General features: G+C 45.5%; 56 protein-coding genes and 5 tRNA genes (1 of these 61 cut by a window edge). 20 read left to right on the forward strand and 41 right to left on the reverse strand.

The window, feature by feature from the left end:
• From G6R29_RS02485 to G6R29_RS02515, 7 genes are all read right to left on the reverse strand, one after another.
• Positions 1-974: hypothetical protein (locus G6R29_RS02485; protein WP_213808790.1), on the reverse strand; the 974-nt coding region annotated here is incomplete at its 3' end.
• 215 nt (positions 975-1,189) lie between these two features.
• Positions 1,190-2,635: an ABC transporter substrate-binding protein/permease gene (locus tag G6R29_RS02490; protein ID WP_213808791.1), complete on the reverse strand. Its 1,446-nt coding sequence runs from the start codon at positions 2,633-2,635 to the stop codon at positions 1,190-1,192.
• Positions 2,636-2,673: 38 nt separating this feature from the next.
• Positions 2,674-3,423 (reverse strand): amino acid ABC transporter ATP-binding protein, encoded by a 750-nt coding sequence (locus G6R29_RS02495; protein ID WP_213808792.1) that lies wholly within the window; start codon positions 3,421-3,423, stop codon positions 2,674-2,676.
• Positions 3,420-4,868 (reverse strand): ABC transporter substrate-binding protein/permease, encoded by a 1,449-nt coding sequence (locus G6R29_RS02500; protein ID WP_213808793.1) that lies wholly within the window; start codon positions 4,866-4,868, stop codon positions 3,420-3,422. The genes G6R29_RS02495 and G6R29_RS02500 overlap by 4 nt, the downstream gene beginning before the upstream one ends.
• An 811-nt stretch (positions 4,869-5,679) precedes the next feature.
• Positions 5,680-6,276 (reverse strand): helix-turn-helix domain-containing protein, encoded by a 597-nt coding sequence (locus tag G6R29_RS02505; RefSeq protein WP_213808794.1) that lies wholly within the window; start codon positions 6,274-6,276, stop codon positions 5,680-5,682.
• Positions 6,277-6,435: 159 nt separating this feature from the next.
• Complete coding sequence (locus G6R29_RS02510) at positions 6,436-6,873, reverse strand: chemotaxis protein (protein ID WP_213808795.1); 438 nt, start codon at positions 6,871-6,873, stop codon at positions 6,436-6,438.
• 4 nt (positions 6,874-6,877) lie between these two features.
• A complete protein-coding gene (locus tag G6R29_RS02515) occupies positions 6,878-9,586 on the reverse strand; it encodes a cation-translocating P-type ATPase (protein WP_213808796.1) in 2,709 nt (902 codons plus the stop codon).
• A 354-nt stretch (positions 9,587-9,940) separates the two neighbouring features.
• Here G6R29_RS02515 and G6R29_RS02520 point away from each other — a divergent pair, with 354 nt between their 5' ends.
• From G6R29_RS02520 to G6R29_RS02550, 7 genes are all read left to right on the forward strand, one after another.
• Positions 9,941-10,384 (forward strand): hypothetical protein, encoded by a 444-nt coding sequence (locus G6R29_RS02520; RefSeq protein ID WP_213808797.1) that lies wholly within the window; start codon positions 9,941-9,943, stop codon positions 10,382-10,384.
• A 622-nt stretch (positions 10,385-11,006) separates the two neighbouring features.
• Positions 11,007-11,849: a MetQ/NlpA family ABC transporter substrate-binding protein gene (locus tag G6R29_RS02525; RefSeq protein ID WP_213808798.1), complete on the forward strand. Its 843-nt coding sequence runs from the start codon at positions 11,007-11,009 to the stop codon at positions 11,847-11,849.
• 68 nt (positions 11,850-11,917) lie between these two features.
• Positions 11,918-13,249 (forward strand): M20/M25/M40 family metallo-hydrolase, encoded by a 1,332-nt coding sequence (locus G6R29_RS02530; protein WP_213808799.1) that lies wholly within the window; start codon positions 11,918-11,920, stop codon positions 13,247-13,249.
• A 9-nt stretch (positions 13,250-13,258) separates the two neighbouring features.
• Positions 13,259-14,098: a MetQ/NlpA family ABC transporter substrate-binding protein gene (locus tag G6R29_RS02535; RefSeq protein ID WP_213808800.1), complete on the forward strand. Its 840-nt coding sequence runs from the start codon at positions 13,259-13,261 to the stop codon at positions 14,096-14,098.
• A gap of 39 nt (positions 14,099-14,137) precedes the next feature.
• Positions 14,138-15,217, forward strand: a complete 1,080-nt coding sequence (locus tag G6R29_RS02540; protein ID WP_213808801.1) for a methionine ABC transporter ATP-binding protein — start codon at positions 14,138-14,140, stop codon at positions 15,215-15,217.
• Positions 15,214-15,909, forward strand: coding sequence for a methionine ABC transporter permease (locus G6R29_RS02545; RefSeq protein WP_213808802.1), 696 nt, complete (start codon positions 15,214-15,216; stop codon positions 15,907-15,909). The genes G6R29_RS02540 and G6R29_RS02545 overlap by 4 nt, the downstream gene beginning before the upstream one ends.
• A 159-nt stretch (positions 15,910-16,068) precedes the next feature.
• Positions 16,069-16,734 carry a YoaK family protein gene (locus tag G6R29_RS02550; RefSeq protein WP_213808803.1) on the forward strand — a complete coding sequence of 222 codons (666 nt, stop codon included), beginning with the start codon at positions 16,069-16,071 and terminating at the stop codon, positions 16,732-16,734.
• A gap of 109 nt (positions 16,735-16,843) precedes the next feature.
• Here G6R29_RS02550 and G6R29_RS02555 read toward each other — a convergent pair whose 3' ends face one another.
• The 4 genes from G6R29_RS02555 to G6R29_RS02570 all read right to left on the reverse strand — a co-directional run bounded on the left by G6R29_RS02555 (position 16,844) and on the right by G6R29_RS02570 (position 20,214).
• On the reverse strand, positions 16,844-17,488 hold the full coding sequence (locus G6R29_RS02555; protein WP_213808804.1) for a CPBP family glutamic-type intramembrane protease: 645 nt from the start codon (positions 17,486-17,488) through the stop codon (positions 16,844-16,846).
• Positions 17,489-17,498: 10 nt separating this feature from the next.
• Entirely contained in the window at positions 17,499-18,143 is a 645-nt protein-coding gene (locus tag G6R29_RS02560) for a CPBP family intramembrane glutamic endopeptidase (RefSeq protein ID WP_213808805.1), read from the reverse strand.
• Between the two features lie 113 nt (positions 18,144-18,256).
• Positions 18,257-19,444 (reverse strand): ATP-binding protein, encoded by a 1,188-nt coding sequence (locus G6R29_RS02565; protein WP_213808806.1) that lies wholly within the window; start codon positions 19,442-19,444, stop codon positions 18,257-18,259.
• A 71-nt stretch (positions 19,445-19,515) separates the two neighbouring features.
• Positions 19,516-20,214, reverse strand: a complete 699-nt coding sequence (locus tag G6R29_RS02570; protein WP_213808807.1) for a GntR family transcriptional regulator — start codon at positions 20,212-20,214, stop codon at positions 19,516-19,518.
• Positions 20,215-20,454: 240 nt separating this feature from the next.
• Here G6R29_RS02570 and G6R29_RS02575 point away from each other — a divergent pair.
• From G6R29_RS02575 to G6R29_RS02600, 6 genes are all read left to right on the forward strand, one after another.
• A tRNA-Gln gene (locus G6R29_RS02575) sits at positions 20,455-20,526 on the forward strand.
• A 96-nt stretch (positions 20,527-20,622) separates the two neighbouring features.
• Positions 20,623-21,147, forward strand: coding sequence for a GNAT family N-acetyltransferase (locus G6R29_RS02580; protein ID WP_213808808.1), 525 nt, complete (start codon positions 20,623-20,625; stop codon positions 21,145-21,147).
• Between the two features lie 45 nt (positions 21,148-21,192).
• Entirely contained in the window at positions 21,193-21,792 is a 600-nt protein-coding gene (locus G6R29_RS02585; RefSeq protein WP_213808809.1) for a TetR/AcrR family transcriptional regulator, read from the forward strand.
• A gap of 130 nt (positions 21,793-21,922) precedes the next feature.
• Positions 21,923-22,978: an ABC transporter permease gene (locus G6R29_RS02590; RefSeq protein ID WP_213808810.1), complete on the forward strand. Its 1,056-nt coding sequence runs from the start codon at positions 21,923-21,925 to the stop codon at positions 22,976-22,978.
• Between the two features lie 108 nt (positions 22,979-23,086).
• A complete protein-coding gene (locus G6R29_RS02595; protein ID WP_213808811.1) occupies positions 23,087-23,329 on the forward strand; it encodes an NINE protein in 243 nt (80 codons plus the stop codon).
• 201 nt (positions 23,330-23,530) lie between these two features.
• Positions 23,531-23,875: a transporter gene (locus tag G6R29_RS02600; protein WP_213808812.1), complete on the forward strand. Its 345-nt coding sequence runs from the start codon at positions 23,531-23,533 to the stop codon at positions 23,873-23,875.
• Between the two features lie 52 nt (positions 23,876-23,927).
• On the opposite strand, the gene G6R29_RS02605 is transcribed toward G6R29_RS02600, so the two are convergent.
• From G6R29_RS02605 to mutY, 8 genes are all read right to left on the reverse strand, one after another.
• Positions 23,928-24,404 carry a pyrimidine dimer DNA glycosylase/endonuclease V gene (locus G6R29_RS02605; RefSeq protein WP_274381045.1) on the reverse strand — a complete coding sequence of 159 codons (477 nt, stop codon included), beginning with the start codon at positions 24,402-24,404 and terminating at the stop codon, positions 23,928-23,930.
• 102 nt (positions 24,405-24,506) lie between these two features.
• Entirely contained in the window at positions 24,507-25,151 is a 645-nt protein-coding gene (locus G6R29_RS02610) for a hypothetical protein (protein WP_213808814.1), read from the reverse strand.
• A 672-nt stretch (positions 25,152-25,823) separates the two neighbouring features.
• On the reverse strand, positions 25,824-25,982 hold the full coding sequence (locus tag G6R29_RS02615) for a hypothetical protein (protein WP_213808815.1): 159 nt from the start codon (positions 25,980-25,982) through the stop codon (positions 25,824-25,826).
• A gap of 61 nt (positions 25,983-26,043) precedes the next feature.
• Complete coding sequence (locus tag G6R29_RS02620) at positions 26,044-26,715, reverse strand: type II toxin-antitoxin system death-on-curing family toxin (RefSeq protein ID WP_213808816.1); 672 nt, start codon at positions 26,713-26,715, stop codon at positions 26,044-26,046.
• A 242-nt stretch (positions 26,716-26,957) separates the two neighbouring features.
• Positions 26,958-27,030: transfer RNA gene (locus tag G6R29_RS02625), tRNA-Thr, on the reverse strand.
• 70 nt (positions 27,031-27,100) lie between these two features.
• Positions 27,101-27,183 (reverse strand) — tRNA-Leu (locus tag G6R29_RS02630).
• A gap of 138 nt (positions 27,184-27,321) precedes the next feature.
• A complete protein-coding gene (locus G6R29_RS02635; protein WP_213808817.1) occupies positions 27,322-28,476 on the reverse strand; it encodes an AI-2E family transporter in 1,155 nt (384 codons plus the stop codon).
• Positions 28,476-29,504 (reverse strand): A/G-specific adenine glycosylase, encoded by a 1,029-nt coding sequence (mutY, locus tag G6R29_RS02640; RefSeq protein ID WP_213808818.1) that lies wholly within the window; start codon positions 29,502-29,504, stop codon positions 28,476-28,478. Before mutY ends, G6R29_RS02635 begins: the two co-directional genes overlap by 1 nt.
• A gap of 95 nt (positions 29,505-29,599) precedes the next feature.
• On the opposite strand from mutY, the gene G6R29_RS02645 reads away from it, so the two are divergent.
• Positions 29,600-29,743 carry a hypothetical protein gene (locus G6R29_RS02645; RefSeq protein WP_213808819.1) on the forward strand — a complete coding sequence of 48 codons (144 nt, stop codon included), beginning with the start codon at positions 29,600-29,602 and terminating at the stop codon, positions 29,741-29,743.
• 125 nt (positions 29,744-29,868) lie between these two features.
• The gene (locus G6R29_RS02650) at positions 29,869-30,537 is read left to right on the forward strand and encodes a phosphatase PAP2 family protein (protein ID WP_213808820.1); all 669 of its coding nucleotides are present in this window, start codon (positions 29,869-29,871) and stop codon (positions 30,535-30,537) included.
• Between the two features lie 140 nt (positions 30,538-30,677).
• Here G6R29_RS02650 and nrdF read toward each other — a convergent pair whose 3' ends face one another.
• From nrdF to nrdH, 4 genes are all read right to left on the reverse strand, one after another.
• On the reverse strand, positions 30,678-31,646 hold the full coding sequence (gene nrdF / locus G6R29_RS02655) for a class 1b ribonucleoside-diphosphate reductase subunit beta (protein WP_213808821.1): 969 nt from the start codon (positions 31,644-31,646) through the stop codon (positions 30,678-30,680).
• The gene (locus G6R29_RS02660) at positions 31,646-32,089 is read right to left on the reverse strand and encodes a class Ib ribonucleoside-diphosphate reductase assembly flavoprotein NrdI (RefSeq protein WP_213808822.1); all 444 of its coding nucleotides are present in this window, start codon (positions 32,087-32,089) and stop codon (positions 31,646-31,648) included. The genes nrdF and G6R29_RS02660 overlap by 1 nt, the downstream gene beginning before the upstream one ends.
• A 251-nt stretch (positions 32,090-32,340) precedes the next feature.
• Positions 32,341-34,512 carry a class 1b ribonucleoside-diphosphate reductase subunit alpha gene (gene nrdE / locus G6R29_RS02665; protein WP_213808823.1) on the reverse strand — a complete coding sequence of 724 codons (2,172 nt, stop codon included), beginning with the start codon at positions 34,510-34,512 and terminating at the stop codon, positions 32,341-32,343.
• Positions 34,513-34,589: 77 nt separating this feature from the next.
• On the reverse strand, positions 34,590-34,820 hold the full coding sequence (gene nrdH, locus G6R29_RS02670) for a glutaredoxin-like protein NrdH (protein ID WP_213808824.1): 231 nt from the start codon (positions 34,818-34,820) through the stop codon (positions 34,590-34,592).
• A gap of 425 nt (positions 34,821-35,245) precedes the next feature.
• Between nrdH and G6R29_RS02675 the strand changes: the two genes are divergently transcribed.
• Entirely contained in the window at positions 35,246-36,697 is a 1,452-nt protein-coding gene (locus G6R29_RS02675) for a hemolysin family protein (RefSeq protein ID WP_213808825.1), read from the forward strand.
• 39 nt (positions 36,698-36,736) lie between these two features.
• Here the strand turns inward: G6R29_RS02675 and G6R29_RS02680 are convergent, their stop codons facing one another.
• Positions 36,737-39,265, reverse strand: coding sequence for an ATP-binding cassette domain-containing protein (locus G6R29_RS02680; RefSeq protein WP_213808826.1), 2,529 nt, complete (start codon positions 39,263-39,265; stop codon positions 36,737-36,739).
• A gap of 267 nt (positions 39,266-39,532) precedes the next feature.
• Between G6R29_RS02680 and G6R29_RS02685 the strand changes: the two genes are divergently transcribed.
• A complete protein-coding gene (locus tag G6R29_RS02685) occupies positions 39,533-40,204 on the forward strand; it encodes a histidine phosphatase family protein (protein ID WP_213808827.1) in 672 nt (223 codons plus the stop codon).
• Between the two features lie 55 nt (positions 40,205-40,259).
• Positions 40,260-41,561: a GTPase HflX gene (gene hflX, locus G6R29_RS02690; RefSeq protein ID WP_213808828.1), complete on the forward strand. Its 1,302-nt coding sequence runs from the start codon at positions 40,260-40,262 to the stop codon at positions 41,559-41,561.
• A gap of 112 nt (positions 41,562-41,673) precedes the next feature.
• On the opposite strand, the gene G6R29_RS02695 is transcribed toward hflX, so the two are convergent.
• The 3 genes from G6R29_RS02695 to G6R29_RS02705 form a co-directional block, all read right to left on the reverse strand.
• Positions 41,674-41,745 (reverse strand) — tRNA-Gln (locus tag G6R29_RS02695).
• 30 nt (positions 41,746-41,775) lie between these two features.
• A tRNA-Tyr gene (locus G6R29_RS02700) sits at positions 41,776-41,858 on the reverse strand.
• 134 nt (positions 41,859-41,992) lie between these two features.
• Positions 41,993-44,260 carry an MMPL family transporter gene (locus tag G6R29_RS02705; protein WP_213808829.1) on the reverse strand — a complete coding sequence of 756 codons (2,268 nt, stop codon included), beginning with the start codon at positions 44,258-44,260 and terminating at the stop codon, positions 41,993-41,995.
• A 126-nt stretch (positions 44,261-44,386) separates the two neighbouring features.
• Between G6R29_RS02705 and G6R29_RS02710 the strand changes: the two genes are divergently transcribed.
• Positions 44,387-44,896 (forward strand): TetR/AcrR family transcriptional regulator, encoded by a 510-nt coding sequence (locus G6R29_RS02710; RefSeq protein WP_238476864.1) that lies wholly within the window; start codon positions 44,387-44,389, stop codon positions 44,894-44,896.
• Positions 44,897-44,940: 44 nt separating this feature from the next.
• On the opposite strand, the gene G6R29_RS02715 is transcribed toward G6R29_RS02710, so the two are convergent.
• The 14 genes from G6R29_RS02715 to G6R29_RS02780 all read right to left on the reverse strand — a co-directional run bounded on the left by G6R29_RS02715 (position 44,941) and on the right by G6R29_RS02780 (position 56,020).
• Positions 44,941-45,606: a CPBP family intramembrane glutamic endopeptidase gene (locus G6R29_RS02715; RefSeq protein ID WP_213808830.1), complete on the reverse strand. Its 666-nt coding sequence runs from the start codon at positions 45,604-45,606 to the stop codon at positions 44,941-44,943.
• A 179-nt stretch (positions 45,607-45,785) separates the two neighbouring features.
• A complete protein-coding gene (locus G6R29_RS02720; RefSeq protein WP_213808831.1) occupies positions 45,786-46,271 on the reverse strand; it encodes a DUF805 domain-containing protein in 486 nt (161 codons plus the stop codon).
• A 111-nt stretch (positions 46,272-46,382) separates the two neighbouring features.
• The gene (locus G6R29_RS02725; RefSeq protein WP_213808832.1) at positions 46,383-47,207 is read right to left on the reverse strand and encodes a Cof-type HAD-IIB family hydrolase; all 825 of its coding nucleotides are present in this window, start codon (positions 47,205-47,207) and stop codon (positions 46,383-46,385) included.
• Positions 47,208-47,255: 48 nt separating this feature from the next.
• Positions 47,256-48,302: a lipid II:glycine glycyltransferase FemX gene (locus tag G6R29_RS02730; protein WP_213808833.1), complete on the reverse strand. Its 1,047-nt coding sequence runs from the start codon at positions 48,300-48,302 to the stop codon at positions 47,256-47,258.
• Between the two features lie 5 nt (positions 48,303-48,307).
• Positions 48,308-48,955 (reverse strand): redox-sensing transcriptional repressor Rex, encoded by a 648-nt coding sequence (locus G6R29_RS02735; RefSeq protein ID WP_213808834.1) that lies wholly within the window; start codon positions 48,953-48,955, stop codon positions 48,308-48,310.
• Between the two features lie 184 nt (positions 48,956-49,139).
• Positions 49,140-50,159 (reverse strand): tRNA (adenosine(37)-N6)-threonylcarbamoyltransferase complex transferase subunit TsaD, encoded by a 1,020-nt coding sequence (gene tsaD, locus G6R29_RS02740; RefSeq protein ID WP_213808835.1) that lies wholly within the window; start codon positions 50,157-50,159, stop codon positions 49,140-49,142.
• Positions 50,156-50,572 (reverse strand): GNAT family N-acetyltransferase, encoded by a 417-nt coding sequence (locus tag G6R29_RS02745; RefSeq protein ID WP_213808836.1) that lies wholly within the window; start codon positions 50,570-50,572, stop codon positions 50,156-50,158. Before G6R29_RS02745 ends, tsaD begins: the two co-directional genes overlap by 4 nt.
• The gene (locus tag G6R29_RS02750; RefSeq protein ID WP_213808837.1) at positions 50,562-51,122 is read right to left on the reverse strand and encodes a GNAT family N-acetyltransferase; all 561 of its coding nucleotides are present in this window, start codon (positions 51,120-51,122) and stop codon (positions 50,562-50,564) included. Before G6R29_RS02750 ends, G6R29_RS02745 begins: the two co-directional genes overlap by 11 nt.
• Positions 51,106-51,888 carry a tRNA (adenosine(37)-N6)-threonylcarbamoyltransferase complex dimerization subunit type 1 TsaB gene (gene tsaB / locus G6R29_RS02755; protein WP_213808838.1) on the reverse strand — a complete coding sequence of 261 codons (783 nt, stop codon included), beginning with the start codon at positions 51,886-51,888 and terminating at the stop codon, positions 51,106-51,108. Before tsaB ends, G6R29_RS02750 begins: the two co-directional genes overlap by 17 nt.
• Positions 51,889-51,998: 110 nt before the next feature.
• Complete coding sequence (locus G6R29_RS02760; RefSeq protein ID WP_213808839.1) at positions 51,999-52,268, reverse strand: phosphocarrier protein HPr; 270 nt, start codon at positions 52,266-52,268, stop codon at positions 51,999-52,001.
• A 71-nt stretch (positions 52,269-52,339) separates the two neighbouring features.
• Complete coding sequence (locus G6R29_RS02765) at positions 52,340-53,365, reverse strand: L-threonylcarbamoyladenylate synthase (RefSeq protein WP_213808840.1); 1,026 nt, start codon at positions 53,363-53,365, stop codon at positions 52,340-52,342.
• Complete coding sequence (gene prmC, locus G6R29_RS02770; protein ID WP_213808841.1) at positions 53,346-54,338, reverse strand: peptide chain release factor N(5)-glutamine methyltransferase; 993 nt, start codon at positions 54,336-54,338, stop codon at positions 53,346-53,348. Before prmC ends, G6R29_RS02765 begins: the two co-directional genes overlap by 20 nt.
• Entirely contained in the window at positions 54,338-55,417 is a 1,080-nt protein-coding gene (gene prfA, locus G6R29_RS02775) for a peptide chain release factor 1 (RefSeq protein ID WP_213808842.1), read from the reverse strand. Before prfA ends, prmC begins: the two co-directional genes overlap by 1 nt.
• 3 nt (positions 55,418-55,420) lie before the next feature.
• A complete protein-coding gene (locus G6R29_RS02780; RefSeq protein WP_213808843.1) occupies positions 55,421-56,020 on the reverse strand; it encodes a thymidine kinase in 600 nt (199 codons plus the stop codon).
• Positions 56,021-56,156: 136 nt separating this feature from the next.
• Here G6R29_RS02780 and G6R29_RS02785 point away from each other — a divergent pair, with 136 nt between their 5' ends.
• Positions 56,157-57,340: the 5' portion of a Mur ligase family protein gene (locus G6R29_RS02785; protein ID WP_213808844.1), read on the forward strand. 175 nt of this gene lie beyond the right edge of the window; only the first 1,184 of its 1,359 coding nucleotides appear in the window; the start codon lies at positions 56,157-56,159; its stop codon lies off the right edge, out of view.

Below are 57,340 nucleotides of genomic sequence, written 5' to 3' on the forward strand. Positions count from 1 at the left end.
TCATACCTATGAATCGAACCTAGTGATGTAAAAAAAGTGTCTAACTTATTGACATACGAGCAAGCCGTGTATTCATCACCATCAAGAAGGTCCAGCTTATCCTTCAGTTGCTTATCATTTCCATTCACCCACTGAGCATCCATGGCTGCCTGTGCACCCTTGTAAGCTTGTGAGTAGGCATCGTTTTTATCATCTGAGATATTTACAATCGCCTTATTAGCTGTGTTATAACCGTTAAAGCGACCCGACTCAGCGTCCGCAATACCCTGCTTCACGATGTAGGCGTCGAAGACGTTCTGGTTTGAATCATTCTTCTTCGATGAGTTGTTAAAGTCAGAAGCATTTAAGGCAGACTTGTCATCTCCGTGCACACTCTTGTTGTTTACATTGCTAAACTTTGCTTTAAGCGCGTTTTCGTAGTCATCCGCCTCTTCCTTTGACTTTTGGACGTTGTTCTTGTCCGTTACCTTAAAGGTTGTGTAGTCTTGCGTTGACGTTCCATATCCGTGAATCTTGTTGTATTCAACCGTGAAATCCTTCAAGATATTCCAATACTTCTTGTATGTATCAGATTGATTTGGGTAGGCATCGTTGTTTGGACCATATCCCTTTCCAGCCAAGAAATCATCGATAACTTGATCAATCACTTCCTGGTCAGTTGGTTTCGTCTGATTATTATCTTCTGCACCACGCAATTCCAAACCATTTGCTTCAGTTTGTTCTTGTTCACTTTGAGTATTGTACGTTTCTTGCGTGTTTTGTGTATTTTCATTGTCTGAATTGTTTTCAGACTTCTTATCAGCAGTAGACACAACTTGTCCGTCTGTTGATTTCGTATCATCTGCTGATACAGTCGTCGTAGTTAAAGCGGCGGCCCCCATGAAGGCGAATAAAGCAGTAGAAGCAACAACCCATTGCTTCTTTACCTTTTTAAGCTTTTTGCGTTCGCCAACTTTTTTAAGATCTCGATACATCTTACTCTTCCTTCTTTCCTTAAATACAGGCCGAAACCATACCATCCTAAAATATCATTTTTCAATGTAGGTTATATTACTGAATTGTAACACAAGTACAAAAAACTGTTACATTTTTTACATTTTGAAAGAATAGAAAGAAGATAATTAGAATAGCTCATAAAAAAGCACCACTCACGCATCTATGCGAAAGTGGTGCTTTTATTTAACGTATATTAAGCAATCTTTTTCTTCAACCAGTTGGAGAACCAAGAAAGCAACGTGATGACAATTAAGTAGATAACGGCGATGATTGCCCAAACTCGGAAACCTTGTGAGTTTCGAGCAACAATCAGCGTTCCCGTCTGTGTCAATTCCAGGATACCAATTGCTGAAAGGATTGACGTATCCTTCAACGTGATGATGAACTGGTTAACAAATGACGGAACGGTAATCTTCAAACCTTGCGGCACGATAACCTTCCAAGTGGCTTGACGGTGAGTCAATCCAAGAGAGCGAGCCGCTTCCATCTGACCGGCATCAACGGCCTCGAATCCACCGCGGACAAAGGCCCCGGTATAAGCCCCTTCGTTTAGTATCAGCGTCAGGATACCAGCGGTGAAGGCCGGAATCTTCATTCCAAGTACACCAGGCAGTCCGATGTAGATGAAGAAGGCCAAAACCATCAAAGGCAATCCACGGAAGATGTAGATGATGGTTGTGGAGATTCCACGAATCAACTTTGATTGGGCAATTCCCATCACACCAAGAATCAAACCAAAGAGTGAGGCCAAAACAATTCCGGCAACACTCAACTCAGCCGTTTGCCAAAGTCCTGACATAAAGGCATGAGAGTTGGACTTCAAAATTCCAAGAGTCGTCTTGTTATCAGAAGCATTTCCAACAAAGTTCTTTTGGCTTGAATTCAAGTACTTATCGATGATCTTGTTGTAAGTACCGTCCTTCTTCATTTCTTCCAAGGACTTGTTGAATTGATCAAGCAATTGCGCGTTTTGTCCCTTCTTAACGAAGAAACCAACACCACCGGCCTTACCCAAGTTATCAGCGTTTCGAACTTGCAACTTTACACCGTTTTTAATGGCGTATTGGATGACTGGGTAGTCTTCGAAAGTGGCATCCGTGTTACCGTTTACGACATCGTTGTACATCGTGTCGGTATCGTTGAAGTACTTGATGTCAAATCCGTATTGATCCTTCAACGAAGCACCGTAAGCAGCGGCAGCCGTTCCGGTCTTCAAGGCAACCTTCTTGCCTTTCAAATCATTCAATGACTTGATTGAAGAGTTTGGTTTTGTAATCCAGGCAACGCCGGATTGATAGTAAGGATCAGAAACATCATAAACTTCTTTACGAGAGTCATTAATCATCATTCCGGCGATGATACCGTCGGCTTGACCATTGGCTACCATTTGAGCAGCGGCGTTAAAGGACATTGGCTTAAGCGTATAAGTGAAATTATTTCGCTTGGCCACTTCCTTTAAGATGTCCATATCGATTCCAACGTACTGATTATTCTTATCTTGAAAGTCGAACGGTGCGTATGTGGCATCCGTTGAAATCACGTAGTTGGGTTTTGCTGCGTCAGCCTTTGTTCCGACTGCAAGTAATGCAATCAAAACGGCCAAGGCAGCCCAAATCGGTTTGAGCCGTTTGATGACCATTGGTTATTTCCTCTCTGTTTAGTTATTTTTTATTTGCTTTAGGCTTGCATAACCTTTGACAAGAAGCTCTGCAAACGTGCGTTCTTAGGGGCAGTAAAGATTTGTTCTGGTGTACCAGATTCTTGAATCTTTCCTGATTCGAAGAAGACAACACGGTCGGCAACCTGCTTAGCAAATCCCATTTCGTGGGTAACGATAATCATCGTCATACCGAGCTTTGCCAAGTGCTTCATGACGTCCAAGACATCCCCAACCACTTCGGGATCCAAAGCTGACGTTGGTTCATCGAACAACATGATGTCAGGATCCATGGCCAAAGCACGGGCAATGGCGATACGCTGCTTTTGTCCACCAGACAATGAGTTAACGGAAACGTTTGCCTTATCTGGCAGACCAACCGTATCCAGTAATTCCATCGCCTTCTTTTCAGCTTCTTCCTTTGTCATCTTGCCCAATTGAACGGGTGCCAAGGTGATGTTTTCCAGAACCGTGTAATTATTGAAGAGGTTGAAATTCTGGAAGACCATTCCGATGTTTTCACGAACCTTATTGATGTTTGTCTTTGGGTCAGAAATATCGTAACCGTCTACTTCGATCAAACCTGAATTGGGCTTTTCCAATTGGTTAAGCATTCGCAAGAACGTCGACTTACCAGATCCAGAAGGGCCAATCATTACGACCACTTCATTATCCATGACGTCCAGGGAAATATCGCGTAAGACATGGTTGTCACCATATGACTTGTTGACCTTGTCAACGTGTACTTTCACTTGTTTCTCTTCACTCATGCGTTTGTCCTTTTTTCAACCCAGTTACTGAGCAGAGTCAGTAACGTAATTACTACTAAGTATATCATAGCCACGATAGCCCAGACACGGAAACCTTGGGAATTTCGGGTGACAATTAGCGTTCCCGTTTGCGTTAATTCAAGGATTCCAATGGCGGACAACAGTGACGTGTCCTTTAAGGTAATGATGAACTGGTTGATGAAGCTTGGCACCATCAACTTCAGTCCTTGCGGAATGATGACCCGGCGCATTGCTTGGGCGTGTGAGAGCCCAAGGGAGCGAGCCGCTTCCATCTGTCCTGCATCAACAGAATTAAATCCGCCACGAACAAATGCGCCAGTATAAGCTCCTTCATTTAATACCAAAGTCAAAATTCCGGCAGTCCAAGCGGAAATCTTCACGCCGGTCAGTGCTGGGAAACCAATGTACAAAAAGAAGGCCAGCACTAGCATTGGCATTCCACGGAAGGTGTAGACAACAGTCGTTGAAATCGCGCGTACAAGGCGATTCTTCGATACTCCCATCACACCAAGTAACAATCCCCAAAGGGAAGCCAGGATAATTCCAACCACGGTCAGGTAGGCCGTTTGGCCAAGCCCAGAAAGGAAAGCTTTCTTGTTTGATGACAAAATGCCCCAAACTGTTTTGTTATCCTTTGCAGAACCTGTAAAAGTCTCCGCCTTGGCGGAGAGGTACTTGTTAACAATTTTGTCGTAAGTACCGTTCTCCTTAATCGTAGCAAGGCCCTTGTTAAAATCGGCCAGCAGCTGTTGGTTCTCACCCTTCTTAACGGCAAAACCTAAGTAACCGGCATCAAATGGGGCATCCCCGTTTTGGACTTTTAAAGCCGTACCGTTCTTCACTGTATATTGCAAAACAGGCAAGTCCGCAAAGGTCGCCACGGAGTTACCGTTAATCACGTCGCGGTATACCGTATCAGAATCAGAGAAGTAGGTGATCTTGAACCCGTATTGATCCTTGATCTTCTCAGCGTATTCGGCCCCGGCCGTTCCCGTCTTCAACGCAACGACCTTCCCTTTCAAATCATCCAGGGACCTAATCTTACTATTCTTGGCTGTCGCCCATGCGACCCCCGTCTTGTAGTAAGAGTCGGAGAAGTCGTAAACTTTCTTTCGCTCATCCGTAATCGTCGTTCCGGCAATCACACCGTCGGCCTGAGATGACGCAACAGATTGCATCGCTGCGTTAAAAGTCATGGGCTTCACGTTGTATGTGAAGCCTGATGCCTTAGCGATTTCCTTCAACAAATCCTGATCAATTCCAACGTACTTATTGTCCTTGTCCTGGAAGTCAAAGGGCGCGTATGTTGCGTCTGCCGTTATGGTGTAGCTCGGTTCGCTCGCACTTGCCTTTGGACCCAAAGCCCCCAGTCCAAGAAAAGCAAAGGTGGCCGCCACGACGGCTGTCAATATTCCTTTTTTCATCGCTATCTCCTCTTATTGGTCTGAAATCAGTCTAGCAATTGATTTCAGAACCCAGAGAAAATACGTTAGTTATTCTAACATCTATCTAATGAGTGGTCTAGTCCGTTGAAAGGGATAAGACGAGTTAAATTAAAAGAATATTAGTTAATCATGTTTCTATCCAATAACAGTTTTAGCGGCCTGCATGCGTTTCTTTTCCTAGAATTGGTCTAGTAACTAATGAACTTTATTAGTTCAAATTAAGGCCAAGTCCTTGTAACCCCGCCTTTCCTCGTTATAATTGGATCAGGAACCTCTATTTATGAATGCCTAATGTAGCGACGTCGATAAAATTAAAAATTGAAGAATAAATAGTAAAAGCCAGTCATCATGACTGGCTTTTTTCGTATCACTCCTTGAGGTGTTCGCAACACGACACCGGAAAGGAGGAAGAAATGTTGATTCCACAACTATTAGTTTTTGGTTTTCAATTTATCTTCGAAGTAATCAAACAAGTCTTCATCCGTTTGATTACCTCGGTGATTGAAAACTGGCTTCACCGTAACAAGTAAAGCCGTGAACCCCGATTGGCAGGTCGGGGTTCTTTTTGCATAAAAAAAGTCCTTCGCTGGCAGGCGATGGACCGGAATAAAGGTGTTGACCCATACTCTATTAGTTGTTCTTATTATAACACCATTCTCGAAGTAAGAAACATCTTCAACCAAATAAAAAAAGTCCCTCGCTGGCAGGCGACGGACCGGATTAAGATTTTGTCCATAACAATACTTGATAAAGTAATTATAACACTCCAACTCTCCCAGTACTTATTCCATTAATGCATCGCTGACCAGAGGCCAAAGGCAAAGCCACCAATTGGAAAGATAATCCACCAGTATCGACCGAGGAAGTCCCAACCGTTTTGAACTGGTTCGTGGTGGTGTTCTTTCTTATAACCAACTGAGAGTGGATACTTCTTATCCAAGTGGTTGGCAAAGACAATGCGACTCAAGTAAACAGAGAGCGCAATGACCAAGAAAAGCAAGCCATCCCATACGATCCCAGCCAATTCTTGCTGACTTTCAGGTAAGTGGTGACCTCCCATCCCTAATAAGGATAAGAGAACAACGTCGAAAGCGACAATAATAAGAAGAATGACGTTCTTTTCTGAGCGGCGACGATTAATTTGACGTGTTTGATCCTGTGACATTTCCATGATTTGAATCTCCTTTGATTCTTCTTCGATTTGTTCGAACAAGTCACTAAGGGAAACGGATAAGGCTTGGGCCACGGATGATAATGTTGATAAGGAAACATCGGAACCAGCTTCCATTCGCTGAATCGTTCTTACGGTGAGGTAAGACTTTTCAGCCAACTCTTCTTGGGTCCAGCCCTTTTCTTTTCTTAACTTAGCTACGTTTGTTTTGTCCATGCCTTTACACTACTCCAAACCTTCAATTTTCAACACGACAGTCACACGACAATGACCCGACAGCAACATGAAAGCTGCCTGCCAGGTCCTCTAAAGCCCATTATAACGCAAAAAGCGTGGACCCGACGGGCCCACGCTTTTGACTTTGACATTTATAAATTAAGCACCGAAGATCTTAGCAACTTGTGCTTGAATCTTGTTCAAGAACGTTGCTTGGTCTTCTTCTGATTGCTTGAAGTTGGCTTCGTTGATCGTCTGGTCCTTTTCGTTCAAAGAATCAGCCATCATTTCCGTGGCGTTCGCGTAATCTTGGTAAGCCTTTGCCAACGTCTTGTGGACACCCAAGAAACGAACGGGTACTTGCAAACCTGCCAACGTCTTGGCGTTTTCTTGGTAGTTTGAAACAGCGTCGTCGAATTCAGCCTTGATTTCAACGAAGGCCGCCTTGTCCATGTCAGCCAACTTACCGGCTTCCTTGGCATCGTTCAACTTCACAAAGAAAGGTGACACGTGGTCAGCCGTTTCTTGCGTCTTCGTCAAAACGTCTTGCAACGTCGTTACGTAGTATTCCATTTGCTTAGGGTTAAATTTTGCCATTACTTTATCCTCGATTAAAAAGTTTTCGTTGTACCCATTTTACCAGCTCCACGATGACAATGATAGACAACGAGGCACCGATCACGATGAACCACTGGTAAGGATCCAAGTTCGTCACGTGGAAGATGGGGTTCAACGGCTTAATCACAACAACCGCCATCATGGCAATCAACGAGAAGAACAAGGCGCCGTTGAAGAAGTGGTTACTAAAGGTGCTGGTACGCAACTGACTTTGATAAACCGACTTTACGTTAATAGCATTGACCATCTGCATGAGTCCAAGGGTCATGAAGGCCATCGTCAACGCATCCCCGTGGACCAGTTCAGCGCCTGTGTGGTCTGGGAAAGTCAGAGCCAAGCCATACACGGAAAGGACGATCACGGCCTGAAGGATACCCTGCCATACAATGGCAGGACCAACACCACCGGAGAGGAAGTTCGCGGTCTTACCACGCGGCTTTCTCGCCATAATACCAGGCTGAGCTGGCTCCAACCCCAGCGCGATGGCTGGGAACGTGTCGGTCACCAGGTTGATCCAGAGAATCATAACCGGTGCGAGCACTTCCCAACCGAGCAAAGTCATCGTAAAGATGGCAATCACTTCGGCGAGGTTTGAAGCGAGCAAGTACTGCAAAGCCTTTTGAATGTTGGCAAAGACCTTACGTCCTTCCTTCACGGCAGAAACAATCGTCGAGAAATTGTCGTCGGCCAGCACCATGTCGGCCGCTTCCTTGGACACTTCCGTTCCGGTAATTCCCATGGCAACACCGATGTCTGCCGCCTTCAAGGCCGGCGCATCGTTCACACCGTCTCCGGTCATGGCGACGACCTTGCCCTTCTTCTGCCAGGCCTTCACGATACGAACCTTGTGGGCTGGGGCAACGCGGGCGTAGACCTTGATGTCTTCGACGCGGTTTGCGAAGTCTTCGTCGGAAATGTCATCCAGGTCCGCTCCTGTCAAAACAGAAGCAGCACGGTCATCCCCTTCTTCCAAGATACCCAAACGACCAGCAATGGCGGCCGCGGTTTTGGGGTGGTCACCGGTAATCATCATCGGACGAATACCAGCGGCCTTGGCCTGGGCAATGGAGTCCTTTACTTCCGGACGCTCGGGGTCAATCATGGCAACAAAGCCAACGAGAGTAAGGTCCGTTTCTAACTGTGTTGCGTCGGCTTCTTCTTGAAGGGCTGGCACCGTCTTCTCGGCGAAGGCCAAGACACGGAGGGCCTGGTCGGCCAGCTGTCCGTTAATGTCTTGGTAGAGCGCCTTGTCGGCTTCCGTGAAGTCACGAACCTGACCGTTTTCTTCAATAGAAGAAACACGTTCCAGGATGGCGTCGGGCGCACCCTTAACTGTGACAAGGTAGCCATCGTTCTGGTCGAATGCCTTGTAAACCGTCGTCATCATCTTTCGTTCGGAATCAAACGGCACTTCTTGCAAGCGTTCTTGCTGGCGAAGTTCTTGAAGTGCAGCTTCACGATACTTGCTATTGAAGTCAATCAAGGCCGTTTCGGTTGGATCACCAACCAATCCGTCATCTGTGAACTGGCTGTCGTTGTTCAGGGCCATGATGTCAGCTAAGGTCGCAGCGCCCTTTGATAAGTCGGCGTCTTCGAACGGGTTTTGCCCAGCGAGGTCAATCACTTTCCCGTTCAAGACGATTTTTTCCACCGTCATCTTGTTCTGCGTCAACGTTCCGGTCTTGTCGGAACCGATGATGTCAGTTGATCCAAGTGTCTCAACGGCTGGCAACTTACGCATCAAGGCGGATTTCTTGGCCATGCGGGCCGTACCCAAGGCCAAGGTAATCGTCACGATGGCTGGCAACCCTTCCGGAATGGCCGCAACCGCCAAGGAAATGGCCGTCAAAATCAAATCAATAATTGGCATATTCTGGGTGAAGTAGCCGATGACGAAAGTCAAAGCGGCGATACCCAGAATCAAGTAGGTCAAGAACTTAGACAAGGACTTCAAGTTTTCCTGCAACGGCGTCTTCGTCTCGTCTTGGTCCTGCAAGGCACCGGCGATTTGTCCGACCTGCGTCTGCATTCCCGTCAACACGACGATACCCTGCGCGCGTCCGTAAACAACGTGGCTGTTCATGAAGGCCAGGTTCTTTTGGTCTCCCAAGGCTAACTTTCCATCTGGCAAAGTCGAGTCCGTTTTATTCACGGGTACCGACTCTCCAGTCAGTGCGGCTTCCTCAACTCGCAAGTTTTGAACGCTCGTCAAGCGGAGGTCCGCCGGTACGATGTCACCGGCTTCGAGTTCAACGAGGTCACCTTCCACGAGGTCGGTAGCGGGCACCTGGTTTGGTTGACCACCACGGATAACCGTCGCCTTCGGCGTGGCCATCTTCTTCAAAGCATCGATGGCGTTTTCGGACTTTGATTCCTGGAACACACCAAAGATGGCGTTGATGATCACGATGGCGAGGATGAAAATGGCGTCGGTCTGCTCACCAGTCATGGCGGCGACAGCCGCTGCGGCCAACAGGATCCCAATCATCAAATCTTTGAACTGGTCAACGAACTTGGCGAAAAGGGACTTTTTCGCCTTCGCCGTGAGGGCGTTTCGCCCGTTTTTTACGAGACGATCTTCTGCTTCATGTACCGATAAACCGTCCTTCAAATCCGTCGTCAATGCTTTCGCGATAGCGCTGCTATCCTCTTGGTAAAAAGTATGTTTCACTTTTATCTCCTTTAGATGCATTCTTTCTGGGTAAAGAAAAAGAGACCCATGAAAGCAAAGGAAAAATCCCTTGCTCTCATAAGTCTCACTGTTTAAGGTCTAGCCGGCACATCTCAATGTGCGATAAGGAGCGTTGGCTCCGGGTTGACGGTACTAAACCACGACATTGTCGTCAGTTACTCCCCTAGGAAAGAAATTGTTGTCTTTAGTATATCAAGTTCTTTAAAAAAGACAAGGCTTTTGCAAAAGTCAAAACCGAACCGGGCACAAATCACTTTCTTCTATATATGAAGAACGCGTGCGGCCACCCAAAACCAGCAAGCTTCACGCACCGTATGATACACTGGTTTCGACAAATCTCATTTAGGAGCCCTTATGACCCCACAGCAAATCACAAATCAAAACCGTTACGCCTCTTTCTTCTTATTATTTGGAACGCTTTTTTACTTCACTGGCATCGACAAACTCACTGGGCACTACATCGTGCCCCTCGTGCTACTCGCCGTCTTCTTCGGTGTGCGCCGTCCCGTTATCTTCTACTACTTCTTCAAGCGGCTTTACATGAGTTTTCAATACGAAGTGCGTCACGTTGAAAAGTACGCGGACTGGAAGAAACGTGGCGCTTTTCGTTTTACTTGGTTTGCGCCCTATGCCCTGTCTGTCTCCCTTATCTTTCAAGTTTGCACCTTAAACGCATACTTTCTACCTCTTGTTGCGGCAACGGCTGGCCTTTTCTTCTATCAAAAGAAGAAGGGACGTTTGCCTGAATCTTCTGATAACGAAGATGAAGACGACACCGTTGGCGCAGCACAAGGCTGAACTTTCGATGTAGTGGATGGAGACGGCCGGGAGGCCGGTTTTTGCAAGATACTAATAAGAATAAATCCAAACTTAATATATGGTACAATAAATGTAAAGAAAAGGCCGTGCAGGACCAACTGCACGACCTCTAGCAAACCCGTAAAACGGTGGCTAGCCTTCATGATTATGAAATAACCATCAGCTCGCTAAAGCATTGAGATGGTTATTTTTTTGCCCAATTTTCATCTTTTTCTCATTTTCTTGTTGACAAAGACTCACCCTACCCTTATAGTTATAGACAAGATATCATACTAAACAAGTTGATCAGGAAAGTACCTAGCAAGCAAAGCTTAGAGAGCAACCGGATGGTGAAAGGTTGCGTGCGGGCGCTAGCGAAAATGACCTGTGATTGGCAACTGTGACTCGGTTTACCGTTAGCAGTTGACGGATTGGCCTCTGTTACCAAGGCACACCATTCGGCTAGGATCATTCTCCGCGGCCCGATGGTTAGTGAGCAGTATTGGGGTAACTCAATACGACAACCTCAGAATGGTAACGCGAAGTCGCTTCTGTTTTTTCCACGTGGAAACAGAGGCGGCTTTTTTTGTTTGCCATTCAAAACTTTTAGGAGAACAAAATTATGTCTAAGAAAAAATGGATTATTTCAGGAATCGCCATCGCAGCCGTCGTAGCTGCCGGATACTTTAGCTTTGGGTCACACGACACTGCCAAGGCGGATCAGACCATCACAGTTGGTCGCATGACTTCAACCAAGGAAGACGACGCCATCTGGGACGCCGTTGCAAAAAAAGCCAAGGACGAATACGGCATCAACGTGAAGTACAAGCTCTTCACGGATTACTCCCAGCCAAATAAAGCGTTGACGAACGGCGACATCGATGTGAACGCCTTCCAACACTACGCCTTCTTGGACGCTTATAACAAAAAGAACAACACGGACATCAAGGCCATCGGTAAGACGGTTATCTCACCAATTCACCTTTACTCAAACCAGTACAAGTCCGTTTCAGAATTTTCTGACGGTGACACCATCGTCGTACCAAATGACCCATCAAACGAAAGTCGTGCTTTGAAAGTTTTGAAGTACGCTGGCCTCATCGATTTGAAGGACGGCCAAGACCTCGTCACGGTAAAAGACATCACGAAGAACCCTAAGAACTTGAAAATCAAAGAATTGTCAGCCGACCAAACGGCCCGCACGATTAACGACGTACAAGGTGCCGTTGTGAACGGAACTTACGCTGCAACCGCTCACTTGACTGAAAAGCAATCGATCTTCACGGAACCTTTCAACAAGGATTCTGAAAAGTGGGTGAACATCATCGCCACTAACAAGAAGAACGCGAACAAGAAGCTTTACAAAGAATTCGTTAAGGCTTACCAGTCAGACGAAGTAAAGAAGGCCATCAAGGCTTCAAACGGTGACAAGTCCATCCCAGCATGGGACCGTTCATTCAAGTAAACGTAGCAACACGTTTTTAATAACGCGGGTTCCCTCGCGTACATACTTCTATAGAAAGGAACCATCACATGAGTACAAATAAAGAACGCTACCTCGACTTATTAAAAGAACTCGTTGCCATCCCCTCCGTTTCCGCCAAGCGTGAGCACCTACCAGAAACGGCCGACCTCATCGCCAAGGCGTTAACCGATCTTGGTGGTGAGACAGCGGTGGAAGACTCCTACTTCGCCCCACTCGTCATTAGTCACTTCAAGAGTCAAAAGCCAAATGCGAAAACGGTTATCATTTATAACCACTACGACGTACAACCAGCCGAGCCATTCGACCTTTGGGAATCAGACCCCTGGACGTTGACGGAAAAAGACGGCAAGTTATTCGGTCGTGGCGTGGACGATGACAAGGGAAACCTGACGGCGCGGCTCACCGCTTTAGCCGACTATCTCGAGGAGCACAACAACGCCTTGCCCGTGAATTTGACTTTTATCGTCGAAGGATCAGAGGAAACCGCTTCGCAGCACTTGGACGACTACTTCAAAAAGCACCCTGAGCTCAAGGCTGACCTCATCATTTGGGAGTCCGGTTCAAAGGATAAGGACGACCGCCCCATCATTTCCGGTGGAAACAAAGGAATCGTCACCTTCAACTTGAAGGCCAAAACTGGCGGCATCGACCTCCACTCATCGCTTGCGGCGGTGGTCAACGGAGCGCCTTGGCGCTTGAGCCAAGCGCTCGCCACCTTCTTCGACCAAGACGGACGCATCGCGGTGCCTCACTTCTACGACCAAGTTCGTGAGCCAAACGAGCGTGAGAAGGAACTGATTGAACAGTTGCCCGACACTCGCGAAAGCTTCATCGAAAAGAACCAAATTAAAGCGCCCCTTCTCACCGACAAGCGCGGTGATGACTGGAAGCAGGCGCTCTACTTCGAGCCAACCCTGAATATCGAAGGCATCACTTCCGGTTACCAGGGCGAGGGTGTAAAGACGGTTCTTCCGGCTGAGGCCTTGGCCAAAGTCGAAGCCCGACTCGTCCCAGGAATGGATCCCGACGATACTTTAGCCCGTATCAAAGAGCACCTTAGCCAGCAGGGCTTCTTAGATATCGAAGTTGAAAAGACCCTCGGCCAGGGTGGCTACCGCTCAGACATGACGGATCCTGAAATCAAACGTGTGATTGACTTACACGAAAAGACATACGGTAAAGATGCCGTTGTCATTCCAACTTCAGCTGGTACCGGCCCAATGAACTACGCCTACGAAGCTATCCAAACGCCAATTGTTGGCTTTGGAATCGGTTATCCTGGTACACTGGACCACGCGCCGAATGAAAATATCCGTTTAAAGGACTATGATGAAAACATCGAAGTCCTAAAAGCAATCATTGATAGTTATAAAGAGTAAAGAAAGATTATGTCGAACAAAAGCAAAATCATCAACAGCATCATTCTCCTCGTGATCATCGTTCTCGGTTATTTTTCCTTTGTCTTTCCTAACCAGGCAAAGGTCCAAACCGTTCGAATCGGAATCATGGCTGGGAATAAAGAAGACGACCCAATCTGGGCAGAAGTCCAAAAGACGGCGAAGGAAAAGTACCACGTAAACGTCACCTTCAAGCGTTTCACCGACTACTCCCAGCCGAACAAGGCACTGGAAAACGGTGACATCGACATTAACTCCTTCCAGCACTACGCCTTCTTGGATGCTTACAATGATAAGAACAATTCCGACCTAAAAGCTGTTGGTCGCACCTACATCGCCCCAATCCATATCTACTCAAAGACTTACAAGAACGTCAGCGACTTCCAAAGCGGTGACACCATCGTGGTTCCAAACGATGCCTCTAACGAGAGTCGTGCCCTCTACGTCTTGAAGAACGCTGGTTTGATTGAACTATCTTCCGGTTCTGGATTGAAAACAACAAAGGACATCACGTCAAATCCTAAGAACTTGAAGATTAAGGAAATTGCAGCCGACCAGACGGCCCGTACCCTGGGCGATGCCAAGGGAGTGGTTGTGAACGGTAACTACGCCACCGCCGCTAACCTCTCATTAAAGGATGCCATCTACGAAGAACCTTTGAACAAGGACGCTAAGCTTTGGGCAAACATCTTTGCTACTCGCTCAAAGGATACGAATAAGAAAGAAATCAAAGATGTCGTGAAGTCCTACCAAACAGACGCCGTGAAGGAGATTATTGCAAAGCAATACGGATCTGCTGAAGAATCTGCTTGGGACAAGAACTTTAATTAACAGAAATACAAAACGCTCCATAAAAGAAAGGAAAACAATATGACAACGCCAATTGTTTCATTGCAAAACATCGACGTGACCTTCCGACCAAAGGGTCGGGTGATCCACGCCGTCCAAAACGTATCCATCGATGTCGAAAAGGGTGACATCTACGGAATCGTCGGTTACTCAGGTGCTGGTAAGTCCACCCTGGTTCGAACGGTGAACTTGCTCCAAGAACCAACAGCCGGCTCCGTTATCATCAACGGCGAAACGTTCTTCTCCAACCAGATTGGACAAGAACGCACCATCATCAAAGGGAAGGAACTAAAGGAAAAGCGCCGAAAAATCGGAATGATTTTCCAACACTTCAACCTTTTGAATGAACGAACGGTTGAAGAAAACGTGCTCTTCGCCCTTGAAAACAGCAAGGAAAAGGAAGCCGTGAAGAAGGAAAAGGTTGCCAAGTTGCTTGACTTGGTCGACCTCTCTGACCGTGCTAAGCAATACCCAAGCCAGTTGTCCGGTGGACAAAAGCAACGTGTCGCCATCGCACGTGCCTTGGCCAATGACCCTGAAATCTTGATTTCCGACGAAGCAACATCGGCTTTGGATCCAAAGACAACCCGCCAAATCTTGGCCTTGCTCAAGAAGTTGAACAAGGAATACGGTTTGACCGTTCTCTTGATTACCCACGAGATGGAAGCCGTGAAGGAAATCGCCAACAAGGTGGCCGTGATGCAAAACGGTCAGCTCTTGGAAAAGGGAACGACTTTGGAGATCTTCACGAATCCACAAACTGAATTGACGAAGGCCTTCATCGAAACGGCCACGAACCAAGAACAGGCCATCGAATCGATCAGCCAAAGCGAAGCCGTTCAAAACTTGGCAGAAGGTGAAATCTTCGCACAACTTACCTACTCTGGTAACGCCACAAACGAACCGTTGATTACGAGTCTCTACCAACACTACGGCGTGGTCGCTAACATCCTCTTTGGAAACGTTGAAATTCTCCAGGGTGAAGAAGTTGGTTCCCTCCTCGTTATCCTGTCTGGTGAAGGCAATCGCGTTGACGAAGCGCTCGACTTCCTAGAAGCACAATCCGTATCTGTTAACATCTTGAAAGGAGCACGCGCATGAGTACATGGTTTGCAGAAACATTCCCAAACGTTGTCTACCAAGGGTGGACAGGTGACACTGGTTGGTGGACAGCCATCTTCCAAACACTCTTCATGACCTTCTGGTCAGCCGTCTTCGGTGGCCTGCTTGGTTTGATCTTCGGTATCGGTTTAGTTGTGACCGCCCCTCGCGGAATCACACCAAACAAGGCGCTCTTCTGGTTCTTCGACAAGGTCGTTTCCATCTTCCGTGCCGTGCCGTTCATCATCTTGTTGGCCTTCATCGCACCGTTCACGAAGCTCCTGGTCGGAACGCAAATCGGTATGAACGCCGCCTTGGTTCCGTTGTCTCTCGGGGTCTTCCCATTCTACGCGCGTCAGATTCAAGTGGCGCTCTCTGAAGTGGATGCTGGTATCATCGAAGCCGCACAATCAATTGGTGCTTCTTTCTCACAGATTATCTTTGGTGTTTACATCAAGGAAGGCCGTTCAGAAATCATCCGTGTCTCAACCGTGACCTTGATTTCACTGATTGGTTTGACTGCCATGGCCGGTGCCATCGGTGCCGGTGGTCTTGGAAACATGGCTGTTGCATACGGTTACAACCGTTTTGCAAACGACACGACTTTGGTTGCCACGATTCTCGTGTTGATCATGGTCTTGCTGGTCCAAGTGACCGGGGACTGGTTGGCTAAGAAGTACAACCATAAGTAATTAGTATCTATAAAAGTCAAAAAGCGCCCGGGCAAAGCGGGCGCTTTTTTATATGTACTGCCTTCTTTTCTTCCCTTCTCTACCATACTTTTAATACAAACAATTGGGAATTGCCTAGAAATTAGTGTACAATTATAACCTTGTTGGAGGTAGCAGAAATTGACAGAACATCATTATCCCGCGCATGAGCGCGTCTTATTCATGAGCTTGCTTACAATGACTGCCGGCTCACTCGATGCCTATTCCTACCACGTTCACGGCCAGGTTTTCGCTGGCCTGCAGACAGGAAACATCGTCTTACTCGGAATTAATGTTAGCCAGTTTGACTGGGCTGACGTGGGCCAATACGCCTTCTCACTCTTGGCCTTTGCCGTTGGTACAATCATCGTTAAAATGTTCCAACACCTTCGTGAGATCAAGGGCTTTTCAATGGACAAAGAACGCCAATACGTCTTGTTATATATGACCATGTTGCTCACTTTATCCGCCTTCTTTGGACACTCTGTTCCAAACATTGTGGGGACCGCCATTCTTTCCTGTGCTGCAGCAACCGCACTTCAAGAATTTCGTGTCCTGGAAGGTTCGCCCTTCATGCCCCTCTTGATGACCGGAAACCTTCGCGCTCTGTGCGAAACCGCCTACGAAGGCCTCTTCAAAAAAGACACCGAAATGGCCCACCGCTCAAAGGACGTGGCCACGGCCGTTATGGCCTTCTTCTTCGGCGCCTTCTTCGTTTCCCTGCTCATCCCCATGGTTGGCGTGTACGCTATCCTCTTCTCAGCGGTACTCACCCTCACAATGAGCTATATGGTGCACTGGGATTGATAATTAATATAAAAGTCAAAGCCGGACGCGATGCGTCCGGCTTTTTTGTTCTCTTAAAATCAATGTCTCATGACTTAGCGTCGAATGATTATTGCTAACCATTCATGTTTCAACTAAAAATAAAAAAGAGACCTGTTCCATCAATCAAAAAATGCGTGATCATTGGCCCTCTTATCGATTGACACCATTTAAAGTTTTCATTTAAGAACATTCGATTCACCACTAACAAAGTAATCACGGCTGGATGCATGGAATAGACAGTAAAATGCAGTAGGGCAAAAATGACACCAGACATAAAACTAGCAACGTACCACCCCCATTTCTTTCTCTTCAACAAGATGAAGAGAACTAAAAGAATCGGTATCATCAACAATTCTTCGTTCACCGCCGAAAACAGGAAAATAAACGCGTCTAAAGCTCGCAACCATACATTGGGTATAGCTTTTACATCGTGTCCAATTCCATGATGAAATAACTCTGGATCTCCCAATGCCACTGTCAAAATCTTAATTAAGCAACCTTCAACCAAAAACAGCATCACACCTACATAAAATGGTAGCCACCAAGGCGCTTTCATCTTTTGGAACAGTTGTCGATAGCCGTTACGACCGAAAAGTATCAACATAATTACTGATCCGAGGATGAACGTTTCTAAAAAGGTACCAACAAAATTAAACTTTAAACTGACTGGTAGTATGAGCAGTAACAACACAGCCATCGGTATCGATTTGGGACGTTTCAATACATAGTTCATTTAATCCTCCTTACCCCAAACAGAACAAAATCAGCGTTAAATCGAGTAAAAAGTGAACGGTCATCGGCCCACGAATTGAATCACACTTTTTGTAGGTTTCGTTTAATGCCATCCTAGTAACCAGCAATGAAATAATAATCGCTGGTTGAAGCACGTACGCTCCCCAATGCAAGAAAGCAAAGGCAATTCCAGAAAAGAAGCTTGCAACGTACCAGGAAAACTTATTCCCTTTCATCAAGACAAAAAGTGTTAAGAGAATTGGGATGAACATCATCTCTTCGTTAACAGCAGAAAACATTGCTTTGCACAGCCAAAAAATCTTGTCTGATAAATGGGGAAGTGTTGACCCTATATTACTGTTTGAATGTTCAAATTGATCTAAGTTGCCGCGAATACCTACGTAAATTCCACTTAAAATCAAATCTCCCAATTTAATCCAAAACCAGATGGATACCAGGAACCAAAACGACGTCTTTCCCTTTTTAAACAAATCATAGTATGCTCTTTTCCCGAACAGAAGTAGCATTGTAGCTGTCCCCAGAAGAAAAGTTAATAAGAAGTTAAACCAATAATGGTGAGTTAAAAACCAAACAACCGAGAGGTTCAAAAGTAGGGCAAGAGGTATTAGCTTTGGCCTTTTTAATTCATAGTTCATTTAATCCTCCTATATATTTACGATTTATATATAGCAGACTTATGAAAATAGAGGAAATTTTGATGTCATTTAGGACAACTTAAAAGGCCAAGCATCCGATGCTTGGCCTTTTTTTACATTGTTCTAGGTTTTTGTATTGATAATATTTGCGACTTTTTGCTTGTTGTTAGCAAAAGTGCTTCCCCAACTGCTAAATTCGGCAGTTTTTTCATCTTTTTCGGAGATAAGCCTAAACCGATTAACTCCTCATAGGACTGGTAGCGGTGAATCAAATTTGCACCGAATTGCCCACGTAATTCTGCAGGAAGATCCTTCAGTGATTGAGTTGAGACCACGACGTTCAAGTTGTGTTTTCTTCCTTCTCTTAAGAGATGGAAGAGCCCGTTTTCGTTGATAGCCTCAGTCACCGGCAAGTAACGGTGCGCTTCATCTAAGAAGATGGCCACCGGCAAGTTGACCTTTGAATCAACGCGATTCATCAACACACGGTCCATCAGATAGGAAAGAACACGTTGCTGAATCCCTGGGTATGCCTGCAAGGGTGACAGATTCACAACTAAGGAACGCTTCATATTCCGACGGTTCTCAAAAGTTTGTAGGATGAAGGATAACTCGTACTGTGTACCTTGCTTTTCCACAGGAGTAAAGTGAAAGATGCTGTTCAGGACTTCATCCTGCAACAGCTGATTGAGTTGTTGAATGTCGGACCAGTATTTCTGCACAGTGTCATGATCAATTTCTTGTCCACAAAGTGAATAATCAGCACTTTCATCTGCAAATGGGCGAGCGAACTCTTCAATCATCTGCTTTGGCAACAGTGTCATTTCATAGTCCTGGTTTAAAGCAGTCAGGTCCGCCTTTGACTTTTCCAGTTCCTTTACCGCTAAATTAACCTTGGAGAGAATCTGTCCCTTGATACGGCGCTTTGCTTGAATTCGAAGTGAGGTCATCGCTTCCTGTAACTTCGAGGTCACTGTACTGTCCCAGTGCAAATCAAACAGCATCAGGAGTTCTTCAGCTGACCGATTGCTTAAATCAATGAAAGCGTTTTGACTAAGACGGTACGAAACGAGATTATTCAGATCCAATCCATACTCACCCGTCGGGTCAAAGATGATGTTAGTAACGTCTTTTTCCTGCAGTTCACTTACGATTTGCTTGGCTGACGTCGATTTCCCTGAACCCGTCTGGCCTGTAATTAAAAGGTGCTTGGCTAGAAGATCTTCATAGCTAATGTTGAAAGATCGCCCAAAACGACCTTTACCTAAAAAGAGTGAATGATTCATTTGCTTATTTTGCATATTCTCTCCTCAACCGTTGTTATCACTATGATAGCAAAAAAGCCCCAACCGTATTGGTCGGGGCTCCTAAATTATCGTGTTAACTTAAATTCGAAGCGGTCACCCACGTAGTAGGAGCGGACGTATTCGAACGGATTGTCCTCTTGGTCATATGAAACCTGACGGACAGACAAGATGGGATCACCACGCTTAATTTCAAGCAAAGCAGCCTGACGTTCAGTGGCCAATGAAGCCGTAACCGTTTGATCAGCGCGACCTGGTTGGATACCAGCGTCAATCAAAGTCTTGTAAAGGGAGTCGGTTAGTGATGAACGGGTGAAGTTGTTGACCAAGGTAACTGGCAAGGTTGTTTGCTCAAGCAAGATTGGTTCGTCATCCCCCATTCGCAAACGCTCCATGACCAAGACTTCGTCTTCAGCCTTCAAGTTCAAGTGATCCATCTCAGATACAGAAGGCGTCGTAATCTTATACGAAACGGTCACGGATTGTGCTTCACGACCGGACTTTTTCATCAATTCTGTAAAGGAAGTAACGCCCAAGGCGCGTTCAGAAACCTTCTTTTCGGCAACGAATGTTCCGGAACCAACCCGACGTTCCAAGATTCCTTCATCAACCAATGTCTGAATGGCCTGACGAAGCGTCATTCGAGAGACGTCGAAGGAAGCAGCCAGCTCACGTTCAGCAGGAAGACGCTTGTTGGTCTTCCATTCTCCAGCAGCAATACGCTGTCTTATTTCGTTGTGAATTTCAATATAGCGGGGAATTGCCATCTTAAAACCTCCCTTTGGATAAGTTCTTTATCCCTTGAATTTGTAAGGTTATTATCTTGTTTTATTATAATTGGTCTAGGCAGTATTTTCAAATCTGTATTAAAATCTTTCTAAGTAATATGGCTGGAAAAGTCGGATCCGAGGGCGCATGTCATTCCATCCTTTCCATGAAGAAAACACCATTTTTTCCTGAATAGACTTGCAATTTATAGGAAAAACCGATAATATATATCAAGTAATTGCCCTTTAGCCAAGCGGTAAGGCGGTGGCTTCTGGTGCCATTATGCGCTGGTTCGAATCCAGCAAGGGCAATACATAAAAAAGCGGAACCTTCGGGTTCCGCTTTTTGTTTTGTCGCTTTTTTCAGAAAATATGTTATGATACTAAAAAATCAGAAAGAGGCAAATAATGAACATCCGTCCATTAGAAAAGCGCGACCTGCCCCACATTTACCGTCAGAAGAACTCCCGTTCCGTCATGGCTTTGTGGTTCGAAGAACCATACAACTCCTTTGACGAACTGACTTTACTTTACGACCGCCACGTCTTGGATCAGACGGAACGTCGTTTTGTAATCGAAAAGGATAACGCCTTTGCTGGGGTGGTTGAATTGATGGAAATCAACACCATTCACCGCCATGCTGAAATCCAAATCATCATCGATTCCAAGTACCAGGGAAACGGCTTGGCTCAGGCTGGTATGAAAGCTGGAATCGAATACGGCTTCAACGTCTTAAACCTCCACAAAATCTACCTCTTTGTGGATGCTGAAAACGCCGCTGCCATTCACATCTATAAAAAGCTCGGCTTCCACGAGGAAGGTTGCTTGAAGCAACACTTCTTCGCCGAAGGCGAATACCACGACTCTTACATGATGGGCCTTTTTGCAGATGACTTCCGAGCAAAGCAAAAAGTAACAGTGAAAGCCGACTGATTCACTAGCTGCCCTTCTAGGGCAGCTTTTTTTAGGAGATAAACAATGAAAGCAAAAGACGACGTACGCTACGGAAAAGCAGACTACGCCATTCGCCAAGCCTTCTTAGGATTACTCGAGAAAAAGAACTATAATAAGATTTCTGTTAAAGAGATTATCGAAGCAGCAAAGATTAACCGCTCGACTTTTTATGCCCATTACCTAGACAAAGAGGACCTCATGGATAAAATTCAAGAGGAACTCATGGACGATTTGATTGGTTCCCTTCCCGATGTTGATTGGTCCGCTGGCGATATCCAAAAGCAACTAAGCTTGCGTTCCAGTGCCTTTGTTACCGTGACATACAAACAAAAGGCTCTCGTCTCCCTCCTTCTCTCAGAAAACGCGGAGCACTCCTTTGAAGGTCAGATGCGTGAACGTGCAGAACAAACTTTCTATTCCTTAATTGATGGTTTAGAGCTCACCATTCCTTCAAAGTACGCGATTGCCTTACTATCCTCTTCTGTTATCAACTTCCTCACGACATGGGTCCGTTCCGATTATGAAGAATCGCCTGCTGAGCTCGCTGATATCCTCGCTTCCTTAATGCCTGATATTTTATTAAAAGTTTTGAACACGGATGAAGAGGTCTTAAAACTGCATTAAAACAACACTTGTCGGAGTATATAAACCCTTTCATATCAATGATATCCAACTTTTAACCAACTATTGTTGGTTTTTTTATTTACATGGAGTTCATATAATAAAAACAGCTCAAAAAGTGAGGAAAGAAAATATGAAAGTATCAACACCAAAGTTTATTTTGACCTTGGCAGTTGGTTTGACTGCCATCCTCGGAATCATGATGGCAGCCTTTGCAACACCAGCTGTTAAGTCAGGCATCCACAATGTGCCAATCGGAATCGTAACAACAAACGATCAAGCATATCAAAAGCTTGCTCAACCATTACAGGACAAGGATTTCGACGTTACGCAGTATCAATCAACTAGCGAAATGAAGAAGGCCGTCAACCACCGTGAGGTCTACGGTGCCTTTGCATTATCTGACCAGGGCGACATGACGCTCTACAAGGCAACCGCCGCTTCTTCGGCCGTTTCACAAGTATTAGAGCAAGTTGGTCAAACGGTTGTCGCCAACCAAAAGCAAGCAGCTAAAGCTCAGATTCAACCAATGCTCGAAAAAGCTTCAGACGTTCAAACAATGAAGGTTTTGAATCAAAAGTTGGCCATGATTGACAAGAAATCTTTGAAAACGATTGAATTAAAGAGCTTCCCATCCGCTGATCCTAAGGGTACTGGTCTGGCCGCTGGTGCATTGCCAATCGCTCTTGGAGGATGGATTGGTTCCGTCGCCATCGCTAACATTGTTAAGGGTAAGCGCCAAAAGTTCTGGGCTGCCATCACATTTGCTATTATTGGTGGACTCGGTTTGATCGCTGTCGTACAGTTCGGTGTCGGTACCTTTGACGGCAACTACTTCTTGTCATCATCTGGTGCCATGCTCGGAATTGCAGCCACTGCTTTCTTTGTTCTTGGACTCTTGGAAATCATGGGTAACAGGGGCTTAATCATCGCAGCCATTACGCTTATCTTGCTTGGTAACCCACTTTCTGGTTTGGCTTCTGCCCCTGAAATGTTGCCATCTGGTTGGGGAGCTTTCGGTCAACTCCTACCACCTGGTGCAACCGGAACGCTCTTGCGTAACTTGACATTCTTCGACGGTAACGCAACATTGGTTCCATTCCTAACCCTTGTAGCCTACATCGTATTTGGACTTACACTCTTTGCCATTGGTAAGAAGTCAGTCTTGATTGAAGACGTAAAGGATTAAGAAGCGATTAAAAGCACGACGTCCCTTGCACGTTGTGCTTTTTTATTGGCGATGATTTTGTACAATGGAATAGTAATAAAATTTGAATGTATCATTTAGGAGTAAAGCATGGTTGAAAAGACAATTAACAAGCACCTCTTCGTTTGGGTATTCAGCTTCTTATTCGGAGCCATCGCGATTGACCGCTTCGTTCGTGGTCAAATCGGATTGGGTATCTTGAAGTTGATTATTAATGCCGGAACCTTTGGTATCTGGGCATTGATTGACTTTATCATTGCCGTCTTGAAGGCGTACAGTACTTACTCAGATACAGAAGACTTGACGTTCATCAATGGTCGTTACAGCCGCTAAATAAAGAAAGTAGTTCGAAGTTATACTTCGAGCTACTTTTTTATTTCTTATAAAATACAAAACCACAACAAAGCCATTACATTAGAATAATTCTATTGTTTTTGACTTAACAGTTCGGTACATTTTATATGTGGTGTTAAAGAATACACTCACAAATAAAATGTGCAAAACTGAATCACAATAAAAGCTGAAGGAGAGAAAATGAAACTCAAGATCAATATTTTCGCTGGTATCTACTCAATCTTTGCTGCAGTTATGTACTGCATCTCATGGTTCGTTGTTATTGCTGAAGCCATCGGATCAGATGGTTCTTCTTCATCATCCGCTACATTCTTTTATGCGGTTGCATGGATTGGTGTTTTGTTGAACGCATATGTTATTTATGCATCAAAAAAAGCATCAATTTCACTCGTTGGTGGTGTTCTCGGATTGATTGGAAACATCCTTTTTGGTTTCACCGCTGCAATGGCATTCCCAGCTTTAGTTGTTTTGATTGTCGCTTCAGTCTTCCAATTCTTACAAAAGCCTGCTAAAAAGCAAGCCTGACCTTAAAGCATAATAAAAAAGCCCACGCATTTCATTGCGTAGGCTTTTTCTTTTACCTTAATTCAGTTAATTCCGGGTACTTTCTTGATACATCTTCAATCATACTGTTCCAAACTTTTTGATCAATCTGATTCGTGTCCGCCTTTTCCTGCATCATATAGAGGCATTGCAGTAAGTAACGGTAGTCGTGGAAACCTGCGTAGAGCTCGGTTCCATCTGAAAGCGTCACATCCCCCACTTCGTTTTCATGGTACTCAATCGGCCGATTCCAATCGTAGCCGATATCATCAATCAACTTTTGATGGGATTTCTCAGACGTTTTATAGCCACGCTTTTGCATCTCCTGTTTAATAAGTTCCGTGTAAAGCTTCAAATGATCATGCGAGTAATCGTTCAAACGATTCACCGTCGCATGGTTCACTTCACCGTGCTTCTTAATCGCACCGGTGATGGCCAAACATTCACGCCACTGCCCCAAAAGGTGTTGGCGAGACATGGTTTTGATAATTCTATAATGCCAAAGTCGCATCCGATTGCCTCCGATTTCCCATTTCTCTATATAGTATACGGACTTCTCCGCCTTAATCAATTAAAAAAGCACCTCGAAGAGGTGCTTTTCATTTATCATATATTAGTCGAACCAGTAAGTAGAGATCAAGCTACCAGTATCGTTATCACAGGTTTGAATTCCAATGGCGTGTTGTTGTGTCAAGTTAACAACATCTTGGTATGCGCTCTGGCGTGTCATACCGTGACGGATTTCCGTCACGTGGTAAGTTTGGCCGTCCAAGACAATTGATGAACCTTGTTGCAAACCGCGGAGCGTTTGACCACCCTTTGAAGCAGCTTCAGCAAGGTAGTAGTTGTCCAATGCAGACCACTTGAAGATGTATGGCGTCCAGGCTGGCGTGCGACCACCTTGCGTGTCTGAGAAGTTTGCAACATCGAAGTGTTGTCCCAAGAAGTTGAATCCGTCAGTACGGGTTGCTGCTTCTTGCTTAGGTGCCTCAGCTGCTGGCGCTGCAGGTGCTTCAGCTGCTGTTGCTGTTGTTTCTGACTTTTGGTTATTTTCCTTATAGTCAGTGTTTTCAACTTGAGCATTATTTGCTTCATTAGAGGTTGCTGGTTGTTGAACAGCCTTTTGAGTTGTCTTCTTTTCAACCTTAGTTGTTTGAGCTGCTTCACTCGTACCTTGTACTTGGTAGTATGAAAATCCTCCGATTACCGCAAACGTAAAAGCAGTTGCTGTCGTGATGAGTAGTGAGCGCTTTTTCATATCAATCTCTCCTGTTTCTTTCTCTCTGTGATTTAACAGTTATAAGAATAGCAAGCAGGAGATTTCTGAAGAATAACGAAAAGTCACGGAACGATGATAGAAAGATAACAGCTATATTTCTTACACCAATATGACTTATAAAACAGCTGATAAACGTTGGTATTTTTGGATTTCTATGTAAGCAAGAACATCTGTTACATCTGATTAACTAAGTTAACAAGAAGAAAACATTGCCTTTATTCCAGCTAAATGCAGGGATTTCTAATAACCAAATTAAAAAATACAGCTTTTTACTAGAACAGAAACCATTCTTCGCTATTTATTACAAAAGTCCGCAACATGTTGCAAAAAAGCCCGTAAAACGGGCTTTTTCCTTCGATATTGTTATAGTTCTTTACACAGTTGTCCTTCTTCGTTACATCAACAAGCGCTATGTAACCGATCAGGAAAAGTGCAGCAACATAAGTGCCCTAATCGACGCGAAATCGGGAAATCAATCGACCGAACGGAAGGAGGTAAATATACGAAAAAAAGCGTAATAAGTTGTGGTTACATTATGATTCCATCTTAAAAACATGACTCACATTCGTTATTTAATGAGTGAAGGCTTTTCTTTTGAAATAAAAAAACAGCTAGCTCCACTGTAAGAGTTAACCGTTTCCATAACTTTTATTAAATCTTTGATAATAATTTCAAAGCTTTTCTTACCTCTTCGTTAGCAAGAATCTCTTGGAATACCTTCTTTTTATATTCTTCAAGGTCAACACTTTCCCGTGTTGACTCTTGAGTCACGATCATCTTCTTTTGTATACTCTGATTATTTAAAGACATAAAGTTTCTCCTGACCTATCACAGTCAAATCATACAACAAATAAACTGTTTTGAGTTAATTTTATTCGGAAAAGGAATAAAGTCGAGCAGATTCGTTATATTCATTCATCCTTCTAAAATTTAAAACAGAATTTTTGATAATATAAGCCTTCAGTTCAACTTGCGTTATTTTTCCTTCGGCAATCTTAACTGTTAGAGCATACAATTCATCGCCGTCAATATTTTTAAATCCGATAAAATTTAAATGTAAAAACGTTAATGACGCAAGTATTGCTGTTCGCTTATTTCCATTATGGAATAATTGTTTTCTCGCAAGCGTGTACCAAAGATACGCTGTCTTATCAATTACCGTTGGATGGTATTCTCTACCGAAAGCAAACTGGTTACACATTGCCAATACTCCCTCCAACCCCTCTTCATCCTTCAAGCCATAAATACTATCTGTTTCAAACATCGTTTCAGCCTTTGCATTGAAATACTTCAGGTCTACAACCGTTAAATCGATCGTTGCAATTGTAAACATTGCAAACGAATAAGTTACATAATTATTCGCAACCTTCATTAATCTATAGGTTTGTTTTTTATTTCTAAATTTTTTTATCGTACTAAACTTTATTTTTTTACTGACGCTGAACAGATTATTTTTCAAAAGAAGTCGTTTGATTTCTTCAAGTTGCTTTCGATTATCATGACTATAAATTAATACACCGATTACGCCACTTATTTTTTGCATTATACCTACCTCGTTTCGTTAAAATCATGGCAGTGAATAAAAGAAGACTTCTGTCTCCTTACTTTCCATACATGGATTTATACGAGGGAAAAACAAAAAGTAACAAAGATTTTCGGTTTTATTCCGTATTAGAATAATTTTTGATTCAAAAAAGGTTCCGACTGAATTAACAATCAGAACCTTAGTAATTTACATTAAACAAAAAGCCCCCACCACTTTCGTAGTTGAGGCTTTTTTAATGATGCCGACTAACGGACTCAAACCGTTGACCCCCTCATTACTAGTGAGGTGCTCTATCAACTGAGCTAAGTCGGCAAATTTGGTACTCAATAATTGTAGCAAATGACTGGGATTCACGCAACGAAAATTTCAATCAATTTTCGTATACGGATGACAGGAATCGAACCTGCACGGATAAAATCCACTAGAACCTAAATCTAGCGCGTCTGCCAATTCCGCCACATCCGCATGTCATAAGCAACTATTCTATAGTACTGGATTTCACCCTATCGGTCAAGGTTTTTTCTAACTTTTCAAGTCGAAATCTACTAGTCTTAAACCACTCCAAACAATATAAAAAGCGCTGTCTTAAACAGCGCTTTTTGCTTATTTCATGAGATTCTCGTCAATCTCTTTTTGAATGATGTTTGAGACTGCTTCGTCTTCTTTACGAGTAGCGTGAAGCTTGATTCCATAAAGCAAGATCGTACGCGCAATTGCATAGAAAGGAACAACAACGATCATTCCCATCATCCCCCAGAGATTACCTGCCCCCAACAAGAGCAACATAACCGTCAACGGGTGAATCTTCAAAGCGTTTCCAATCAAAGCTGGGTAGATAATGGAACCGTTAATCTGCTGAACAACAGCCATCAAGATGGCCATCCCAATCAGCATCTTCCAGTCCATGGAAAGTGCAACGATAGCCGCCGGAGCGATTCCGATGAAAGGACCAACGTAAGGCACAATGTTGGCAACACCCGCGATGAATCCAAGCAACCAGATGTATGGGAGCCCAATGAAGCCGAACCCAATGGACATGGTGAACCCGACGAACAACATCTGAATGGCTTGCCCAGAGATGTATCGTTCGATGGTCTTATCCAACTGTTCCCCAAGTTCCATGACCTCTTCTGCGCGGTTTTTAGGGAAGAACTTTTGGACGGCTGGCAAGAGGCGGTTTGAATCTGACATCATGTAGAACAAGATGATCGGTACCGTCAAAGCCATGATGGTAAAGGATGTGATCGTTCCAATCGTGCTCGTGATTGTTCCGGCCGTAATCTTCACAAATGATGAAGAATACTGGGATACGGCGTTTTTAATGTCGTCATCAGATACCGAGAGGTTCAAGCGCTTAAACCAAGGCTGCTCAATCATATCCTTCACGTACTCTTGAATGTTGTGCGCGAGGCTAGGTAACGAATTCAAGAAGTTTGAAATTTCATTCAAAATCAATGGTACGAAAATCATCAACCCACCAACAACAACGAGCAAGAAGAGTGAAAAGGTAATGATAACCGCCAAGCCACGGGGCACTTGGAATTTTCCAATTTTAATCTTTTGAATTAACTTCATGATCGGCTTCAAACAGTAATAGAAGAAACCTGAAATCAAAAGTGGTAAAAAGACCGTTTCGATAAAGACCGCGATGGGCTTAATTAAAAAGTCAAAGCGGAGAACGATGTAGGCAAGTGTAGCTAATGCCAAAAGTTCAATCGTCCAGAAAAAGACGTGCTTTAGTTTTTCGTTCGGAAACATTATTGCTCCTTTATAGCGTCAAGTAATTTGTGTTGGACCTTTGGCAAGGCCAGTTCATTTTGTCGTTCAGTTGATAAGTAGGCTTGATTTTCTTCCAGCTTATTTGGCGCCTTTACCTTAACCGGCCAAATTTCCCATTTGCGATGGGAGAAAACGTGAACCACCGGCTTAATGGTCAACTGTTCACCCTCTAATTCTTCCACGGATTCGACTGCACGTAAAGGAAAAGTCCAAAATCCGGAAAGCAGGCCCGTTTCGGGGCGCTGTTCATAAAGAAGGTCTCCGTCCTCATTTTCCACAACAAGGGCTTGGTAGCGCTGCAAAACAGGCTTTTTCTTCTTCGTTTTTACCGGGTACTGCTCTTCAACCCCGTCACGGTAGGCGGCGTTGTACTTCTTAACTGGTGAATGCAGCGTGTCCGGATCCTTTGTCTTCATATAAGAAGTCCCCAAATCCATAATCGCCTGGTTGAAGTCACCAGGACGTTTTGGGTCGACGATTGGTTCAACAATGTCGTAAAAGACGCGGCGGGTTTTTGGTTTGGCGATGTCATCATCGATTTTTAATAGGCGCGAGAACACACGGAAGAAGTTTCCATCAATGGCAGGTACCACTTCGCCAAAGGCAATGGAGGCAACCGCAGCAGCCGTATAAGGACCTACACCCGGTAGTGACAACAGGTCGTCGTAGGACTCCGGCCAGTTCCCCTTCAAATCAAAGGCAACAACTTTGGCAGCCTTCTGTAAGTTTTTGGCACGTGAATAATAACCGAGGCCTTCCCAAAGCTTTAACACCTGTTCTTCAGGCGCTTCCGCCAGGTCTTTAACCGTTGGCAAAGCATCCATAAATCGGTTAAAATAAGTTATTACCGTATCAACACGGGTTTGTTGGAGCATCAGCTCGGAGACTAAAATCCGGTATGGATCTTGGTTTTGTCGCCAAGGGAGATGCGATCTTCCTTCCTGGTCGTACCAGTCGAGGAGGTCTCGTCTAAAATCTTCGATTGTTTGCTGGTTCCAATTCTCCATAACAAGTATTATAACACTTGAAACCCCTATTCGAATCCGGTATAATTGAATTCTGTACGATAGATTTTAAAGTTTAAATATAAGGAGTTACCATTATGGCACAAAAGACACCATTGAATTCTTTTGCCCGCGCCCGCAAGGTTGGTCACGACGCAAAGAAGAAGAAGCGCCAATCAGCTATTGCTCAATTGCAACAATGGGCTAAGGGAAAGAACGTTGAAATCCCTAACACAAAGTAAGAAAAGTTAGCCTCTGGCTAACTTTTTTTTTGCTCGAAAAGCACGTTAATTACGCTCTTTTCCTTGTCTTGTTACTTAGAAATCTTTATACTTAAACTAAGTAGAATTTCACTTGGAGAACAACTATGATTATATCCGTACAAAATAAACAGCGACGCCACGCATTACTGGCTGCTTTGCTATTTATTGTCTTAGCCGTTTTGATTGGCATTAACGCCTCATTCCCAGCAGACATGGACGAAGCCGTCCGTTTCTTTATGACTGGTATTCAAACACCATACGGTGACGTCATCATGTCCATCTCAACTTTCTTGGGATCACCGGCCATGAACCTCTTCTACGGTGTTCTCTTGGCCTTGGTCTTGCTCTTAGCGGACTTGAAACTGCCATCACTTTGGACGATCGTTACGGTCTTTGGTGCCGTGGTCTTCACACAAATCATTAAGATGATTGTTCACCGCGACCGCCCAATCGGACACTTGCTCACGGATAACGGCGCTTCATTCCCATCACAGCACGTGATGGCGATGTGGGTAACCATCTTCGTGATGTTCTTGTTAGTAACGCCAAACATCACAAAGCCAGTTGTTCGCATCGTGGTGAAGTGGTTTATGATTACCCTCGCCCTGATGACGATGTTGTCACGCCTTTACTTCTCCGCCCACTTCTTGACGGACACACTTGGCGCCTTCCTCTTGGCTTACGTTTGGGTTGTCTTCTGTGCTTCCCTTTACCCTGTGGTCGCCACCTTCCTGAAGAACAAGTTCTGGATCTTCAAGGACCAAGAAGCTTAATCATTCATTTTAAAAGGACCAGCTTACTGGTCCTTTTTCTTTTGCTCTTATTCTCTTTTCCAAAGTCAAAACCGCACCAGGCCCCTTTCATCCAAACAAAAAAGCAGCGGCTCTTATAAAGAGCGCTGCTTTTTATATCATTAAATATCGTAATCGCTATCTTCCATTGATTCTGCTTCACCAAGCAAGTAACCATTACCAACGGCTGAGAAGAAGTCGTGGTTTGAAGTTGACGTTGAGATACCGTTCATAACAACGGGGTTCACGTCTTCAGCTGAATCTGGGAACATTGGTTCTTGACCAAGGTTCATCAAGGCCTTGTTCGCATTGTAGCGCAAGAAGGACATGACGTCTTCCGTCCAACCAATTTCATCGTAGATTTCGTGCGTGAAACTTTCTTCGTTTTGGTACAAATCGAAGAGCAAGTCATACATCCATGATTGCATCTCTTCTTGTTCTTCTTCCGATAACTTTTTGAAGCCAATTTGGAACTTGTATCCGATGTACGTTCCGTGGACGGATTCGTCACGCAAAATCAACTTAATGATTTCAGCGGCGTTAACCATCTTGTTGTGACCCAAGTAGTAGAGTGGCGTGTAGAAACCTGAATAGAAAAGGAAAGTTTCCAAGAACACGGAAGCGACTTTTTTCTGCAAAGGCGTACCATTTTGGTAGATATCGTTAATCTTGTTAGCCTTGTACTGCAAGAATTCGTCGTGGTCAGCCCAATCGAAAGTTTCGTCGATTTCAGACTTCTCGTTCAACGTTTCAAAGATCGATGAGTAAGATTTCGCGTGAACAGATTCCATGAATTGGATGTTGTTCAAAACCGCCTCTTCCTTCTGGTTCACCGCGTCAGCACGGAGGGAAGCCATTCCATCCTGTGATTGCAGAGTATCCAACGTGGTCAATCCGGCAAAGACCAAGTTGTACACGCGACGTTCCGTGGCATCCAATTCCCCACGCCAAACACGAAGGTCATTTGAAATTGGAACACGCGTGTCCAGCCAGAACTGCTGGGTCAACTTTTCCCAAGTTGCCTTATCCAAAGCATCTTCGATGTTGTTCCAATTAACGGCTGTATATGAACCTTGGTTAACGTGTTGCATTAGTTGTCTCCTAACGTTTCTTTGATAATCTGAAAAATCTTTTCAGCTTCACGTGTCGTTCCTCGCAGCTCATAGTCTGCAATAACTGGCACGTTATACTTCTTTGCGTAGCGCTTAGCAGTCAAAATGTATTGATCGTTGAAATTCCGATTTCCAGACCCAATCATTCCTTTAAGCTTTCGCGCGTTGTTTCCATAGTCGATGTATTCACCGAGCGGCGTCGTGAACTCTTCAATCACTTCTGGGCCAGTTCCCGTTCCACCAGTTAAATAGGTTGGAACAAGGGCAACGAAGGGGTTTTCTTCGTTTTCATAATCCGTTTCTTCACCGATTTCTTTGAAATCGATATCATCGTCTGAAAACATGGCGATGGATTGTAATTTCTTGACGAAGGATTCTGTGTTTCCTTCAATCGTTGTGTAAAGCACGCGAAAAGTCGACATGTTCCGCCCTTTCTAGTTAACAGCGCAAAAGATTGTGGTGAATCACTGGACCGTCATTTGTCGAATTCACCCAACAAAACAACAAGTTACCAGTCGTTAATGAGACCGTCAAGGCCTGCTATGTACAACGGGGATTCGACCCCGTTTTGTAATCTTTTGCAAAAGTCAAACCCGTGGGCTTTTGACGTTTTCGCCTCCGGATTTTGGCCGCTTAAATTACTTTTATTTCGTTTCGCACGTGGCTTGATCACTTAGATTGAGCAAGACTCACATTCGTTGACACCAGCTTCCTGGTTATCATCCGTAAACGTGCGGACATAGTAGATTGTCTTGATGCCCTTCTTGAAGGCGTAGTTACGCAAAATGGACAAGTCACGGGTCGTCATCTTTTCAGTTCGACCGTTCTTCCATTCGTACAAGCCTTCAGGCAATGTTGAACGCATGAAGTATGTTAGTGACATTCCTTGGTCAATGTGTGGTTGTGCCGCAGCATAAACATCGACCACCTTACGCATATCCGTATCATAAGCTGATTGGTAGTAAGGCAACGTTTCGTTTGAAAGTCCTGGTGCTGGGTAGTAAACCTTACCAATCATTCCTTCTTGACGTTCTTCAATTCGGTTAATGATTGGGTGCAAGGAAGCCGTCGTATTGTTTACGTATGAGATTGAACCAGTTGGTGCAATGGCGTGACGGTAAGCATTGTACATACCGTTTTCCTTTACTTGCGCCTTCAATTCTTCCCAGTCGGCCTTGCTTGGCACCGCGATGTTTTCAAAGAGTGCCTTTACCTTATCCGTTTGTGGACCAAAGTCTTCCGTCAAGTACTTATCGAAGTAAGTACCATCCGCGTAGGTTGATTCTTCAAAACCTTCAAATGAAGTGCCACGGTCTTCTGCAATGTGCATGGAAGCCTTGATTGAGTAGTAGTTCAACGTTGAGAAGAATGTGGACGTGAAGTCCAAGGCTTCTTCGTCTCCGTACATCATCTGGTTTTGGGCAAACATGGCAGCGAGTCCCATGGCTCCCAAACCAACGGCGTGCTTCTTTTGGTTACCGTTTTGAACGGATGGCACCACGTTTAAGTTTGAATTATCAGACACAAAGGACAAGGCACGAATCATCGCTTCGACGGAAGCGCCGAAGTCTTCACCCTTCATCATGTTCACGATATTGATGGATCCCAAGTTACATGAGATGTCTTCTCCAAGCGTCGTGTATTCTTGTTCGTCGTTCAACATTGAAGGCTTTTGGGCCTGCAAGATTTCAGAACACAAGTTCGATGACACAACCTTACCAGGAACTGGGTTAGCGGCGTTAACCGTGTCCACGTTCATGATGTAAGGGTAACCGGATTCTTGTTGAAGCTTTGAAATTTCTTCTTCAACATTACGGGCGGCAACATACTTCTTACGGATGTTGTCGTTTGCCACCATGTTGTCGTATTCAGCCGTGATGTCCACGTAGTTGAATGGTACGCCATATTCGCGTTCGACGTCATCTGGTGAGAACAAAGCCATCTGTTCATTGTTCTTGATCAATTCGTAGAACTTATCCGGAACAACCAAACCAAGTGACAAAGTCTTCACACGAACCTTTTCGTCGGCGTTTTCCTTCTTCGTGGCCATGAAAGTCATGAGATCGGGGTGGAAGATGTTCAAGTAAACAACTCCAGCACCCTGACGGGCACCAACCTGTGATGAGAACGTAAAGGAATCTTCCAACAACTTCATGATTGGCACGATACCACCAGCGGAATTTTCGATTCCCATAACCGGCGCACCGGCTTCACGGACGTTAGACAAGTTGATTCCAACACCCCCACCCATCTTTGACAATTGCAAAGCGGAGTTAATGATCCGTCCGATTGAGTTCATGTTATCCGTTGATTGGAGAACAAAACATGAGACCAATTCACCACGACGGGCACGACCAGCATTCAAGAATGATGGTGTTGCTGGTTGGTAGCGCTGGTGAATCATTTCGTTGGCCAATGACATTGCCAAGTCTTCGTCACCGTTGGCGTAGAACAAAGCGTTAACAGCCACGCGATCCAAGTATGATTCGACGTAGTAAGCCTTGTCATTTGTCTTTTGAGCGTACTGGTTGTAGAACTTGAACGCTGCCATGAATGAAGCGAACTGGAAGTTTTGTTCTTCCAAGAAAGCGTAAAGCTTTTCGATGAAGGTCATGTCGTACATTTCGACGAAGGCCTTTTCCAAGAAGTCATTTTCAATCATCCAGTCAAAACGTTCTTTCAATGAATCAAACTTCTTCAAGTTTGGTTCAACGTTTTCTTTCATGAAAGCTTCCAGGGCTTCCTGGTCCTTTTCCAATTGAATCTGACCATTTTTTGGAATGTTTACTTCGTTATTTAAGTCGAAGTAAGTTACCTCTGAGAGGTCGAGGTCTAATAATGACATGGTGTTCCTTTCAAAATTCGCACTCTTTTATGTAGGAAAAAAGTGCACTGCCGTTCATCCAAAAGGATGATTTGAACTTAGGCAGTTAATTGCTTCAAAACTGCTGGTTGGAAACCAGAAAATGCATCTTGTCCTTCGATTTGGACAACCGGCGTTTGCTTGAATCCCTGTTCCTTAATTTGAGCTAAGTATTCAGGTTGTTCTTCCACGTTGATTTCTTCAAAGGCAACGCCCATTTGATCTAAGTACTTCTTAGTCATCTTGCATTGCACGCAGTTATTTTTTGTAAAGACCGTTACTTGAGGCATTTTTGGTCCTTCTTTCTATCTAAATTTATCACCTAAAAAGGCGAAAATATTTTCGCTTTTTTCAGTGGGACAATTACTAGTTTAACGTTTTGAATATAGGTTTCAAGGTCTATATTTGTCCTCACAAACGCCTGTTCGGAGAAAGTCAGTCAGACCGGGATTTCTGATTTTCTTTGTGCTCTTTTGTGCAAAGAATCTTTCTAATGAATTGTTCGCCTTTTACCTAGCACAAATTAAAATGGTAATTGCTCGTTCTGGAAAAGGCTAAAAACAATTCGGAATAACTATGCTGCTCCTGGTGCTTTCAGAATAACAATTCGCGTTTGCTTCCTTTGACCATCATTTGAATGTTTTATTTGCACCCCTTTATTTTTTGTTATAATAAGAAGTAAATATACTGATGAAATCGAAATGAGGTAAGTACTTTGGATTCAGGTCCTTCGTTTTTAACTAATACAATTATTATTGTCTTTGTGCTCTTGTTGGCCATTTTGTTTACGCTGACTGAATATTCACTGGTTAAGGTGCGTCTGTCAGCTTTGCAAGCCTTACAAGACGACCGCGACAAGCCATCAAGCAACATCGCTTCGGCCATCCACATGGTTTCCCACTTAACGGAATACCTTTCAACGGCCCAAGTTGGAATTACGTTGACTTCCCTTATCCTTGGTTGGATTGGTGAAGAAACCGTTGCAGATTTGATTATTCAATCTCACTTGTTGCCTGACGTCTATGCCCGTCCCGTGGCTTCCGTTGCTGCCATCGTGATCTTCACGGTATTGCACGCGGTCTTCACCGACTTGGTCCCAAAGAACATCGCCATCGAATCACCAATTAAGGTGCTTTTGTTAATCGTTAAACCTGTTCGCTTCTTCCACGTCGCGTTATTCCCGTTGATTTGGATTTTGGACCACATGTCAAACTGGGTTACGCACTTGCTCGGTTTCCAGGTCACAAACGAAGACGACATTTACTCACAAACTGAAATCCTTTCATTGTCTAAGAACGCCGCTGAAGCCGGTGAGCTGGATACCGAGGATTTGACTTTTATGCAACGAGCCTTTGAGATGAACGATAAGGTTGCCGTTGATGTCATGATTGACCGTACGTCAATGGATGTTATCGACGTTTCCGAAACCATCTCTGCTGGTTTGGATGAATACTTGCAAAAGCGTCACTCCCGTTTCCCAGTGGTTGCTGACGGTGACAAGGATAAGGTGTTGGGATACGTTTTCAACTACGACTTGGTTCGTCAAAACCGAATCTCTGGTAAGGAACCAATCGCTAAGTTGATGCGTGACATCCCCGCCGTTCCCGAAAACATGGACTTGCACGATGTCATGGACGAAATGATCATCAAGCGTTCACCAATCGCCGTTGTTGTCGATGAATACGGTGGTACCGCCGGAATCATCACCGACAAGGACATCTACGAAGAACTCTTCGGATCTGTCCGTGACGAAATGGATGACGAAGCTGACGAATACATCGAAAAGCTCGGTGACCGTCGCTACAAGGTTTCAGGTAAGACCACCCTTTACGACTTCCAACGTTACTTCAAAACGGACGTTAAGGAATTGGACGAAGACGAAGCCGTTACATTGACGGGATACGTATTGAAGCGTGACCCTGACTTCCGTACCGGCGATTCCCTTCGAATTGCTAACTATCAAGTGACGGCCTTGGATTACGAAAACGCCTTTATCCCTGAATTTGCGGTGAAGGAATTGGATCCAGAACCTGAAACTGAAGAAAACACTGATGAAGAAGAGGAAGCCACCAAAACAAAGGATGGCTTGGAACTCCCTAAGTTCCACTTGAAGGAACGCAATCAAGAAGACAAGCATTCCGACAAGAAAGATAATCAAAAAGATTAAATAAAAAAGCCAGCCTTACGGCTGGCTTTTTATTTTGCTCTAGTAAGCGATGTGAAACTTATCAAAGTGTTGCTTTAGGTATTGCAGCGTCAGGCTGTCCTTTCTTTGCTGAAGCAAGTCCTTCACAGCACCTTCAGCCATTAACTTTCCACCCGCCGAACCACCGCGTGGTCCAAGATCGATTAGGTAGTCGGCGTTTGTCATCATATCCAAATCGTGGGTGATGATAACAATCGTCGCCCCCTTCTTCTTCAATTTGTTAAAGACCTCAAGCAGCGTTTCGACATCTCTTGGGTGTAAACCAATCGTTGGCTCGTCGAAAACAAAGAGTGTTTGCTTTTGTGACTTGTTCAAATGCTTCACCAACTTCAGACGCTGAGCTTCACCACCTGAAAGCGATGGCGTACTCTGTCCTAAGTTCAAGTAATCGAGTCCTATTTCTTGAAGAAGTTTTAACTCCCTTTCAATCTTAGGTTGGTCTTCGAATACCGGCAAAGCTTCCTTCACAGACAAGTTCAACAAGTCCACGATGGAATAGCCATGCCACTTTATGGCTGACACTTCTGGCTTGAAGCGGTTCCCCTGACAGACTGGGCAAACTTCTTCAACGTCGGCCAAGTACTGAACGTCTAAGCCGACCATTCCCAAACCACCACAGTTTGGGCATGCCCCGTCCTTATTGTTATAGGAGAAGGCTGAAAGGCCATAACCCTTTTCCTTTGCCTCCGGCAAATCTGCAAAGAGGTGGCGAAGATTATCCATGATTGTCGTATAGGTCGCAACAGATGAGCGCGTATTCTTTCCAACCGGTTTCGCATCGACGGAAACCACGTGCTTCATATTTGTTTCGAGCTTCTTTACTTGCTTTGGTAACTTTTCTTGGTTCTCCAAAGCTGGAACGAGCGAGTCAAGAATTAAGGAGGACTTCCCCGCTCCAGAAAAACCTGTCACGGCAGAAATCTCGTGTTCAGGAATACTTACTTGAACATCGTTCAAGTTAAAGTAGTTGGCCACCTCGAGTGTTGTTTGCGTGGTGTTTGAAGGAGCCGTAGGCTCCGTTTTTGGAAGAAGAATATCCGCCTTGCCCGACAAGTACGGACCAATCAGCGATTTCGCATTCTTCTGCAGCTCCGCCGGCGTTCCCTTCGCAATGATGTTTCCACCCTGCACACCAGAACCCGGTCCAACCTCGATGATCCAGTCGGCCGCGCCAATCAAATCCACATTGTGGTCCACCACCACCAGTGAATTTCCCTGCTCAATCAGCTCGCGGAACACCGAAATCAGTCCCTTCACGTTATCCGGGTGCAACCCGATTGACGGTTCATCCAATACATAAAGCACCCCAGTTGTCTCAGTACGCAAGGTCTTTGCCAGCTGGATACGCTGCAATTCACCCGTCGATAGTGTATTTCCCGAACGGGACAAAGACAAGTAATCGAGCCCCAATTGGAGGAGTGGGCGGAGGTTATTTGTCAGCTCCTCGAAGATGACCGACGCCATCTTCTGCATGTTTTCTGGTAAGTTTTGGAGCGTTTCGTCGCGCCAGTCCTGAAGTGAACCAAGCGTAAGGTCAGCCACCTCCGCGATGTTCTTGCCGTTTACCGTCTGCTTCAAAAGCTCCGGCTTAATCCGGCTTCCATGACAAACCGGGCAGGTTTTGAAGACGAAAAACTTATTCAAGCGTTTCATCGCACCGTCAGACTTCACCGTTGCCAGCGAATCGCGAATGGCATCGTAAGCATTTTCGTAAAGCGAGTTATTGTTGTTATACACACGGCCTGTAGATGTATGCAAATCGACCTTGTAACGCTTTTTCTCACCGTGCAGTACAAAGTCCTTCTCTTTGTCCGTTAACTCCTTATAGGGCACATCAGTGCGCACACCGCGCGAACGGGCAATTGTCGCCATGAAAGCACGACCAGGCAAGCGCCATGGCGCAACGGCACCTTCATCAATCGACATATTTTCATCCTTGATGATGGCATCGTCATCGATTTGACGCACCTGCCCCGTTCCATGACATTCCACACAGGCTCCGTCCCCGTTAAAGGCAAAGTCAGCCGCGGTCGGAACCGGGAAGGTCACGCCACAGGTCGGACATTCAATCGTCCAACTGTCCTCGTCTTCTGAAGACGACGCCTTATCAAAGGCTTGGGCAATCGAAATCGAAGGCGCCACGCGGTGGCCGTTTGGACAAACCGGTGACCCCAAACGAGAGAACACCAAGCGGACCACGTTAAAGATTTCAGACATCGATCCGACCGTCGAGCGCTCCGATGGCACACCTGGTCGCTGGCGCAGGGCGATGGCTGACGGAATGTGCTTCACTTCGCGCACTTCGGCACGGGAGCTCTGCCCAATGCGACGACGTGTGTAGGACGACAGCGCCTCCAGGTAACGGCGTGACCCCTCAGCGTAAAGGATACCCATTGCCAAGGAAGACTTTCCAGATCCAGACGGTCCAGAAATGGCCACAAACTGGTTCAACGGAATATCAACATCGATGTTCTTCAGGTTGTGGACGCGTCCACCACGCACTTCAATTTGCTCAATTTTTTGAGACATTGCTTCCTCCTGACTTATTCTAAGGACTAGCCTACCGCAGTTGCGGGCGTTTTTCAAAAGAAGAAAGGAGGGGTTGAGAACGTGGAGTGATTTCGTTTTGAATCAGGGAAGTGTACAAAAGGAATGATTTTGTATTGGATACAATTAGCGTTATTTTGTATTCGTAGGGCACGGGCCCTCGGGCCCGACTTGTCCAAAATAAAGCCAAGTAAGCGCGGGCAATCAATGGTAAAATGGACCTAAGAACCGATTTGAAAGGGAGTAGCTATGACCATTCAACTTTACCTTGTCCGCCACGGACAAACGTACTTTAATTTAACTCGTCGTCTTCAGGGACACTCCGACGCGCCACTTACAGCAGCCGGAATCGAGCACGGGCACGACGCCGGTCGCCGTTTGCAAAACGTGCGCTTTAACGGGACCTACTCTTCCGATCTGACGCGCGCCATTCACACGGCCAAGTACCTGCTTTCAGAAAACAAGGCTGGTTCACCAACCTGGCCACAGCAATTGCCAGACTTCCGTGAAGAAAACTTCGGATCATTTGAAGGAATCGACTCCCAAGTTTCAATGACGCAAATCAACGCTTATTCTGAAGAAATGTACAACGATTATTCAGACATGATTCAAAAGCGCGGGATGAAGGGGTCAATGGATTTGATTGCCAAAGCCGACCCTTACAACTTGGCAGAAGACTACGACGCCTTCATCACGCGCGTGAAGAAAGGCTTCTCTTATTTGCTGGAGCACCACAACGATGGTGACAACGTATTAGTCGTGGCACACGGGACGTTAATTCGAGCAGTGGTCGATTACTTCGGTCACCCGGAGATGGCCGGCGACGCTATCCATAACGGTGCGGTAACGAAAATCGCCCTTTCAGATGAGCGTGGCGAGGTTGACGTGTTCAACGATAATGAGACAACATTTGAAGGATGATGTGGAGGTCGGCCCTGGGGCCGACTTTTTATAATAGTAAAAAGAAAGAAGCGATATGGGACAAAACACTAGCACTGAGATTCGCGTTCGGCCCGTTCTCCTCGCGGCGCTACGCCAGGATCAACATCAAAATCTTGATTACGAATTAGAGGAGCTCGCCAACCTGGCCAAGGCCAACAACCTGAAGCCCGTCGAGACCTACATTCAGGCCTTAGAGCGCCCAAACCCAGCCACCTACTTCGGTAAGGGGAAGGTCGAAGAGCTGGAGGCCGCTGTGCGCACCTTTGAAGCCGAGATGATCGTGATGAACGACGAACTCTCCCCTTCTCAGATTCGAAACCTCGAAGAAAAGACTGGCACGACCGTCGTTGACCGCACCGGATTAATCCTCGACATCTTCGCCCAGCGTGCCCAGACCAAGGTTGCCAAATTGCAAGTGCAACTCGCCCGCCTCGAATACCAACTTCCCCGTCTGCGCACGTCCATGTCTGTTTCAATGGACCAGCAGACCGGTGCCGGTGGTGGCGGTTTTACGTCACGTGGTGCAGGTGAAACCAAGCTGGAGCAATCGCGCCGTCGTCTGACGTCCGAGATGGTGGCCATCAAAAAAGAACTGGCCGCTTTGCAAAAGGACACGACGACTCAGGGCAAGCAACGTCAGGAATCAAACACCAAAACCGTTGCTTTGGTCGGCTACACCAACGCTGGTAAATCCACGTTGATGAACCAGTTGCTCGCCCGTTTCGGTCAAGGTGCTGCAACCGACGATTCAAAGCAGGTCTTTGAAAAGGACATGCTCTTTGCAACGTTGAACACGACGATTCGCCAACTCACACTGCCAGACAAGAAAAAGTTCTTGTTGTCCGACACGGTTGGATTCGTTTCCAAGCTTCCTCACCACTTGGTGGCCGCCTTTGAATCAACACTTCAAGAGGCTGCAAACGCCGATCTTCTCTTGCAGGTTGTCGACGTGTCCGACGAACACCACCAAGACATGATGAAGACCACGGAAGAAACGTTGGACCGCCTCGGCATCAAAGACAAAGCCATGATTACGGTCTTTAACAAGGCTGACAAGGTCGACATTGCCTTCCCACAGGTGGACGGTGATTCGGCCATCACCATCTCAGCTAAGGATGTGAAGTCTCAAGACGAACTCCTCGGCCTGATCAAGCAAGAACTCTTCGCCGACCAAGAAGAAGTTACGCTCCATGTTCCTTTTTCGGACTCAGCAGTCGTTTCAAATATTCTTAGTTCCCATGCTGCAATCGAACAAGAATTTGATGAAGAAGGAACGGTCCTAACCGTTGAGTTGACACCCGATGAAATAAGCCGCTACGAACAGTATTTGAAGTAAACAAAAAGCACCGCCAGGTTTGGCGGTGCTTTTTTATGCCCTCTTACAATATTTTTTTGCAAATTAAAAGGCAGACTCGAAAGTCTGCCAAAAGTGATTGCCTAACGGCCTATTGCCCCTGCTGGGATCGAACCAGCGCATGGAGGTACCAAAAACCTCTGCCTTACCACTTGGCCAAGGGGCAATCGTAAGATACCAGCTGCAAAAGCAGCAATGGGGGCGGTAGGATTCGAACCTACGAACCCGAAGGAACGGAGTTACAGTCCGTCGCGTTTAGCCAGACTTCGCTACACCCCCGAATGCCTTACGACTTAAATATTATATCAAGCCCCAGGCGTCACTGCAAGGTCTTTTTTCAACTTTTAGCACGGAATTGACTTTTTAGGCAACAAAAAAGGACAACCGTTTCGGTTGTCCTTTTCGTTTAAAACTTAATTTTTCTTACCAGGAAATGCCCAGTTCCACTTTCCGAACACCTTCAACATTGCTGGCACAAAGAGCAAGCGAATGAAGAACGCATCAAAGAAGATTCCAAAGGCCAAGGCCAATCCCAATGACTTCGTCGTTGGATCTGGATTCAAGGCGAATGAACCGAAGACGGCAATCATGATCAAGGCTGCCGTTACGACGATTGGACCTGAATCCTGCATGGCAACAGTGACCGCACGGGTGTTGTCCTGCGTCTTCTTGTATTCTTCACGAGCACGTGAAACCATGAAGACTTCGTAATCCATGGCCAACCCGAAGAGGATGGCCGTGACGATGATTGGCAAGAAGGAAATCAATGGCGCACCCTTCGAGACACCGAAGAAGCCCTTCATGAACCCGTCTTGGATAACCAAGGTAGTGAATCCAAATGAAGCCAAGAGTGACAAACCGAATCCAATCATGGCTACGGCTGGCACAACGAATGAACGGAAGACCGCCATCAAGAGTAAGAAGGCCAAAACCATAATCGTGGCAGCAAAGATTGGTGTTGCATCGTTCAACTTCTTCGTGATGTCCAAGTTAACCGCATTCACACCAGTCATCGTGATTGGGGCGTTGTATTCCTTATCGGTCGTCTTTGAGTAGTCCTTAATGTGATTTACCAAGTCAGTGGTTTGCTTTGCAGCAGAACCCTTTTCAGGCGTGATCATAACCAAAGCGTAGCGACCACTGTCAGAAATCATAAACTTGTTTCCGGCTTGTTGCATGATGGCAGCCTTAATTTGAGCTTCCACCTTTGCTTGGTCTTCTTGTGTTGGCATTTGACCAGTTGCCTGAGCCTTGGCCATCATTTCTTGCTTTGCCTTAGCAGACATTTCTTGCTGCAAGGTAGCAGCCTTCTCTTTATCAACAGAAAGCGTCTTCAATGACTTGGCACCATCCATCTTAGCGATGTGGTCCGTCATTTTCTTCATGTTTGCTTGCTTGTCGGCGTCGCTTTGCTTGCTATCCAACTTCATCACAGCAACCAGCGGTGCATTGGTTCCTTCCCCGAACTTATCAGATACGATGTCGTATGCTTGACGCTCAGTACGGTTTTCAGGCAATGAACCATTGTATGGCATGCCCAAACGCATGTGTTGTGCTGGCACGGCTATGGCACCCAAGGCAACAATCACCGCAACGATAACAACCCATGGCTTACCCGTAAGGAACTTCGTGAACTTTGATGGCTTGTTTGCCATGTCGTCCACCGTCTTCGTTGCAGGCTTAATGAACTTAGCCAAAAGCGCAATCAAAGCTGGAAGGAAAGTCAAGGCAGAGAAGACCGCAAAGGCAATGGCAAAGGCGGCAGCAATTCCCATTGTCGTCACGAATTCGATTCCGGCAAAGGCCAAACCGAGGACGGCAATGATAACCGTTACACCGGCAAAGACAACAGAAGCACCAGCTTCTGAGAGGGCCTTACCAAGAGCCTTTTGACGGTCACCATCCGTTTCGGCCAAATCGGTCTTGTAACGGTTCAAGATGAAGAGCGCGTAATCAATTCCAACGGCAAGCGACAACATCACAGCCAAAGTCTGTGAAACGGATGCCATCGTCATGAAGTTCGTTCCAATCGTAACCAAAAGAATTCCTGAACCCAATCCAACGAGGGCTGAAATGATTGGCATACCGGCCGTTACAAACGAGCGGAACAACACGAGCAACAAGACGAAGGCAATGGCGATTCCAATCAATTCGGAAGCCCCACCGAAATCAAGTTTATGAACTTGAACCGTTCCCGTGTAGGCAACTTTCACGTCGTTGTTCTTCATGTCCTTGTTGAAGGTATCCATGACACCGTCAATGGCCTTACGAGGAACGTTTGTTGAAGACTTGTAGTACGTGATATCAACGTAAGTGGTTGTCTTGTCATCTGAAATGTTTCCAACCTCGTATGGGTTTTGGACCGTCTTGATGTCCTTACCATACTTATTCTTGATATCGTTGATTGAAGATTCAACGGCTGACTTCGTCTTGTCATCCGTTACATCCCCATCCTTCTTCTGCAAAACAGCCTTCATCGTTCCGGCGTTGGGGTTTTGGTTAAACTCCTTTTCCAACGTTGACTGGATGTTTGTTGAAGGAATACCCGAAATCGTGAGATTTTGAGTATAATGTGATCCAAAGCCAAGCGTACCGGCTGCCAATGCGACAACCACTACAACCCAGGCAAAGAATGTCTTGAATTTATTTTTGTAAATCCATTCTCCTAAGCGCTTTAGCATAATGTTACTCCTACTTTCATTTAATTAACCGTTACCCATTTTAGGCGTGGAAAAATAAAACGGAAAGAGTTAAAATTGAGATACTGTTCAACAGTGAGACAAGAAAAAGAAAGTGTCCCAGATATTATGGCGAACAAAACATTCACGCTCATGCACCAACACCTCATTGAATCTGCTTCTGAAGCGATGGGGTCCATTCCCTTTTCAAAACTTTCAGTGAAGCACATTTGCGAAGAAGCCGATGTGAACCGAAATACCTTTTACCGTCACTTTGATGATAAATACCAACTCCTAGAAGTGATGATTCGTTTGGTGATGGAAAAGGCGACGGAAGAAATCGATATGGAGCAATTCCGGAAAGCTCCCTTTACCACCATCCACAACCTTTCATTCGAAGGCACTTTGGACATTTTGCAATTCCAAATGCAGGATAAAATCTTTGAAGAACAGTTTTACAACGGTGTCTTTAAGGAATTAACGCGGATTGCCACATCATCCGATATTCTTTGGTTACTCGGAAACGTCCAGGTTGTCCACATTTGGAACAACAGCTTAAATAAGCCATACTCAATCAACAAAGACTACAAAATTTTTGATGAAATTATTCGTACAAGAAAGTTTCCTGGAATTGATTAATAAAAAAGCCAAGACAATCGTCTTGGCTTTTTTATTTCGATTAATTAGTGCAACAAAAGATAGAGCGTTGTTGCTTGCACCCAACCATTATGGAACATGTGCAGCAAAATGGATGATGAGAGTTTATTTGTTTTTTGATAAACATAGGCCAATGCCAATCCCAGAATAAGGTACGGTGGCAAGTCTAATAGCGATACCCAACTATAGGATCCAAGGTGGTAAAGGCCAAACAGAAGTCCAGAGAAGAAAACCGTCAGATAGCCTTTCTTACTCTTCTTAAAAGTCTTGAAGAAAACGCCACGAAAGAGAAACTCTTCCATGATGGGGCCAATCAAAACAATCAAAATCGATAGAGCAATCAATGAGTAGCGACCACCCATGTTCATCAACTGATCGAGAGCGGCTTGATTTTCCGTTGTATCCTGAGCCCACTTCGAAAAGACTGTCATCTGAATCGTTGACCAAACGGACAAGGCCGCAAAAGCAATGATGTAAACAGCTATAATAAAGCCGAGCTCATTAACTGTAGGCCAAGCAATCTTTCTTAGTGAAGGAAGTTGTTGCCATTTTTCTTGCGTGAATTGATATTGCTTCGGAAAAAGGTAACGTATGACAAAGAAAGAGTAGACCAGTGCGAGAATCAATCCACTAACGAGCCAAAGGTAACGTTCGCATCCTTTAAATAAAACGGATACCTGGGTCAATGACATCGCGATGAATTCCAGCGCAAAGAATGTTAAAAAAACAAAGCAGTGCAGAAGAAAAATTGACACTACTCGTAATTTTACATGCTGATCAAAAAATGTTTTGAGCTTTTTTGTATTCATTATTAACCTCTATACTTGGCTCAGAATACCACGGGATGTTTTTCAACAAGCAGACCCGTGATTTAAGATTTTAGTTCTTGGGGTGCTGCCACTTCCTCACGTTCAGAAGGCAAAAGCTTAATTAAGACATCAGCTAGCAACAGCATTACCATTATCAAGGTGGCAAGAATTGTTGTATAACCATTCAATGCCCACTGCGAAACAAAAACAAGAAGGCTAATCAAGAAAGCTGCTTCAACGATGAAAAGCCACTTAGATACGCCAGCGTCACGGTACCGTCGGAAGGACATCGAAACGTTTGGCAAGATTGTGCCAATGATGAAGAGTAAAGCAAACATAATCCAAATCATGGCGGCAAAAGCAAAGATGATGTCCAAGATATGTGGAAGCGCAACCTCAGTAAGAATTCGAGCAAATCCGTCGATTCCAGCTGCGAATAAGAGTACGATGATGAAATTAACCAAAGAAGCTAACCAGTAGTCTTTACGTGTTGTCTTGCCAGTAAAATCAAAGGTCAATTCTAAAAATTTACCATACGCTAAAATCATGCTCTCTGCTCCCTGCCTATAAGTATCACTATTATAACATTTTGAAGAACAGGAACTGTTAGTTATTCTAAAGTAACAAAAAAGAGCCGCTCGGCTCTTTTAAATAAACGACTAATCTAACACTTTTTCTTCAATGGTCTTTAAAACGCCAGCCTCAACGTTTGGGGCAACCGCTTCCTTGTCGTGTTCTTCGTGCATGAAGGCTGCGGCGTTGGGCATCAAGTAAGACTGCTTGTACTTCTTTAACATCTCCAAGTCATTGGAGTTATCACCAAAGACCATCACTTCGTCATCTTTGATGCCATAATGCTTTTGAAGAAGTTCCAAGGCGTTGGCTTTATTCACGTCCTTTGGCAAGATATCAACGGAACCAAAACCAGACCCCGTCACGTGAATCTCAGACCCAAACAAGTTTCGAATCTCTTGGACGTACTTTTGCACCTCTTCGTGTGGCCAGATAAAGCCAACACCAAGAATCTGATCATCAATTTCCATCAGTTTCTCGACCTGCGTCACGTTCGGGTAAAAGCGTGATAGCATTGCCTGCACTTCTTTTGTGGCGTGGTTTGAAACATAAGTACCACGTGTTCCAGCCAAGACAATCAAATTATCATTTGATTGTGGGTTGTGCGTGTTCCAATCAAGAACCGTCTGAATTTGCTTCGGTGTTAAGTAAACAGCTGAAAGCAATTCTCCATGAGTTGCGACAACCGATCCGTTCGAGCCGACGAAGTCGATTTGATCGGCCAAACCATAGTCAGCCATTGGTGCAAAAAGTTCTTGAAGATTTTCGAGCTGGCGACCTGAGGCCGCAACAAAACGGATTCCTTTTTCTTTCAGCTGCGCTAATACTTTCGCAAAGTGTTTCTGATCGTAGTGATCTTCGCTAGCTAGAAAAGTCCCATCCATGTCGGATGCAATTAATTTAATCGTCATATCTCGCCTTTCATTGAATAATCAGGTGAGCACCAATTCTATATGCTTTTATTCAGCAAAGCCTTCTAAATACTTATCGTAAGCTTCTTGATCCACAACCCAATCTAATTCACCAATGTATGCCAAATCAGGGTCATGATATGCAAAGCCGTGCTTAAACTTGTAAAGTCCGTCTTCTGATGTGAATTCACCAACACCACCAAAGTCGTATCGAACCTTCTTTTCTTCAAGTCCCCACTTCAGCATTTCCCATTGAATGAGATAAGGGGCTTCCAATTGACGGTATTCGCGGTTTGATCCAGCGTACATGTACCAAATTTTTTCACCGTAGTTAAAACCGATACCAGCAGCAACCGGTGTGCCATCTTCAGCCTTCGCAATAAAGACGCGGAAGCGGTTCGTATCGGACCAAATCTTTTGCATCTTTTCGAAGTATTCGAAAGGACGGTATGTGATTTCATGGACTGCAGCAGTCAATTTGTACAATTCGAAGAATTCTTTAACTTCTTCCATTGATTGACCAGCTTCAACCGTTACACCATCACGAATGGCACGACGGATAAAGTTACGGTGCTTTCCCTTAAAGTGAAGCATCAGTTCATCTTCGTTCGTGATGACCTGTGCTCCTTCACCACGTCCATCGTAGTAAAGTTCAACATTCTTACGAGGTTGGATATTGCCGTGCATGTAATTAATTTCAGTGTTACGAGTAACAAAGCCTTCATTCTTGTAAGCGGCATCCAACTCATCACTATAGTAAACTTCCGGATCCATTCGGAGTAAAAATACGTTTTTTGGTAAGTTGTCCAGAGCTTCTTCAACCATGGACTTGACCAATTTCTCATCCTTAACGTTAGCAACTGGTCCCTTTGGGCAGTATGCTAAAAGCTTTCCAGGAACAGCCTCAACCGTCAACACGGACATAGCAGCAATAATTTCACCTGCCTCGTTTTCACGATAAATGTATACGTGTCCCCAGTTTGACTTCAATTCACCCCACTTAGGGTCTTGCGTGACTTGACCATAGGGTGAATTTTCGACAAAAGCACGGTACTTTTGAACTGCATTATTGTTATTTAAATCAAGAACTGCCATTTTCTTTACTTCCCTGTCGTGATTGTTGCGTAGTTTTGGATAAAGTAGACCAAGGTCTGCAATTCGTTCGTCAAGTCGACGTTTTGAACGCGAACGCCATCTGGAACTGAAACACGGAGTGGGGTGAAGTTCATGATTCCCTTAACACCGGCTTCGACCAACTTGTCCGTGATTCCTTGTGCTTCTTCTTGTGGCACCGTCAAAATGGCGATGTTGATGCGTTGGGCACGAATTTGTTCTTCCAATTCAGACATGTCATAGATTGGCACACCTGACAAGATTTTACCGCGGTGCTCGTTAATGTCAAAAGCAGCGGCGATTCGCATGTTTGATGATTGGTGGAAGTTGAAGTTCAAGAGCGCTTGTCCCAAGTGTCCAACTCCAATCAAAGCAACATTGATGAGTGAGCTTTGATCCAACACCTTGGCGAAGAATGAAAGCAAAGCCTTCACGTCGTATCCATAGCCTCGTTTACCTAAAGCTCCGAAGTATGAGAAATCACGACGAATCGTTGCGGCATCAAACTTAGTGGCTTCCGCCAATTCAGCTGATGAGATGCGGTGTGTTCCGGCATCCTCCAAAAAAGTTAAGTAGCGGTAGTAAATCGGCAACCGTTTCGCGGTCGCGCGAGGGATTTTTGCTTGTTCGTCCATCGTCTATTCTCCATTCGGCTTATTTGTGAAAACACAGTTGTTTGTGAAACATATTGTTTATATTATAGCATAATATAAGACTTTGTGAAACGCCTTTGTTCAATTTTCACATTATATTTATCACATACTTTTTAAATACATTGTTGAATAATATAAAAAAACAGGGTGTTTACCCTGTTTTCATTTAATCTTTTTCACGAAGTGCAAAGTCCAACCCGGGCCTGGTATTTAAATCCAGGTCGGCGAACACGCCGTCTTCATAATTCCAGTAACCGGCAGCACCAATCATCGCGGCGTTATCGCCGGTATACTGCTTCGGCACGGGGATAAAGTTCGTCTCCGGGAATTTCTGAAGCAGATCTCCCAGGGCAGCACGCAAGCCGGAATTGGCAGCGACCCCACCAGCAAGCACGAAAGACTTTACCGGGAAGTCAGACAAAGCCCGGTCCGTTCGATCAATCAAAGCCTTAATCACCGCAGCTTGGAAGGAAGCGGCCAAATCCTTTTGATCGATTTCTTCCTCTCGCTGTTCGGCGTTGTGCACCTGGTTAATCACGGCTGACTTCAAACCAGAAAATGAGAAGTCATAGCCAGCTTCGTGCGCCATCGCTTGAGGGAATTTGATGGTTACCTCACCCTGTGCGGCCAATTCGTCGATGGCCTTTCCGGCTGGGTAGTTCAAGTTCATCAAACGGCCGACCTTATCGTAGGACTCACCAGCCGCGTCATCGTAAGTTTCACCGAGAATTTCAAAGGAGTTTTGCTTTTCCATCAAGACAAGTTCGGTGTGTCCACCAGAAACCATCAAGGCCAAAGCGGGATATTCGATGGGCTGATTAAAGTTTGCAGCAGCAATGTGTCCAGCTAAGTGATTAACAGGAACAATTGGCAAGTCGTGCGCCAAAGCAAAAGTCTTGGCCCCCATCAAACCAACTAGGAGCGATCCAACCAAACCAGGTCCGTACGTAACGGCCACAGCGTCAATTTCAGAAACGGGAATGCCCGCTTCGTCCAAGGCGATGTCCAAAGTTTTCGTAATCCATTCCAAGTGGTGGCGGGAAGCCACTTCCGGAACAATTCCGCCGAAGCGTTGGTGGGAGTTAATTTGCGTAGCGACGGCGTTTGAAAGAACGGTTTTACCGTCTTTAACGATTGCCACTGACGTTTCATCAGCACTTGATTCAAATGCAATTAATGTTGTCATTGCTTTTTCTCCATTAAAATCGCGGTTTGCCCGTCGGGATAATAGTTTTTGCGCTCGTGGTAGGCCGAAAAGCCGAACTTCAGATACAAGTTACGGGCACGAATGTTATTCTCGGCCACTTCGAGCAAGATTCGGCAGGGCCCTAATTCAGACAACCATTCTTCTAGCACTGCCTGCCCTAATCCCTGTCCCTGCATGCCGGGTTGAACGGCAATGAGGTCGAGCTCAGCTTCGTCGAAGAACTTCGTGTAAGACAGGAAAGCCGTCTGTTGTTCATTAATCAGGTAGTGGACACGGTCGGCAGACAAATGATGGTCTAAAAGTTCTTTTGGAAGCAAGTCCCGTTGAAAGGCGGTTTGCGCAATCATGTAAATCTGATCGGCGTCTGATTGTGTTGCAGGTCTAAGCTTCAAGATTTTGCACCATTGAAATTGCGTCTTCTTTGTTGTCAACGTAGTACTTCTCAATCACGTCTTGCACACGGAAACCGAGACGATCGTACAAAGCCAAGGCACCGGTGTTTGAACGGCGGGCTTCAAGGGAAAGCATTGGCAAGCCAATCTCCCAGGCGACGGCCTTCGCCGTGTTGATCATGTAAGTCCCAACTTGTCTTCCCTGCCAAACAGGCAAGACCGCGAGGTTGGCAATGTGCAAATCCGGCACCTGTTCACGACGCACGAGGGCGATGAACCCGATGACTTGGTCGCGTTTCACACAGACGAGGTAGAGCCGGTCTTCTTCTTGGGTCAACTCGTGGTAAAAGTCGCGGGCGACCCAGGGTGCGTAGCCGTTGTATACGGCCTCCTGGGTCGCCACGAGTCCAGGAATATCAGAAACGGTCGCTAACCGAAGGGTCAAGACATCCCCGTTTGCTTCAAAGCGTTCGCTTGGAAAGTCAATCAGAGTCTGCGCAACCGGTTTTTCCTTCTTTTTCTTCTTTTTACTTTTAAACTTCAAAAACATAAGGCTTGTCCAAAGGCTTTCCCGCCTGGTTCTTTTCCCAGTTCAGTTCGGCCTGTGTCTTTCTCAGATAGGATGGTGTTAGGTTGGCAACGTCTTCAACTGGCTTCGTCGTCTTTGCTAAGTCAACTAGGCCCGTTCCATCGGGCAGCGATTCATCTTCCGTCAAAATAATTGGTGAAAGGCGGGAAAGTTCTTCCTTGATGGCTTCTTCAAAGTGCATCCCGTCACCAACGACGATGAGCGATTCACCCACTTGTGCAACGAGGTCAAGCACCTCGTCGATTGGGTAGTGACCGTCTTCTAAGACGGTTTCATTGCCAAGGTAGGCACCGGCGAAGACATTGTCGTTTCGAGCGTCAAAAAGTGCCAAAACCAAGGAATCTTTTTTCTTGTGAACAAAAGGGGTCCCTTCGGCTAAATTCGTGTCCGCCTTTTTGACAGACCAGTTAGCCAATTGTACTTGGCGCGCCAAAGCTTGCAAGGAAGAGATGGCCAGCAACGGCTTGTTCAACGTGTCCGCAAGAACCTTACCAACCGTAACACCGATACGAAGGCCAGTGAAAGAACCAGGTCCCTTGGCGATGGCGATTTGATCTAAGTCCTGTAGCGTCCAACCTTCTTTTGCAAGAAGATCCTTAACGGCTGGCAAAAGGTCAACCGAGTGATTCTTTGGCTTATTCGTTTGTACGGATGACAAAATCTGGCCATCTTCAGCCAAAGCAACCAAAAGTGGTTGATTACTGGTATCAATTGCAAGGACTTTCATGTGCCTTCCTCCAAAACGTCTGCTTTTCTTTATTTTACTAAAAGAAAAGTCTTATTCAAATAAAAAAGCCGCTGCATGCGGCTTTTTTTATGTTCTAAGAATCGATTTGATTACTTAGCCAAACCTTCGTTACGCATCACTGTTGAAACAGCGTGGATAGCATCCTTGGCGTCATCGCCGTCGGCCTTAATCGTAACGTCTGCGCCATGGCCAACACCGAGTGACATCACACCCATGATTGACTTCAAGTTAACTTCCTTACCTTGGTATGAAAGTGTTACTTCAGCGTTAAACTTTGACGCTGCTTGAACAAGCAAAGTTGCTGGACGAGCGTGAATACCCGTTTCTGAAATGATGTTAAACTCTTTTTTTTCTGCCATGTTTTTTCTCCTTTTTGGAAAAGTCTTATCAACGACTTTAGTTTATCAAAGCGCTTACAAAATAGCAAGGGTTAATCACGGTCTAAGCCTTGAAATAATCGCCCGCCTGAGGCTTTTGCAAGCCGGTTGTTGTACGCTTTCCCCAATCCCATGTCGGGCATTGACTGCACGTATATTTTATCAATCTTGGCCTCATCATCAAAGTAACGCAAACCAGCGAACAAATTCTCGGAAGCTTGGTTGATGTTTCGCCCAAGTGACCAGGAAGCTTGGTTTTTATCCTTTAAGCTCCCCAGCAATTCTTCATCAGCCATGACCGCATCGCGTTCACTCAAGACCTCTTGGAGGTCGAACCAATCCAAGGGATCAAAGACGAAGACATCCTTGTCCGGTGCATAGTGCCGGTACTTCATCCCCGGCGCCTTCGGTGTCTGGTCAGCAGACAGTGCTTTCTTGCTGGTTCCATCAACGACTTCTTCACCCAAAACCTTCTCGAGGTCTTCTTGGCTGACAGCACCCGTTCTCAGAATTGTTGGCGTCTTTGCCGTCATATCAATAACGGTCGATTCCACCCCAACCTGGGTGGGACCATCGTCGATGATGCCAGCTACTTTACCGTCCATATCGTGTTGCACGTGTGCAGCGGTGGTTGGTGACGGCTTTCCTGACAAGTTAGCAGATGGCCCAACGATTGGGAAGCCAGTTTCCTTAATCAAGGTACGCGTCACTTCGTTTGCCGGCATGCGGACAGCGGCCGTTTGCAAACCACCGGTCACAAGCATGGAGACCTGTCCTTCCTTGATTGGAAGAATGATGGTCAACGAACCAGGCCAGAAAGCCGTCATCAAAGCAGTTGCCTTGTCTGAAATTTCAACGTAAGGCGTGAGCTGGACGATGTTTCCCACCGTCATGATTAACGGGTTATCCGCTGGTCGTCCCTTTGCGGCAAAGACTTTTTTTACGGCCTCGTCGTTTGTCGCATCCGCACCCAAGCCATAGACAGTTTCGGTCGGAAAAGCTACGACTTCACCTGCTTGTAGTAGTGCCGCGGCTTCCTGGATATCTTTTTTCTGATTGTTAAAGTGTTTCGTTTCCATGAAGTTTCACTCGAATCATTCGATCTAAACCTGCCAGGTCCTTTTTCAACTGAACCTCGGCAGTTGGTAATGCCTCTTTAAAAATTTTAGTTAAGGCCGCCCCTTGGTCGTAACCAATTTCAAAGTAGGCACGACCATTTTCAGTAAGATGGTCAGCCAATTGGACGGCCATCTTCTCGTAGAGTGCAAGCCCCTTATTGTCGGCGTATAAAGCTAGGTCCGGTTCGTAAGAAACGACCGACTCGTCCATCTCGCTTTGTCCATCCTGTCGGATGTAGGGCGGATTGGAGACGATAACGTCGAACCGTTGGCCATCAAAGGCAGCAAACAAATCCGACTCTTCTAGTTCGACTCTTGCTTGCAAGCCAAGCTTCTTCCGGTTTTCAAAGGCAATCGCCAAAGCCGGACGGGAAATGTCGGCGGCGGTCACCTGAAGCTCTGGGCGTTCGTCAGAAAGCGTCAAAGCAATGGCCCCGGAACCCGTTCCGACGTCCAGCAAGGTTGGATTCTCCGCCAAAATCGGTTCTTTTTTCAAATCATTCAGCACCCAGTCGACTAAGAGTTCTGTTTCGGGTCTTGGAATCAAGACCCGTTCGTCGACGAGAAAGTCGCGCCCGTAAAAGGGCGCTTCCCCGATGATGTACTGAGCTGGGCGGTTCTTAACGAGGGCAGCCACCCAGTTCGGCCAGCGAGCGGCCAACCAATCCGGCATCGTGCGCGTCAAGTTTGCTCGAAGCATACCGTAGTTGACTTTTAGCGCGCCCGTTAACAAGAAATCAAGGTTGTCGAGCGTTTCCTCTTCGTCTTTACCTGCAGCGACTATCTCAGCCAAGGCCCACTTTCGCGCTTCTAAAAGCGAAATCGACGGATTCTTGGCAGAGGCGCGACTCGTGCGGCCAACCTGACGTTGAAAACGGCCCTTGCCGTTTTCATTCAAAGACGGCATCTTGTGTTGTTCTACATCTTCAGCCATTATTGTTCGTTCAAGGCAGCCAACTTTGCTGTCTGTTCGGCCAAGACCAAGGCATCGATAATTTCACCAAGATCACCACCGATGATGCGGTCCAACTTGTTCAAGGTCAAACCGATGCGGTGGTCCGTTACACGGTTTTGTGGGTAGTTGTAAGTCCGGATACGTTCTGAACGAGCACCTGAACCAACGGCCGTCTTACGCTGTTCTGCGTATTCGGCCTCGTTTTCTTGTGCGAAGTGGTCATATACACGAGCGTGCAAGACCTTCCAGGCCTTGGCTCGGTTTTGCTGCTGAGAACGTTCATCCTGCATAGCAACCGTGATTCCAGTTGGTTCGTGGGTCAAACGAATGGCAGACGACGTCTTGTTAACGTGCTGTCCACCGGCACCAGATGCGCGGTAAACGTCTTCACGAACGTCTTTTGGATCAATCAAACTATCTTCATCCACCTCTTCGAATTCAGGCATGATTCCAACCGTCGCCGTTGACGTGTGCACACGTCCCTGCGTTTCGGTTGCCGGCACACGCTGAACACGGTGGGCACCAGATTCAAACTTCAACTTGGAGAAGACCTTATCACCGGTAATCATGGCAGCGACTTCCTTGTAACCACCAACTTCGGTCGTCGTTTCATCGATAATCTGAAGTGACCAACCCTGATTTTCACAGTAACGACGGTACATCCCCAAAAGGTCAGCCGCAAAGAGTGAGGATTCATCCCCACCGGCGGCACCTCGGATTTCCATGATGATGTTCTTATCATCGTTTGGATCCTTCGGAAGCATCAAGAGCTTGAGCTTTTCTTCCAGTTCTTCACGTTCAGGCTTTAAGTTAGCCAAGTCTTCCTTGGCCAATTCACCCATTTCATCATCGGAAAGCATTTCTTCGGCATCTTCAATCCCAGAAACGACATCCTTGTATCGCTGGTAAGTTTCCACCGTTTCACGGATGGATCCGGCTTCCTTTGAGAGCTTCATGTAGTTTTGGGAATCCCCCATCACTTCGGGGTCCGCAAGCATTTGGTTTAATTCGTCGTAGCGATCTACAACGGATTGAATTTGTGCAAAAATTGGATCCATTATTTACTCCTTCTCGTTATCCATCATTGTTAAGTCAGGATGGAACCAGTGGTAGCGGCAGGTTGGCTTGTAAGCTTCATCGCCACCAATCTGGATTTGGCTTCCTTTATATTGCGGTTTACCATCAGCAAAACGCAACTGCGTTGTCGCCTTGCGACCACAAAATGAACAGATGGTTTTCATTTCAACCAACTTGTCGGCCATTTCAAAAAGACGTTTTGAACCTTCGAACAAATTGTTGAAGGCATCTTGCCTCAATCCAAAGGTCATAACCGGCTTATTCAATTCGTCGACAACATATGCCAGTTGATCAACTTGCTCCTTGGTCAAGAACTGGGCTTCATCAACTAAGACGGCCGCCAAGTCGTGGTGGTCGACTTCGTTCTTGATCATATCAAACAAGTTCGTGTCTGGCTCGATGACATGGGCCGGACGTTTTAAGCCGATGCGTGAAGCAATCATACCCTCACCGTCACGGTCGTTAATCAGGGGTGTCAACAGTAAGACATGTTTCCCTTGTGATTCATAATTATGGGCGACTTTTAAAATTTCGATTGATTTTCCGGAGCCCATTGCCCCGTATTCAAAGTACAACTGTGCCAACTAAGTCCACCCCACTCTTCCTTAATATACCAATCCATTATAGCAATTTTTAGAGGCCTTTACGATGGGCCAGACCAATTTGTCAAAATTGCTTGTAGTCGTGTTAAAATAAGTGATTAGAAAAGGAGGGCGTTTCATGACATTGAAAAGCCAATTGGCCAAGTTCACGGCCCAATCATCTCACTTTGTCTTGCACGATATCTTGAAGCGAGGCGGAACATCTTTGCCAGGTAAGCTGGCGGTTACCATCGACCCAGACGTTTTGTCGTCGGTGCAAGCCGACTTTGACCTTGTCGTTGTAACTGGGACGAACGGCAAGACGCTGACAACCGCCCTCATCACCCGTATTTTGAAGGCCGGGGGTTACTCCGTCATTACCAATCCATCCGGTTCCAACATGGTACAAGGAGTTGCAGGTACGCTTTTGACTACTAAGGTCAAACCCTCACCAAATGGTAAAAAGCCCATCGCCGTATTGGAAGTTGACGAGGCGAACGTTTTGTCACTGACAAAGGCCATCAAGCCAAAGTACTTCGTGTTATCCAACCTCTTCCGTGACCAAATGGATCGTTACGGTGAAATCTACACGACCTACGACAAAATCATCAACGGAATCAACGAGGCGCCTGATGCAACCGTCATCATGAACGCCGATTCACCCATTTTGGCTCGTGGAACCTTCAAGAACAAACGTCTCTACTTTGGTTTTGACCACGTGAAGGAAGAAGACTACAAGGACTTGAAGGCCCCAACGAACACGGATGGTATTTTAAGCCCAACGGACAACTCCGTTTTGCACTACAACTTCATCACCTACGCCAACTTGGGTAAGTATTTCTCAGTGACCGACAACTTTGCTCGTCCCGATTTGGACGTTGCGGTGACTGACTTAACGGAGCTGACGCCAAAGTCCTCTGCTTTCTCAATCGATGGCCACCCATACGAAATTGCCATCGGTGGTTTGTACAACATCTACAACGCCCTGGCTGCTTACACGGTTGGTAAGGCCTTTGATGTGACACCAGATGAAATTAAGATTGCTTTTGAAGAAAACAAGCAAATCTTTGGTCGCCAAGAATCATTGAAGATTGGGGACAAAGAATTAACCATCTTGTTGATTAAGAATCCAGTTGGTACCAACACAGTTATCGACATGATGGAAACCGAAAAAGATCCCTTCACCTTCCTCGCCATGTTGAACGCCAACTACGCTGACGGAATCGATACGTCATGGATTTGGGACGCCGAATTCGAACGCTTGCACGATTCCAACATGCAAGCCGTGATGACAGGTGGTGAACGCTACAAGGACATCACTGT

The sequence above is a fragment of the Fructobacillus broussonetiae genome (assembly GCF_018437275.1).
Lineage (GTDB): Bacteria > Bacillota > Bacilli > Lactobacillales > Lactobacillaceae > Fructobacillus > Fructobacillus broussonetiae.

Bases quoted from the DNA above. Each gene is read 5' to 3' on its own strand.
- G6R29_RS02705 (WP_213808829.1), bottom strand. From the start codon at position 44,260: ATGCTAAAGCGCTTAGGAGAATGGATTTACAAAAATAAATTCAAGACA.
- G6R29_RS02620 (WP_213808816.1), bottom strand. From the start codon at position 26,715: ATGCAAAAAATAAGTGGCGTAATCGGTGTATTAATTTATAGTCATGAT.
- G6R29_RS02635 (WP_213808817.1), bottom strand. From the start codon at position 28,476: ATGTTTCCGAACGAAAAACTAAAGCACGTCTTTTTCTGGACGATTGAA.
- G6R29_RS02580 (WP_213808808.1), top strand. From the start codon at position 20,623: ATGAACATCCGTCCATTAGAAAAGCGCGACCTGCCCCACATTTACCGT.
- G6R29_RS02710 (WP_238476864.1), top strand. From the start codon at position 44,387: ATGGCGAACAAAACATTCACGCTCATGCACCAACACCTCATTGAATCT.
- nrdE (WP_213808823.1), bottom strand. From the start codon at position 34,512: ATGTCATTATTAGACCTCGACCTCTCAGAGGTAACTTACTTCGACTTA.
- G6R29_RS02735 (WP_213808834.1), bottom strand. From the start codon at position 48,955: ATGGACGAACAAGCAAAAATCCCTCGCGCGACCGCGAAACGGTTGCCG.
- G6R29_RS02500 (WP_213808793.1), bottom strand. From the start codon at position 4,868: ATGAAAAAAGGAATATTGACAGCCGTCGTGGCGGCCACCTTTGCTTTT.
- tsaD (WP_213808835.1), bottom strand. From the start codon at position 50,159: ATGACAACATTAATTGCATTTGAATCAAGTGCTGATGAAACGTCAGTG.
- G6R29_RS02600 (WP_213808812.1), top strand. From the start codon at position 23,531: ATGAAACTCAAGATCAATATTTTCGCTGGTATCTACTCAATCTTTGCT.
- G6R29_RS02750 (WP_213808837.1), bottom strand. From the start codon at position 51,122: ATGTTTTTGAAGTTTAAAAGTAAAAAGAAGAAAAAGAAGGAAAAACCG.
- G6R29_RS02615 (WP_213808815.1), bottom strand. From the start codon at position 25,982: ATGTCTTTAAATAATCAGAGTATACAAAAGAAGATGATCGTGACTCAA.
- G6R29_RS02510 (WP_213808795.1), bottom strand. From the start codon at position 6,873: ATGGCAAAATTTAACCCTAAGCAAATGGAATACTACGTAACGACGTTG.
- nrdF (WP_213808821.1), bottom strand. From the start codon at position 31,646: ATGCAACACGTTAACCAAGGTTCATATACAGCCGTTAATTGGAACAAC.
- prfA (WP_213808842.1), bottom strand. From the start codon at position 55,417: ATGGATCCAATTTTTGCACAAATTCAATCCGTTGTAGATCGCTACGAC.
- G6R29_RS02540 (WP_213808801.1), top strand. From the start codon at position 14,138: ATGACAACGCCAATTGTTTCATTGCAAAACATCGACGTGACCTTCCGA.
- G6R29_RS02645 (WP_213808819.1), top strand. From the start codon at position 29,600: ATGGCACAAAAGACACCATTGAATTCTTTTGCCCGCGCCCGCAAGGTT.
- G6R29_RS02505 (WP_213808794.1), bottom strand. From the start codon at position 6,276: ATGGACAAAACAAACGTAGCTAAGTTAAGAAAAGAAAAGGGCTGGACC.
- G6R29_RS02530 (WP_213808799.1), top strand. From the start codon at position 11,918: ATGAGTACAAATAAAGAACGCTACCTCGACTTATTAAAAGAACTCGTT.
- G6R29_RS02715 (WP_213808830.1), bottom strand. From the start codon at position 45,606: ATGTCATTGACCCAGGTATCCGTTTTATTTAAAGGATGCGAACGTTAC.
- G6R29_RS02585 (WP_213808809.1), top strand. From the start codon at position 21,193: ATGAAAGCAAAAGACGACGTACGCTACGGAAAAGCAGACTACGCCATT.
- G6R29_RS02490 (WP_213808791.1), bottom strand. From the start codon at position 2,635: ATGGTCATCAAACGGCTCAAACCGATTTGGGCTGCCTTGGCCGTTTTG.
- G6R29_RS02535 (WP_213808800.1), top strand. From the start codon at position 13,259: ATGTCGAACAAAAGCAAAATCATCAACAGCATCATTCTCCTCGTGATC.
- G6R29_RS02660 (WP_213808822.1), bottom strand. From the start codon at position 32,089: ATGTCGACTTTTCGCGTGCTTTACACAACGATTGAAGGAAACACAGAA.
- G6R29_RS02590 (WP_213808810.1), top strand. From the start codon at position 21,923: ATGAAAGTATCAACACCAAAGTTTATTTTGACCTTGGCAGTTGGTTTG.
- G6R29_RS02760 (WP_213808839.1), bottom strand. From the start codon at position 52,268: ATGGCAGAAAAAAAAGAGTTTAACATCATTTCAGAAACGGGTATTCAC.
- mutY (WP_213808818.1), bottom strand. From the start codon at position 29,504: ATGGAGAATTGGAACCAGCAAACAATCGAAGATTTTAGACGAGACCTC.
- G6R29_RS02595 (WP_213808811.1), top strand. From the start codon at position 23,087: ATGGTTGAAAAGACAATTAACAAGCACCTCTTCGTTTGGGTATTCAGC.
- nrdH (WP_213808824.1), bottom strand. From the start codon at position 34,820: ATGCCTCAAGTAACGGTCTTTACAAAAAATAACTGCGTGCAATGCAAG.
- G6R29_RS02565 (WP_213808806.1), bottom strand. From the start codon at position 19,444: ATGCAAAATAAGCAAATGAATCATTCACTCTTTTTAGGTAAAGGTCGT.
- G6R29_RS02495 (WP_213808792.1), bottom strand. From the start codon at position 3,423: ATGAGTGAAGAGAAACAAGTGAAAGTACACGTTGACAAGGTCAACAAG.
- G6R29_RS02685 (WP_213808827.1), top strand. From the start codon at position 39,533: ATGACCATTCAACTTTACCTTGTCCGCCACGGACAAACGTACTTTAAT.
- G6R29_RS02555 (WP_213808804.1), bottom strand. From the start codon at position 17,488: ATGAACTATGTATTGAAACGTCCCAAATCGATACCGATGGCTGTGTTG.
- tsaB (WP_213808838.1), bottom strand. From the start codon at position 51,888: ATGAAAGTCCTTGCAATTGATACCAGTAATCAACCACTTTTGGTTGCT.
- G6R29_RS02525 (WP_213808798.1), top strand. From the start codon at position 11,007: ATGTCTAAGAAAAAATGGATTATTTCAGGAATCGCCATCGCAGCCGTC.
- G6R29_RS02520 (WP_213808797.1), top strand. From the start codon at position 9,941: ATGACCCCACAGCAAATCACAAATCAAAACCGTTACGCCTCTTTCTTC.
- G6R29_RS02765 (WP_213808840.1), bottom strand. From the start codon at position 53,365: ATGGAAACGAAACACTTTAACAATCAGAAAAAAGATATCCAGGAAGCC.
- hflX (WP_213808828.1), top strand. From the start codon at position 40,260: ATGGGACAAAACACTAGCACTGAGATTCGCGTTCGGCCCGTTCTCCTC.
- G6R29_RS02650 (WP_213808820.1), top strand. From the start codon at position 29,869: ATGATTATATCCGTACAAAATAAACAGCGACGCCACGCATTACTGGCT.
- G6R29_RS02730 (WP_213808833.1), bottom strand. From the start codon at position 48,302: ATGGCAGTTCTTGATTTAAATAACAATAATGCAGTTCAAAAGTACCGT.
- G6R29_RS02570 (WP_213808807.1), bottom strand. From the start codon at position 20,214: ATGGCAATTCCCCGCTATATTGAAATTCACAACGAAATAAGACAGCGT.
- prmC (WP_213808841.1), bottom strand. From the start codon at position 54,338: ATGGCTGAAGATGTAGAACAACACAAGATGCCGTCTTTGAATGAAAAC.
- G6R29_RS02725 (WP_213808832.1), bottom strand. From the start codon at position 47,207: ATGACGATTAAATTAATTGCATCCGACATGGATGGGACTTTTCTAGCT.
- G6R29_RS02720 (WP_213808831.1), bottom strand. From the start codon at position 46,271: ATGATTTTAGCGTATGGTAAATTTTTAGAATTGACCTTTGATTTTACT.
- G6R29_RS02515 (WP_213808796.1), bottom strand. From the start codon at position 9,586: ATGCATCTAAAGGAGATAAAAGTGAAACATACTTTTTACCAAGAGGAT.
- G6R29_RS02560 (WP_213808805.1), bottom strand. From the start codon at position 18,143: ATGAACTATGAATTAAAAAGGCCAAAGCTAATACCTCTTGCCCTACTT.
- G6R29_RS02545 (WP_213808802.1), top strand. From the start codon at position 15,214: ATGAGTACATGGTTTGCAGAAACATTCCCAAACGTTGTCTACCAAGGG.
- G6R29_RS02605 (WP_274381045.1), bottom strand. From the start codon at position 24,404: ATGCGACTTTGGCATTATAGAATTATCAAAACCATGTCTCGCCAACAC.
- G6R29_RS02680 (WP_213808826.1), bottom strand. From the start codon at position 39,265: ATGTCTCAAAAAATTGAGCAAATTGAAGTGCGTGGTGGACGCGTCCAC.
- G6R29_RS02610 (WP_213808814.1), bottom strand. From the start codon at position 25,151: ATGAAAAAGCGCTCACTACTCATCACGACAGCAACTGCTTTTACGTTT.